Origin of the sequence: Streptomyces sp. NPDC032472, assembly GCF_040636955.1 — a bacterium.
Classification (GTDB): Bacteria; Actinomycetota; Actinomycetes; order Streptomycetales; family Streptomycetaceae; genus Streptomyces.
The window spans coordinates 50,034-105,658 of record NZ_JBEZVK010000023.1 but is presented as its reverse complement, the minus strand read 5'-3'; the positions used below and the strand labels follow the sequence as shown (position 1 = coordinate 105,658).

53 protein-coding genes and 1 tRNA gene (1 of these 54 only partly in view) are annotated in these 55,625 nt (G+C 74.2%); 31 read left to right on the top strand and 23 right to left on the bottom strand.

Annotated features, from left to right (window positions below):
- Positions 1-83: the start of a type ISP restriction/modification enzyme gene (locus tag AB0F11_RS18120; RefSeq protein WP_362174317.1), read on the bottom strand. 1,051 nt of this gene lie to the left of the window's left edge; only the first 83 of its 1,134 coding nucleotides appear in the window; its start codon is at positions 81-83; the stop codon falls past the left edge of the window.
- 188 nt (positions 84-271) lie between these two features.
- On the opposite strand from AB0F11_RS18120, the gene AB0F11_RS18115 reads away from it, so the two are divergent.
- Positions 272-436 (top strand): hypothetical protein, encoded by a 165-nt coding sequence (locus tag AB0F11_RS18115; protein ID WP_361912392.1) that lies wholly within the window; start codon positions 272-274, stop codon positions 434-436.
- Between the two features lie 89 nt (positions 437-525).
- On the opposite strand, the gene AB0F11_RS18110 is transcribed toward AB0F11_RS18115, so the two are convergent.
- Together AB0F11_RS18110 and hmgA are read right to left on the bottom strand one after the other, a co-directional pair.
- Positions 526-1,275 carry a GntR family transcriptional regulator gene (locus AB0F11_RS18110; protein ID WP_362174279.1) on the bottom strand — a complete coding sequence of 250 codons (750 nt, stop codon included), beginning with the start codon at positions 1,273-1,275 and terminating at the stop codon, positions 526-528.
- Positions 1,276-1,342: 67 nt separating this feature from the next.
- Complete coding sequence (gene hmgA, locus AB0F11_RS18105) at positions 1,343-2,656, bottom strand: homogentisate 1,2-dioxygenase (protein ID WP_362174277.1); 1,314 nt, start codon at positions 2,654-2,656, stop codon at positions 1,343-1,345.
- Between the two features lie 182 nt (positions 2,657-2,838).
- Between hmgA and AB0F11_RS18100 the strand changes: the two genes are divergently transcribed.
- The 8 genes from AB0F11_RS18100 (at position 2,839) to AB0F11_RS18065 (ending at position 15,038) form a co-directional block, all read left to right on the top strand.
- Positions 2,839-5,085: a right-handed parallel beta-helix repeat-containing protein gene (locus tag AB0F11_RS18100; protein WP_362174274.1), complete on the top strand. Its 2,247-nt coding sequence runs from the start codon at positions 2,839-2,841 to the stop codon at positions 5,083-5,085.
- Positions 5,082-6,086 carry a hypothetical protein gene (locus tag AB0F11_RS18095; RefSeq protein WP_362174271.1) on the top strand — a complete coding sequence of 335 codons (1,005 nt, stop codon included), beginning with the start codon at positions 5,082-5,084 and terminating at the stop codon, positions 6,084-6,086. The genes AB0F11_RS18100 and AB0F11_RS18095 overlap by 4 nt, the downstream gene beginning before the upstream one ends.
- Before the next feature lie 185 nt (positions 6,087-6,271).
- Entirely contained in the window at positions 6,272-7,579 is a 1,308-nt protein-coding gene (locus AB0F11_RS18090) for a hypothetical protein (protein WP_362174314.1), read from the top strand.
- A gap of 35 nt (positions 7,580-7,614) precedes the next feature.
- Positions 7,615-8,235: a TetR/AcrR family transcriptional regulator gene (locus tag AB0F11_RS18085; protein WP_362174268.1), complete on the top strand. Its 621-nt coding sequence runs from the start codon at positions 7,615-7,617 to the stop codon at positions 8,233-8,235.
- 139 nt (positions 8,236-8,374) lie between these two features.
- Entirely contained in the window at positions 8,375-10,762 is a 2,388-nt protein-coding gene (locus AB0F11_RS18080) for a molybdopterin-dependent oxidoreductase (protein WP_362174265.1), read from the top strand.
- A 73-nt stretch (positions 10,763-10,835) separates the two neighbouring features.
- Positions 10,836-12,410, top strand: a complete 1,575-nt coding sequence (locus AB0F11_RS18075) for a citrate:proton symporter (protein ID WP_362174261.1) — start codon at positions 10,836-10,838, stop codon at positions 12,408-12,410.
- Positions 12,411-12,514: 104 nt separating this feature from the next.
- Positions 12,515-13,927 carry an aldehyde dehydrogenase family protein gene (locus AB0F11_RS18070; protein ID WP_362174258.1) on the top strand — a complete coding sequence of 471 codons (1,413 nt, stop codon included), beginning with the start codon at positions 12,515-12,517 and terminating at the stop codon, positions 13,925-13,927.
- 31 nt (positions 13,928-13,958) lie between these two features.
- Positions 13,959-15,038, top strand: a complete 1,080-nt coding sequence (locus AB0F11_RS18065) for a Zn-dependent alcohol dehydrogenase (RefSeq protein ID WP_362174255.1) — start codon at positions 13,959-13,961, stop codon at positions 15,036-15,038.
- A 74-nt stretch (positions 15,039-15,112) separates the two neighbouring features.
- Here AB0F11_RS18065 and AB0F11_RS18060 read toward each other — a convergent pair whose 3' ends face one another.
- The gene (locus tag AB0F11_RS18060; protein WP_362174252.1) at positions 15,113-15,790 is read right to left on the bottom strand and encodes a TetR/AcrR family transcriptional regulator C-terminal domain-containing protein; all 678 of its coding nucleotides are present in this window, start codon (positions 15,788-15,790) and stop codon (positions 15,113-15,115) included.
- Between the two features lie 73 nt (positions 15,791-15,863).
- On the opposite strand from AB0F11_RS18060, the gene AB0F11_RS18055 reads away from it, so the two are divergent.
- The 3 genes from AB0F11_RS18055 (at position 15,864) to AB0F11_RS18045 (ending at position 18,116) form a co-directional block, all read left to right on the top strand.
- Complete coding sequence (locus tag AB0F11_RS18055) at positions 15,864-17,015, top strand: acyl-CoA dehydrogenase family protein (RefSeq protein WP_362174249.1); 1,152 nt, start codon at positions 15,864-15,866, stop codon at positions 17,013-17,015.
- An 87-nt stretch (positions 17,016-17,102) separates the two neighbouring features.
- Positions 17,103-17,393, top strand: coding sequence for a YiaA/YiaB family inner membrane protein (locus AB0F11_RS18050; protein ID WP_362174247.1), 291 nt, complete (start codon positions 17,103-17,105; stop codon positions 17,391-17,393).
- Positions 17,394-17,486: 93 nt separating this feature from the next.
- Complete coding sequence (locus AB0F11_RS18045; protein WP_362174244.1) at positions 17,487-18,116, top strand: TetR/AcrR family transcriptional regulator; 630 nt, start codon at positions 17,487-17,489, stop codon at positions 18,114-18,116.
- On the opposite strand, the gene AB0F11_RS18040 is transcribed toward AB0F11_RS18045, so the two are convergent.
- Positions 18,107-18,568, bottom strand: coding sequence for a MaoC family dehydratase (locus tag AB0F11_RS18040; protein WP_362174241.1), 462 nt, complete (start codon positions 18,566-18,568; stop codon positions 18,107-18,109). The genes AB0F11_RS18045 and AB0F11_RS18040 overlap by 10 nt on opposite strands.
- A gap of 104 nt (positions 18,569-18,672) precedes the next feature.
- Between AB0F11_RS18040 and soxR the strand changes: the two genes are divergently transcribed.
- Together soxR and AB0F11_RS18030 are read left to right on the top strand one after the other, a co-directional pair.
- Positions 18,673-19,116, top strand: coding sequence for a redox-sensitive transcriptional activator SoxR (gene soxR / locus AB0F11_RS18035; protein WP_361912349.1), 444 nt, complete (start codon positions 18,673-18,675; stop codon positions 19,114-19,116).
- A gap of 147 nt (positions 19,117-19,263) precedes the next feature.
- Positions 19,264-20,700: an AMP-binding protein gene (locus tag AB0F11_RS18030; RefSeq protein ID WP_362174238.1), complete on the top strand. Its 1,437-nt coding sequence runs from the start codon at positions 19,264-19,266 to the stop codon at positions 20,698-20,700.
- On the opposite strand, the gene AB0F11_RS18025 is transcribed toward AB0F11_RS18030, so the two are convergent.
- The 4 genes from AB0F11_RS18025 to AB0F11_RS18010 form a co-directional block, all read right to left on the bottom strand.
- The gene (locus AB0F11_RS18025) at positions 20,697-21,527 is read right to left on the bottom strand and encodes a 3-keto-5-aminohexanoate cleavage protein (protein ID WP_362174235.1); all 831 of its coding nucleotides are present in this window, start codon (positions 21,525-21,527) and stop codon (positions 20,697-20,699) included. The two genes, AB0F11_RS18030 and AB0F11_RS18025, sit on opposite strands and share 4 nt — an antisense overlap.
- Positions 21,524-22,177 (bottom strand): hypothetical protein, encoded by a 654-nt coding sequence (locus AB0F11_RS18020; protein ID WP_362174232.1) that lies wholly within the window; start codon positions 22,175-22,177, stop codon positions 21,524-21,526. Before AB0F11_RS18020 ends, AB0F11_RS18025 begins: the two co-directional genes overlap by 4 nt.
- A 147-nt stretch (positions 22,178-22,324) precedes the next feature.
- Positions 22,325-23,728 carry a serine-threonine protein kinase gene (locus tag AB0F11_RS18015; RefSeq protein ID WP_362174229.1) on the bottom strand — a complete coding sequence of 468 codons (1,404 nt, stop codon included), beginning with the start codon at positions 23,726-23,728 and terminating at the stop codon, positions 22,325-22,327.
- A gap of 76 nt (positions 23,729-23,804) precedes the next feature.
- The gene (locus AB0F11_RS18010) at positions 23,805-25,109 is read right to left on the bottom strand and encodes a DUF1343 domain-containing protein (RefSeq protein WP_362174226.1); all 1,305 of its coding nucleotides are present in this window, start codon (positions 25,107-25,109) and stop codon (positions 23,805-23,807) included.
- A gap of 90 nt (positions 25,110-25,199) precedes the next feature.
- Here AB0F11_RS18010 and AB0F11_RS18005 point away from each other — a divergent pair, with 90 nt between their 5' ends.
- The 3 genes from AB0F11_RS18005 to AB0F11_RS17995 all read left to right on the top strand — a co-directional run bounded on the left by AB0F11_RS18005 (position 25,200) and on the right by AB0F11_RS17995 (position 28,341).
- On the top strand, positions 25,200-25,964 hold the full coding sequence (locus AB0F11_RS18005; protein WP_362174224.1) for an SDR family NAD(P)-dependent oxidoreductase: 765 nt from the start codon (positions 25,200-25,202) through the stop codon (positions 25,962-25,964).
- A gap of 89 nt (positions 25,965-26,053) precedes the next feature.
- Positions 26,054-27,670 (top strand): AMP-binding protein, encoded by a 1,617-nt coding sequence (locus AB0F11_RS18000; RefSeq protein ID WP_362174311.1) that lies wholly within the window; start codon positions 26,054-26,056, stop codon positions 27,668-27,670.
- A gap of 65 nt (positions 27,671-27,735) precedes the next feature.
- Positions 27,736-28,341, top strand: coding sequence for a TetR/AcrR family transcriptional regulator (locus AB0F11_RS17995; protein ID WP_362174221.1), 606 nt, complete (start codon positions 27,736-27,738; stop codon positions 28,339-28,341).
- A 129-nt stretch (positions 28,342-28,470) separates the two neighbouring features.
- Here the strand turns inward: AB0F11_RS17995 and AB0F11_RS17990 are convergent, their stop codons facing one another.
- From AB0F11_RS17990 to AB0F11_RS17960, 7 genes are all read right to left on the bottom strand, one after another.
- Entirely contained in the window at positions 28,471-29,691 is a 1,221-nt protein-coding gene (locus tag AB0F11_RS17990) for an acyl-CoA dehydrogenase family protein (RefSeq protein WP_362174218.1), read from the bottom strand.
- 9 nt (positions 29,692-29,700) lie between these two features.
- Positions 29,701-30,738: a phosphotransferase family protein gene (locus tag AB0F11_RS17985; RefSeq protein ID WP_362174215.1), complete on the bottom strand. Its 1,038-nt coding sequence runs from the start codon at positions 30,736-30,738 to the stop codon at positions 29,701-29,703.
- Positions 30,739-30,948: 210 nt separating this feature from the next.
- Complete coding sequence (locus AB0F11_RS17980) at positions 30,949-31,860, bottom strand: MBL fold metallo-hydrolase (protein WP_362174212.1); 912 nt, start codon at positions 31,858-31,860, stop codon at positions 30,949-30,951.
- Positions 31,861-31,958: 98 nt separating this feature from the next.
- A complete protein-coding gene (locus tag AB0F11_RS17975) occupies positions 31,959-32,255 on the bottom strand; it encodes a hypothetical protein (protein WP_362174209.1) in 297 nt (98 codons plus the stop codon).
- 95 nt (positions 32,256-32,350) lie between these two features.
- Positions 32,351-32,671 carry a DUF202 domain-containing protein gene (locus AB0F11_RS17970; protein WP_362174206.1) on the bottom strand — a complete coding sequence of 107 codons (321 nt, stop codon included), beginning with the start codon at positions 32,669-32,671 and terminating at the stop codon, positions 32,351-32,353.
- Positions 32,668-33,066, bottom strand: a complete 399-nt coding sequence (locus AB0F11_RS17965; protein WP_362174204.1) for a DUF202 domain-containing protein — start codon at positions 33,064-33,066, stop codon at positions 32,668-32,670. Before AB0F11_RS17965 ends, AB0F11_RS17970 begins: the two co-directional genes overlap by 4 nt.
- 111 nt (positions 33,067-33,177) lie before the next feature.
- Positions 33,178-33,696 carry an NUDIX domain-containing protein gene (locus AB0F11_RS17960; protein ID WP_362174201.1) on the bottom strand — a complete coding sequence of 173 codons (519 nt, stop codon included), beginning with the start codon at positions 33,694-33,696 and terminating at the stop codon, positions 33,178-33,180.
- Between the two features lie 104 nt (positions 33,697-33,800).
- Between AB0F11_RS17960 and AB0F11_RS17955 the strand changes: the two genes are divergently transcribed.
- Positions 33,801-35,456 (top strand): FAD-binding dehydrogenase, encoded by a 1,656-nt coding sequence (locus AB0F11_RS17955; RefSeq protein WP_362174198.1) that lies wholly within the window; start codon positions 33,801-33,803, stop codon positions 35,454-35,456.
- A gap of 19 nt (positions 35,457-35,475) precedes the next feature.
- Here AB0F11_RS17955 and AB0F11_RS17950 read toward each other — a convergent pair whose 3' ends face one another.
- On the bottom strand, positions 35,476-35,901 hold the full coding sequence (locus tag AB0F11_RS17950; protein ID WP_362174195.1) for an ASCH domain-containing protein: 426 nt from the start codon (positions 35,899-35,901) through the stop codon (positions 35,476-35,478).
- Between the two features lie 219 nt (positions 35,902-36,120).
- On the opposite strand from AB0F11_RS17950, the gene AB0F11_RS17945 reads away from it, so the two are divergent.
- From AB0F11_RS17945 to AB0F11_RS17935, 3 genes are all read left to right on the top strand, one after another.
- Complete coding sequence (locus AB0F11_RS17945; RefSeq protein WP_362174191.1) at positions 36,121-37,065, top strand: hypothetical protein; 945 nt, start codon at positions 36,121-36,123, stop codon at positions 37,063-37,065.
- A 69-nt stretch (positions 37,066-37,134) separates the two neighbouring features.
- Positions 37,135-38,679, top strand: coding sequence for an APC family permease (locus AB0F11_RS17940; RefSeq protein WP_362174188.1), 1,545 nt, complete (start codon positions 37,135-37,137; stop codon positions 38,677-38,679).
- A gap of 250 nt (positions 38,680-38,929) precedes the next feature.
- Positions 38,930-40,366 (top strand): amino acid permease, encoded by a 1,437-nt coding sequence (locus AB0F11_RS17935; RefSeq protein WP_362174185.1) that lies wholly within the window; start codon positions 38,930-38,932, stop codon positions 40,364-40,366.
- Between the two features lie 71 nt (positions 40,367-40,437).
- On the opposite strand, the gene AB0F11_RS17930 is transcribed toward AB0F11_RS17935, so the two are convergent.
- Together AB0F11_RS17930 and AB0F11_RS17925 are read right to left on the bottom strand one after the other, a co-directional pair.
- Positions 40,438-40,794: a zinc ribbon domain-containing protein YjdM gene (locus AB0F11_RS17930; RefSeq protein WP_362174182.1), complete on the bottom strand. Its 357-nt coding sequence runs from the start codon at positions 40,792-40,794 to the stop codon at positions 40,438-40,440.
- 65 nt (positions 40,795-40,859) lie between these two features.
- Positions 40,860-40,947: transfer RNA gene (locus tag AB0F11_RS17925), tRNA-Leu, on the bottom strand.
- A 162-nt stretch (positions 40,948-41,109) separates the two neighbouring features.
- On the opposite strand from AB0F11_RS17925, the gene AB0F11_RS17920 reads away from it, so the two are divergent.
- From AB0F11_RS17920 to AB0F11_RS17910, 3 genes are all read left to right on the top strand, one after another.
- Positions 41,110-42,435, top strand: a complete 1,326-nt coding sequence (locus AB0F11_RS17920; protein ID WP_362174179.1) for a M20/M25/M40 family metallo-hydrolase — start codon at positions 41,110-41,112, stop codon at positions 42,433-42,435.
- A 129-nt stretch (positions 42,436-42,564) separates the two neighbouring features.
- Positions 42,565-42,798 (top strand): chaplin ChpH, encoded by a 234-nt coding sequence (gene chpH, locus AB0F11_RS17915; RefSeq protein ID WP_362174176.1) that lies wholly within the window; start codon positions 42,565-42,567, stop codon positions 42,796-42,798.
- A 96-nt stretch (positions 42,799-42,894) separates the two neighbouring features.
- Complete coding sequence (locus AB0F11_RS17910) at positions 42,895-43,734, top strand: chaplin (RefSeq protein WP_362174173.1); 840 nt, start codon at positions 42,895-42,897, stop codon at positions 43,732-43,734.
- A 51-nt stretch (positions 43,735-43,785) separates the two neighbouring features.
- Here the strand turns inward: AB0F11_RS17910 and AB0F11_RS17905 are convergent, their stop codons facing one another.
- Positions 43,786-43,974, bottom strand: a complete 189-nt coding sequence (locus AB0F11_RS17905; RefSeq protein ID WP_361918158.1) for a DUF5703 family protein — start codon at positions 43,972-43,974, stop codon at positions 43,786-43,788.
- 47 nt (positions 43,975-44,021) lie between these two features.
- On the opposite strand from AB0F11_RS17905, the gene AB0F11_RS17900 reads away from it, so the two are divergent.
- Positions 44,022-44,690: a hypothetical protein gene (locus AB0F11_RS17900; RefSeq protein WP_362174170.1), complete on the top strand. Its 669-nt coding sequence runs from the start codon at positions 44,022-44,024 to the stop codon at positions 44,688-44,690.
- A gap of 155 nt (positions 44,691-44,845) precedes the next feature.
- Here the strand turns inward: AB0F11_RS17900 and AB0F11_RS17895 are convergent, their stop codons facing one another.
- Entirely contained in the window at positions 44,846-47,731 is a 2,886-nt protein-coding gene (locus tag AB0F11_RS17895; protein WP_362174167.1) for a helix-hairpin-helix domain-containing protein, read from the bottom strand.
- The gene (locus AB0F11_RS17890; protein ID WP_362174164.1) at positions 47,728-48,720 is read right to left on the bottom strand and encodes an aldo/keto reductase; all 993 of its coding nucleotides are present in this window, start codon (positions 48,718-48,720) and stop codon (positions 47,728-47,730) included. The genes AB0F11_RS17895 and AB0F11_RS17890 overlap by 4 nt, the downstream gene beginning before the upstream one ends.
- Positions 48,721-48,822: 102 nt before the next feature.
- Between AB0F11_RS17890 and AB0F11_RS17885 the strand changes: the two genes are divergently transcribed.
- Positions 48,823-49,872 (top strand): LLM class F420-dependent oxidoreductase, encoded by a 1,050-nt coding sequence (locus tag AB0F11_RS17885; RefSeq protein WP_362174161.1) that lies wholly within the window; start codon positions 48,823-48,825, stop codon positions 49,870-49,872.
- A 185-nt stretch (positions 49,873-50,057) separates the two neighbouring features.
- The gene (locus tag AB0F11_RS17880) at positions 50,058-50,846 is read left to right on the top strand and encodes a ferritin-like domain-containing protein (protein WP_362174158.1); all 789 of its coding nucleotides are present in this window, start codon (positions 50,058-50,060) and stop codon (positions 50,844-50,846) included.
- A gap of 11 nt (positions 50,847-50,857) precedes the next feature.
- Here the strand turns inward: AB0F11_RS17880 and corA are convergent, their stop codons facing one another.
- Entirely contained in the window at positions 50,858-51,850 is a 993-nt protein-coding gene (gene corA / locus AB0F11_RS17875) for a magnesium/cobalt transporter CorA (RefSeq protein WP_362174155.1), read from the bottom strand.
- A 103-nt stretch (positions 51,851-51,953) separates the two neighbouring features.
- Here corA and AB0F11_RS17870 point away from each other — a divergent pair, with 103 nt between their 5' ends.
- From AB0F11_RS17870 to mshC, 4 genes are all read left to right on the top strand, one after another.
- The gene (locus tag AB0F11_RS17870; protein ID WP_362174153.1) at positions 51,954-52,691 is read left to right on the top strand and encodes a histidine phosphatase family protein; all 738 of its coding nucleotides are present in this window, start codon (positions 51,954-51,956) and stop codon (positions 52,689-52,691) included.
- 77 nt (positions 52,692-52,768) lie between these two features.
- A complete protein-coding gene (locus AB0F11_RS17865; RefSeq protein WP_362174150.1) occupies positions 52,769-53,359 on the top strand; it encodes a DUF3090 domain-containing protein in 591 nt (196 codons plus the stop codon).
- The gene (locus AB0F11_RS17860) at positions 53,323-54,177 is read left to right on the top strand and encodes an SCO1664 family protein (protein ID WP_362174147.1); all 855 of its coding nucleotides are present in this window, start codon (positions 53,323-53,325) and stop codon (positions 54,175-54,177) included. The genes AB0F11_RS17865 and AB0F11_RS17860 overlap by 37 nt, the downstream gene beginning before the upstream one ends.
- A 122-nt stretch (positions 54,178-54,299) precedes the next feature.
- On the top strand, positions 54,300-55,529 hold the full coding sequence (gene mshC, locus AB0F11_RS17855; RefSeq protein WP_362174145.1) for a cysteine--1-D-myo-inosityl 2-amino-2-deoxy-alpha-D-glucopyranoside ligase: 1,230 nt from the start codon (positions 54,300-54,302) through the stop codon (positions 55,527-55,529).
- Positions 55,530-55,625 lie beyond the last annotated feature (96 nt).

Here is a 55,625-nt window from a genome sequence, read left to right as displayed (position 1 = left end):
GCCCAGCGGGTGCGCAGGGTCGCCGGATCGGGGGCGGCGACCCAGTCGCGGCCCAGGCGCGGGCCGCTCACGGCCCAGGGCATCAGCTCGTCCAGCAGCAGGGCCGGCAGCGGTAGGTCAGCGCTCACCCGGCAGATGGTAGCGACGGGCCCCGGCGGCCGCGGCGGCCCGCGCAGCTGTGTCCGGACCGAAGCGTTACGCTCCTTATGTATGGAAGATCCGCATGTGCGAAGGTCCGCATGTGCGCCTCCCGGAGAGCCGAGGAGTGGTCATGAGCCAGTACGACGAATACTCGACTCCGTCGCAGGCCGAAGGCGAACGGCTCGACGAGGACATGGACGAGAAGGAGAAGAGGGCGGCCCACCACCCCCAGACCCAGCGCACCACCCCCTCGCAGGCGGAGGGCGAGCGCAGCGCCGAGGACGACGAGAAGTAGGGCCGGGCGCGACGAGAAGCAGGCAGGGCCGGGCGCGACGAGAAGCAGGCAGGGCCGAGGGCGCCGCACAGCAGGGCTGTCGCCGGCCGTCAGTGGGCGTCGACGGTCACCGTGAAGGAGAACCGGTCGCCCCGGTACCGGATCCGCGCCACGTCCACGACCCGGCCGTCCTCGTCGTACGTGACGCCCGTGTAGTGCAGGATCGGGCTCAGCAGCGGCACGCGCAGCAGCTCCGCCGTCTCCGGGTCGGCGAGCCGCGCCTCGACCGTGTCCGTGATCCGGCTGATCCGCACCCCGACCACGTCCCGCAGCACCTTCGTCATCGGCCAGCGCACCAGGTCGTCCAGGTCGACCGCCTCCGCGATCTCCGGACGGACCGCGTTCTCCGCCCAGTTGGTCGGCTCGCCGCTCTCGCCGTCCTGGCGCAGGCGCCGGTACGTGACCACCTCGGCCGTGTCCGGGAAGTGCTCCAGCAGCTCCCCGGACACGGCCGTGCGCGCGTGGCCGAGCACCGTCGTACGGTCGCCCGACTGCTGTGCCACGATCGCGTCGACCGAGCCCAGCAGCCGCACCGGCGCCCCGCGCCGCGCGCCCGGCTCGATGAACGTGCCGCGCCGCCGGTGCCGGCTGATCAGCCCCTCGCCCTCCAGCTCCTTGAGCGCCTGCCGCATGGTCAGCACGCTCACCCCGTAGTGCTCGGCGAGCTGCTCCTCGGTGGGCAGGCGCAGCGAGGCGTCCGGCGTGCGGCCCAGTATCGAGGCGCGCAGCGACTGCGACACCTGGTACCAGAGCGGCAGCTTCCGGTTGAGCACCAGCGAATCGGGGGCGAAGGCGGTCACGGGTGGTTCTCCGTAGGGACGAGGTGTGGGGCCCGCGGCCCCTCCCGGCGGTGGCCGGGGGAGCATCTTAGGCGCGGAAGTGACGCTCCAGACCCTGCCAGACGTCGTCGTAGCCCTGCTGGAGGTGCTCGGCGCCGGCCGCCTGGGGGGTGGTCGTGATCGGCCAGCGGGTCTCGAACATGAAGGCCAGGCCGTCGTCGATCTTCTGCGGCTTCAGCTCGGCGGCGCTGGCCCGGTCGAAGGTCTCCCGGTCCGGTCCGTGGGCGGACATCATGTTGTGCAGCGAGCCGCCGCCGGGGACGAAGCCTTCGGCCTTGGCGTCGTACGCACCCTCGATCAGGCCCATGTACTCGCTCATCACGTTGCGGTGGAAGTACGGCGGGCGGAAGGTGTCCTCGCCGACCAGCCAGCGCGGGGCGAAGACCACGAAGTCCACGCCCGCCAGCCCCGGCGTGTCGGAGGGCGAGGTCAGCACCGTGAAGATCGAGGGGTCCGGGTGGTCGTAGCTGATGGAGCCCAGGACGTTGAAACGGCGCAGGTCGTAGACGTACGGGGTGTGCGTGCCGTACCAGGCCACCACGTCCAGGGGGGAGTGGTCGTAGGTGGCGGACCACAGGTTGCCGCAGAACTTGTTGACCACCTCGGTCGGGCGGTCCTCGTCCTCGTACGCCGCCACCGGGGCCCGGAAGTCGCGGGCATTGGCCAGGCCGTTGGCGCCGATGGGGCCGAGGTTCGGCAGCTCGAACGGCTGGCCGTAGTTCTCGCAGACGTACCCGCGCGCGTCGTCGTCGAGCAGCTCGACGCGGAAGCGGACGCCGCGCGGGATCAGGGCGACCTCGCCGGGGCGGGCGGCGAGCAGGCCGAGCTCGGTGCGCAGCAGCAGGCCGCCGCGCTCGGGGACGATCAGCAGCTCGCCGTCGGAGTCGCTGAACACCCGGTCGGTCATGTCGGCGTTGGCGGCGTAGAGGTGGATGGCCATGCCGGTGCGCTGGGTGGCGTCGCCGTTGCCGCCGAGCGTCCACAGGCCGGCCAGGAAGTCGGTGCCGGTGGCCGGGGCGGGCAGCGGGTTCCAGCGCAGGCGGTTGGGGTCGGCCTCGGCGTCGGTGAACGGCGCGGTGCGCAGGGCGCCGTTGTCGGTGCGGGTGAACCGCGGGTGGGCGGCGGAGGGGCGGATCCGGTACAGCCAGGAGCGGCGGTTGTGGCTGCGGGGCTCGGTGAACGCGCTGCCGCTGAGCTGCTCCGCGTACAGGCCGAGGGGGGCGCGCTGGGGCGAGTTGCGGCCGTGGGGGAGTGCGCCGGGGACGGCTTCCGAGCTGTGCTCGTTGCCGAAGCCGGTGAGGTACTCCAGGGCCTCGGCCGTCTTCCTGGCCTGCTCGCTCATGAGTGCTTCCGCTCTGTCGAAGGAATCCTATGGCCGACAGTAGGATTCCCCGGCGCGCGCGTCAATGGCGTTCGGGGCCGGGGGTGGGGCGGTGGGGTCGGATGGGGTGCGCCGAGGGGGGCTCCGGATTGGGTGCGTCGCGGGGGGTCCCAAAAGATGAACATTGCTCTACTCTCTCGCGCATGTCGTGGACCTCGTGGACCTCGTGGACGTCGTGGACGTCGTGGACGTCGTGGACGTCGTGGACGTCGTGGACCCGGACCCCATGGACCCTGCGGAGCCCCCGGACCCGCAGGCTCCGGCTGCCCGCCGCCGCGCCGACGGCGCTCCTCGCCGCCGTCGCCGCCCTCCTCGCCCTCGGCGCCCTCCTCGCCGCCGCGCCCGCCGCCCGCGCGCACGAGGAGCGCCCCGTGGCCCTCCCCGACGGCTCCGGCTCCGTACCCCAGTACCGGCAGGCCGAGCCCGACCTGCTGGTCTGCAAGACCGACCGGCCCGCCTTCGAACGCCGGATCTCCGCCTTCCCCGAAGCGCTGCGGCAGCGCAACCTGGCCCTGTACGAGCGGTGCGAGAAGAGCGGCTACCGGCACCTTCAGGAGGCCGTCGACGCCGTGGACCGGCCCGGCATGAACATCGCGATCCTCCCCGGCCTGTACGAGGAGGAGCCGTCACTGCCGAAGCCGACCGGGGAGTGCGCCGCGCTGAAGGCCCCGAACTCCGCGCTCGGCTACCAGATCCTGTCCTACGAGCAGCAGGTGCAGTGCCGGCACAACCAGAACCTCGTCGCGATCCTCGGCAAGACGAACCTGCAGATCGAGGGCACGGGCGCCTCCCGCCTCGACGTGGTCATCGACGCGAAGTACCAGAAGCTGAACGCCATCCGCGCCGACAAGTCCAACGGCATCTACTTCCGCAACTTCACCGCCCAGCGCACCACCTTCAACTCCCTGTACGTCCTCGCCGGCGACGGCTTCGTCATCGACGACGTGCTGACCCGCTGGAACGACGAGTACGGCTTCCTCACCTTCGCCAGCGACCACGGGCTGTACAAGAACTGCGAGTCGTACGGCAACGGCGACTCCGGCATCTACCCGGGCAGCGCCTCGAACATCAACGACGGGCGCGGCTACGACGTGCCCCGCTACTCCATCGAGATCACCGGCTGCCGCAGCCACCACAACATGGTCGGCTACTCGGGCACCGCCGGGGACTCGGTATGGGTCCACGACAACGAGTTCGACCAGAACATGGGCGGCGCCTCCATGGACAGCGCCTTCCCCGGCCACCCCGGCCTCCCGCAGAACCACGCCCGCTTCGAGCGGAACCTGATCCACGACAACAACGCCGACTACTACCACCACGTCGCCGACGGCACCTGCGCCAAACCGCCGATCGAGCGCGGCTACGAGCAGGGCGTGGTCTGCCCGCAGATCTCCATGCCGCCCGGCACCGGGATCATCACCGCCGGCGGCAACTGGAACGTCTACGAGCACAACTGGGTGTACGGACACCGGCGCGCCGGCTTCTTCCTCTCCGCCGTGCCGGCCTTCATCCGGGGCGAGAACGCCTGGTCGAAGCAGGCCGACACCTCCCACCACAACCGGTACGCCGGCAACGTCCTGGGCCGCGACAGGTCCGGCGCCTCCCGGCCCAACGGGATGGACGTCTGGTGGGACGGCCAGGGCCGCGGCAACTGCTGGCAGTCCGGACCCGACGGCTCCACCCCGGGCGCCCTCCCGCAGTGCGGGGAGCGCCGGGGCGCGGTGTCGGGCGGCTCGGCCCGCCTGGTGGGCGAGCCCGTGAAACTCGCCCAGCTGCTCGTCTGCGCCGACTACAACGTCCAGGCCCGCCGGCTCCCGGCCGGCTGCGACTGGTACGGGGCGCGCGGCACGGCCCGCGTGGAGACCCAGATCGCCCTGGCGGTGGCGGCGGTGCTGCTCCTGGTCGGCGGGGTGCTGTGGTGGCGCCGCCTGCGCCGCTCCCGCCTGGGCACGGCGGCGACGCTGCTGGGCCTGGCCGGACTGGCCCTGGACGTGGCCGGCTCCACCCTGCCGCTCACCGCCACCGCCGTCCCGGCGCTGGCCCTGCTCCTGCTGGGCCTGTGGTGGACGGGCGCGGGCCTCGCCCTGCAGGCCGACCGCCCCTGGCTGGCGCGGCTGACCCTGCTGCTGGCGGCCCTGACCCTGCTCGACGCCTTCGACAAGGGCGTCCTGATGCTCCCCTGGACCCCCGTCGGCCCCGCCTGGCCCCGCGCCCTGGTCGCCGTGGTCTGGGCGCTGTGGGCGGTCATCGCCTCGGCCCGCCCGGGCCCGACCCCGGCCGGCCTCGACGGCCCGGGCGGCGACCCCGCCGGCGACCGGGCCCCCGTCCCCGCCCCGGCCGGCCCTGCCGCCGAAGCCACGGCAGCCCCGACCCCGCCCCCCGGAACATGACCCGGCCCACCCGCCGCGAGCACACCCCGCCGCCCGCGGGCCCGGCGGAAGGCAGCGGCGGACTCGACGACAGGAGGCCCGAGGTGCCCGCAGCAACCGCTGCCCCTGCAGCAACCGCCGTGACCGCCCGGCAGGGCGGCCGCCTGCGCACCGCCGCCCTCCTCGCCGCCGTCCTGCTGTTGGCCGGCGGCACGGCGACGGGCTGCGGCGGGCGGGCCACGACCCACCACAAGCCCGGCACCAGCCACGAGCAGGCCACCGGCAGCGTCGGCACCCTGCTCGACGCGCAGGACGGCAGCGGCCACCGGCTGCGCGAGGTCCCCGCCGAGGGCGCACCGCAGGTACGGCTCACGGTCCACCCCGACTCCGAGGACGGCTGGAACCTCCAGCTGGCGGTGGAGCGCTTCCGGTTCACCCCCGACAGCACCGGAGGCGCCGCCCTTCCCGGCGCCGGCCACGCCCACCTGGAGCTGGACGGCCGCAAGCTGGCCCGGCTGTACGGCCCCTGGTTCCACCTGCCGGCCGCGCAGGTCCCCGAGGGCGCGCACACCCTGACCGTCCGCCTCTACGCCGACGACCACACCGCCTGGGCCGTCGCCGGAAAGCCCGTCGAGGGCACGGCACCGCTCACCGCCGCCGCACCGGGCGCGTCCGCCGGCGGCCACGACCACGCCGCACCCCCGACCGGCTCGGCCCCGACCGGCCCGGCCCCGTCCGACGGGTCGGCACAGGCCGGGGCCGACCGCACGGTCACCATCACCGTGCGGGACGGCAGGGTCAGCCCCGCACCCGGCCGCACCGAGCTCAAGCGCGGCGCGCGCATCGCCCTGCGCGTCACCAGCGACCGCACGGACACCCTGCACGTCCACGGCTACGACAAGGAACTCGCCCTGCCGGCAGGCCAGGAGGCCACCCTGGTCCTGACGGCCGACCGCACCGGCCTCTTCGAGGTCGAGACCCACGCCTCCCGCCTCGTCCTGACCCAGCTCCTCGTCCGATGACCCCGCCGACGCCGGCAGGGCAGGCGGTGCCGCCGGAGGCGCTCGCCGGACCCCTGCCGGCCGCTGCGCCCCTGCGCATTCCCGTCCTCGGTCACGGTGGCGTGCTTCACCCCCGTGCCGTCCTCGCCCCCGTTCCCGTGCTCGGCCCCGGGCCCGGCGCGGGCGTCGGTGGGGGCGGCCAGGGCGTGGTCCTTCACCCGGCCGACCCGCTCACCGCGCTCGCGCACGGGATCGGCTCCCAGCACGATCTGCCGATCTCTCCCTTCTACGCATTCGCCGGCGCCTTCACCGCACTGTTCGTCTCCTTCCTCGCCCTCGCCCTGCTGTGGTCCGCGTCCCGGTTCCACGGAGACCGGTCGGGCCTCGCCCTGCCCGTCGGCCTCCAGCGGGCCGCCGACGCTCCCGTCACCCGCGCCGCCCTGCGCGGGCTGGGCCTCGCCGTCTTCCTCGCGCTCGTCACCTCCCTTCTCCTCCGTCCCGACGACCCCGCCCGCAACCCCGGCCCCGGCGCCGTCTACGTCCTGTTCTGGGTGGGCCTCGTACCCGCCTCCCTCCTCCTCGGCCCCGTCTGGGGGCTCCTCAACCCGCTGCGGACCCTGCACCGGGCGCTGCACCGCCTGCTGCCCCGCACCCGGCGCCGCCGACCCGCCCCGCTCCCCGCACGGCTCGGCCAATGGCCTGCCGCCGCCGGACTGTTCGGCTTCACCTGGCTCGAACTCGTCGCCCCCGATCCCGCATCCACCACCACCCTTCTGACCGCTCTTGCCCTCCACACCGCCTGCCAACTCGCCCTCGCCGCCCGCTTCGGCGAGCGCTGGTTCGCCGACGGAGACCCGTTCGAGGCCTACTCCGCCCTGCTGGCCCGGCTCTCCCCGCTCGGCCGGCGCACCGACGGCCGCCTCGTCCTGCGCAACCCCTTCCACGGACTCGACGCGACGCCCGAGCGGCCCGGACTCGTCGCCACCGTCTGCGTCCTGCTCGGCTCCACCGCCTACGACGGCTACAGCGACAACCCTTCCTGGATCGGCACCCTGCAGACCTCCCCCCTCGGCCGCACCCCCACGGCCACCCTCGGCCTCCTGGCCTCCATCGCACTCGTCGCCACCCTGTACTGCCTGTGCGCCGCGGCCACCCGTCTGGTCAGCGGCCCGCACCCCCGCCCGCTGACCGCCTTCGCGCACTCACTCGTGCCGATCGCGCTCGGCTATCTCACCGCCCATTACTTCTCCCTCCTCGTCACCGAAGGACCACGCACAGTAAGCATCGCACTGGGCACTGACAACGCCCCAGAACCCTTGCCCCCCTTGGGTTCCGGCGGCCTCGCCGCCCTCCAGGTCATCGCCGTCGTAGCCGGCCACGTACTCGGTGTGATCGCCGCCCACGACCGTTCCGTGCGCCTCTTCCCGCCCGCCCGGGCCGTCGCCGGCCAACTGCCGCTGCTCGCGCTGATGATCACGTACACCCTCGGCGGCCTCGCCCTGCTCCTGAACTGAGACCGCCGCCGTCCCCGCGCGCCGGGAGCGGCATCATGGACCCCGTGCCCCCCACCCATCCCCTGCGCCGTACGCCCGTCCAGCAGCGCAGCGCCGACCGGCTCGCCCGGATCCTCGACGCCTGCGCCGCACTCCTGGACGAGACCGGCTACGAGAACCTCAGCACCCGCGCCGTGGCCCTGCGCGCCGGAGTGCCGATCGGCTCGGTCTACCGCTTCTTTGGCAACAAGCGGGCGATGACCATCGCCCTTGCCCACCGCAACCTGGACCGCTACACCGAGGGCATCGCGGACCGCCTCGCCGAACTGCCGGGCGCCGGCTGGCGGGCCGTGGTCGACGCCGTGCTGGACGAGTACCTCGCCATGAAGCGGACGGTACCCGGCTTCGCGCTCGTCGACTTCGGCGTGCCCGCCCCGCCCGAGGAGGGGCCGGACGCCGACCCCAACCGGCACGTCGCCGTACGCCTCACCGAGCTGCTCGGCGCACACCTCGGCCTGAGCCCGGACGCCGACCTGGAGCGGGCGGTCCTCGTGGCGGTCGAGGCCACCGACGCGCTGACCAAGCTGGCCTTCCGCAGCGACCCGGCGGGCGATCCCGCGATCGTGGCCGAGATCCGGGCGATGATGCACGCCTACCTGGCCGGTGTCCTCGACTGACCCATCCCGCTTCACGGGTTGCCGCCCGTGTCCGGTCCGGGGCCGCCGGGCCCTCCCCAACATGCGTACTGGTCGGTATGCTCTTGCCGCCCGCGTGCTGCACGCCGCGGGCTGCAGCCTGCTGCCCCCGGGAGAGCCCATGCCCCGCACCGCCCTGCGCATCTGCCCCCTCTGCGAAGCCACCTGCGGGCTCACCCTCACGATCGAGGGCAGCACCGTGACCGGCGCCCGCGGAGACCGCGACGACGTCTTCAGCCGCGGCTTCATCTGCCCCAAGGGAGCGGCCTTCGGCGCCCTCGACGCCGACCCCGACCGGCTGCGCACCCCCCTCGTCCGCCGGGGCGGCCGGCTGCGCGAGGCGACCTGGGCCGAGGCCTACGAGGCCGTCGCCACCGCGATCCCCGCCCTCGTCCGGGAGTACGGGGCCCAGAGCGTCGGCGTCGTCCTCGGCAACCCGAACACCCACACCATGGCCGGCGCCCTCTACCCGCCGCTGCTCCTGAAGACCCTCGGCACGCGCAACCTCTTCACCGCCAGCACCCTCGACCAGATGCCCAAGCACGTCTCCAGCGGGCTCCTCTTCGGCGACCCCTTCGCCATCCCGGTCCCCGACCTCGACCGCACCGACTTCCTGCTGCTGATCGGCGCCAACCCGGTGGAGTCCAACGGCTCCCTGTGCACCGCCCCCGACTTCCCGGGCCGGCTCAAGGCGCTGCGCGCCCGCGGCGGCACCCTCGTCGTCGTCGATCCGCGCCGCACCCGCACCGCCCGCCTCGCCGACCGCCACCTCGCGCCGCGCCCCGGCAGCGACGCCCTGCTGCTCGCCGCGCTCGCCCACACCCTGCTCGCCGAGCGGCTGGCCGCCCCCGGGGAGCTCGCCGAACACCTCCTCGGGCTCCGGGAACTCGCCGAGGCCCTCGGGAGTTTCACTCCTGAGGCCGTGGCCCCCGCCTGCGACCTCACGGCCGCCGAGATCCGCACCCTCGCCCGCGACCTGGCGGCCGCGCCCACCGCTGCCGTCTACGGGCGGATCGGCAGCTGCACCGTCGAGTACGGCACGCTCGCCAGCTGGCTGGTCGACGTGCTGAACATCCTCACCGGCAACCTCGACCGCCCCGGCGGCGCCCTGTTCCCGCTCCCGGCGGCCGGTCCGCGGCCCCGCCCCGCGGGCCCGGGCAAGGGCTTCGCCCTCGGCCGCTGGAGCAGCCGGGTCAGCGGCCACCCCGAGGCCAAGGCCGAACTGCCCATCGCCGCCCTGGCAGAGGAGATCGAGACGCCCGGGAACGGCCGGATCCGCGCCCTCGTCGCCATCGCCGCGAACCCGGTGCTGTCCGCCCCCGACGGGCGGCGCCTCGACGCGGCCCTGGCCGGGCTCGACTTCATGGTGAGCATCGACCCGTACCTCAACGAGACCTCGCGCCACGCCCACGTCGTCCTGCCGCCCCCGCCGCCCGCGCAGAGCCCCCACCACGACTTCGCCTTCAACGGGTTCGCCATCCGCAACCAGGCGCGCTACACCCGCCGCGCCGTCCCGCTGGAGGCGGGGCTGCTCGACGAGTGCGAGATCCACGCCCGCCTCGTCCTCGCCGTCGCGGGCCTGCACGGCGCCGCCGTCCCCGATGCCGCGGCGGCCGTCGACGAGCCCGTGATCCTCGCCGCCCTCGCCAAGGAGGCCGCTGACCCGCACTCACCCCTGCACGGGCAGGACCCGGCCCGCCTCGCCGGCCTGCTCACCGGCGAGAGCGGCCCGGAGCGGCGGCTCGACCTGATGCTCCGACTCGGCCCGTACGGCGACCTCTTCGGCGGCGCCGACCTGCCCGCCGGCGGCGACGCGCGCCCTGACGCGGACGCCCAGCCCGGCGCGGGCGCGCGGCCTGACGCGGACGGCCGCCCCGGCGCGGACGGCCGTCCCGGCGGGGACGGGCGTCCCGGCGGGGACGGGGGCGCGGGTGGGGTGGTGGGCGAGGGGCTGAGTCTGGCGCGGCTGCTCGCGCAGCCGCACGGCATCGACCTGGGCCCGCTGCGGCCCCGGCTCCCGGGCGTGCTGAGGACGCGCAGCGGCAGGATCGAGCTGCTGCCGGACCCGATCGCGGCCGAGCTGCCCAGGCTGCGCGCGGCGCTCGCCGACCGCCCCGCCGCCCTGGTGCTCGTGGGCCGCCGCCACCTGCGGTCCAACAACAGCTGGTTGCACAACGTTCCGGCCCTCATCGGAGGTTCCAACCGCTGCACCCTCCAGGTGAACCCGCAGGACGCCGACCGGCTCGGCCTCACCGAGGGCGGCCGGGCCCTGGTCACCGCCGACGGCGGCAGCCTCGAGGTCCCGGTCGAGGTCACCGACACCGTGCGCACCGGCGTGGTCAGCCTCCCGCACGGCTGGGGCCATGACCGCGAGGGCGCCCGCCTGTCGGTGGCCGCGGCCGAGCCGGGCGCCAACGTCAACCAGCTCCTCGACGGCTCCCGGCTGGACCCGCTGTCCGGCACGGCGGTGCTCAACGGCTTCCCCGTCACCCTCGCACCCCTGCCCTGAGCTGGGGTTTTGCTCGTATTGCTCACGCTCGGACGTCTTGTTGGGCTGCTGCGCGGCCCCCTACGTTCCCTGCATGCTGACCTTCCTCGGCTTCGCCATGATCGCCACCTTCCTGGTCCTGATCATGATGAAGAAAATGTCGCCCATCGCGGCGCTCGTCCTGATCCCGGCGGCCTTCTGCGTGTTCGCAGGAAAGGGGGCGCACCTGGGTGACTACGTCATCGAAGGCGTCGGAAAGCTCGCGCCGACCGCCGCCATGCTGATGTTCGCCATCGTCTACTTCGGCGTGATGATCGACGTCGGCCTGTTCGACCCGATCGTCCGCGCCATCCTGCGCTTCTGCAAGGCCGACCCGGTGCGGGTGGTCGTCGGCACCGCGGTGCTGGCCGCCGTCGTCTCCCTCGACGGCGACGGCTCCACCACCTTCATGATCACCGTTTCGGCGATGTACCCGCTCTACAAGCGGCTCGGCCTCAGCCTCGTGGTCATGACGGGCGTCGCCGCCACCGCCAACGGCGTCATGAACACCCTGCCGTGGGGCGGCCCCACCGCCCGCGCCGCCACCGCCCTCAAGCTCGACGCCGCCGACATCTTCGTCCCGATGATCCCCGCCCTCGCGGTCGGCCTGCTCTTCGTCTTCGGCCTCGCGTACGTCCTCGGCCTCAAGGAGCGCCGTCGGCTCGGCACGCTCACCCTCCCGGCCGCAGCCGCAGCCGCAGCCGCAGGCGTAGCCCCGGCCGCAGCCGACGCCGCGTCCGGGTCCGCGTCCGGTGCAGACGCCGAGTCCGAGGCCGGGTCCGAGGCCGAGTCCGAGGCCGGGTCCGGGTCCGCGTCCGAGTCCGCGGCACGACTGGTCGCCGCCGGCAGGGGCTCCGCAGGGTCCGGCGGCGTCGTGCAGACCCCGGGCGCCCCGCCCGTGGCCACCGCCGCCGGCTCCGACACCGCCCCCGAGGCCCCCGAGGCACCCGAGGCCGTCCCGGCCGGCGGCGCCCCGGAGGGGGACGGGTTCCAGGGCCTCGACCCGCACCGGGCGACCCTCCGGCCCCGCCTGTACTGGTTCAACGCCGGCCTGACCCTGGCCCTCCTCACCGCGATGATCATGGAGTTGCTGCCGATCCCGGTGCTGTTCCTCCTCGGCGCGGCCCTCGCCCTCACCGTCAACTTCCCCCACATGCCCGACCAGAAGGCCCGGATCGCCGCCCACGCGGACAACGTCCTGAACGTCGCCGGGATGGTCTTCGCCGCCGCCGTCTTCACCGGTGTCCTCGGCGGTACCGGCATGGTCAAGCAGATGGCCGACTGGCTCGTCGGCGCGATCCCCGAGGGCATGGGCCCGCACATGGCGCTGGTCACCGGCGTGCTCAGCCTGCCGCTCACCTACTTCATGTCCAACGACGGCTTCTACTTCGGCGTGCTGCCGGTGCTCGCCGAGGCCGGCGCCGCGCACGGCGTCTCCCCGTTGGAGATCGCCCGGGCCTCGCTCGTCGGCCAGGCCCTGCACATGTCCAGCCCGCTGGTTCCGGCCGTCTACGTCCTGGTCGGCATGGCCCGGGTCGAGTTCGGCGACCACACCCGCTTCACCGTGAAATGGGCGGCCCTGACCTCACTCGTCGTCCTCGGGGCAGGGATGCTTTTCGGCATCATCTGAGGCCGCCGGGCCCCGGTGGACCGAAAACCGCCGACGCCGGTTTGTAGGGTGGTCATACGAGGTCAGGTAGGTCAACGCGCTCGCGCGTGCTCGGGAGGAATGCCATGAAGGCCCACGACGGGATGTACATCGGCGGCGAGTGGCGGCCCGCCGCCGGACGCGACCGGATCGAGGTGCTCAACCCGGCCGACGAGCAGGTCATCGGCGGGGTCCCGGCCGGCACCGCCGAGGACGTGGACGCGGCGGTACGCGCGGCCCGTGCGGCATTCCCCGGCTGGGCGGCCACGCCCCCGGCCGAGCGGGCCGCCCTGATCGGGGCGATCCGCGATGTGCTGGTCGCCCGCAGGAGCGAGTTCGCCGAGCTCATCACCGCCGAACTCGGCTCCCCGCTCGGCTTCTCCGAGATGGTGCACGTCGGGGCGCCGATCGCCGTCTCCTCCTCGTTCGCCGAGCTCGGCGCCTCGTACGCCTTCGAGGAGCGGATCGGGAACTCCACCGTGCTCCTGGAGCCGGTCGGCGTCGTCGCGGCCATCACGCCCTGGAACTACCCGCTGCACCAGATCGTTGCCAAGGTGGCACCCGCTCTCGCCGCCGGCTGCACGCTCGTCCTCAAGCCGGCCGAGGACACCCCGCTGACCGCACAGCTCTTCGCCGAAGCCGTGCACGAGGCGGGCGTCCCGGCCGGAGTGTTCAACCTGGTCACCGGGACCGGCCCGGTGGCCGGGCAGGCGCTGGCCGCGCACGAGGGGGTCGACCTCGTCTCCTTCACCGGCTCCACCGCGGTCGGCCGGCAGATCGGCGCCACGGCCGGCGCCGCCGTCAAGCGCGTCGCCCTCGAGCTCGGCGGCAAGTCGGCCAACGTCATCCTGCCCGGCGCCGACCTGGCCAAGGCCGTCGCGGCCGGCGTGGGCCACGTCATGAACAACTCAGGCCAGAGCTGCAACGCGCTCACGCGCATGCTCGTCCACCGCGAGCAGTACGAGGAGGCCGTCGCGCTCGCGGCCGCCGCCGTCGCCAAGTACCCCTGCGGCGACCCCCGCGACCCGGGCACCCGCCTCGGCCCGGTGATCAACGCCAAGCAGCGCGACCGCGTGCGCGGGTACATCGACCGGGGCATCGAGGAAGGCGCCCGGGTCGTCGCCGGCGGTCCCGACGCCCCGCACCCGCACGGCTACTACATCGCCCCGACCGTCTTCGCCGACGTCACGCCCGAGATGACCATCGCCCAGGAGGAGATCTTCGGCCCCGTGCTGTCGATCCTGCCGTACGAGGACGAGGACGACGCCCTGCGCATCGCCAACGGCACCGTGTACGGGCTGGGCGGTGCCGTCTGGGCCGCGGACGAGGAGAGCGCCGTCGCCTTCGCCCGGCGCATGGACACCGGCCAGGTGGACATCAACGGCGGCCGCTTCAACCCGCTCGCCCCCTTCGGCGGCTACAAGCAGTCGGGCGTCGGCCGCGAGCTCGGCCCGCACGGCCTGGCCGAGTACCTCCAGACCAAGTCCCTGCAGTTCTGAGCCCGCGAACAGCCCGAGAGACGGAGTCGTCATGGTCCGCGCCGCCATCCTGCCCGCCGTCGGAGCCCCGCTGGAGATACGGGAGATCGTCCTGCCCGATCCCGGCCCAGGGCAGGTCCGGGTGCGGCTCGCCGCTGCCGGGGTCTGCCACTCCGACCTCTCCCTCACCGACGGCACCATGAGGGTCCCCGTCCCCGCCGTCCTCGGCCACGAGGGCGCGGGGACGGTCCTCGCCGTCGGCGAGGGCGTCACCCACGTCGCGCCCGGCGACGGCGTGGTCCTCAACTGGTCCCCGTCCTGCGGGCAGTGCCACCACTGCTCGATCGGGGAGGTGTGGCTGTGCGCCAACGCCCTCACCGGCGTCGGGGCGGTCTACGCCCACGACGCCGAGGGCACACCCCTGCACCCGGGTCTGAACGTCGCCGCGTTCGCCGAGGAGACGGTCGTCGCCGCCCGCTGCGTGCTGCCCGCGCCCGCCGGGATCCCGCTCGCCGAGGCCGCCCTGCTCGGCTGCGCCGTGCTCACCGGCTACGGCGCCGTCCACCACAGCGCCCGGGTCCGCTCCGGGGAGTCGGTGGCCGTCTTCGGTGTCGGCGGTGTCGGCCTGGCCGCCCTGCAGGCCGCCCGGATCGCCGGGGCCGGCCCGATCGTGGCCGTGGACGTCTCCCCGGCCAAGGAGGAGCTGGCCCGGGCCGCCGGGGCCACCGAGTTCGTCCTCGCCTCCGACACCACCGCCAAGGAGATCCGCGCGCTCACCGACGGGCAGGGCGCGGACGTCGCCGTCGAGTGCGTCGGCCGGGCCGAATCCATCCGCGGGGCCTGGGACTCCACCCGGCGCGGCGGGCGCACCACCGTCGTCGGCATCGGCGGCAAGGAGCAGCAGGTCACCTTCCACGCGCTGGAGATCTTCCACTTCGCCCGCACCCTCACCGGCTGCGTCTACGGCAACAGCGACCCGGCCCGCGACCTCCCGGTGCTCGCCGACCACGTCCGCGCAGGCCGCCTCGACCTCGGCTCGATGGTCACCGACCGCATCACCCTCGACGGGATCCCGGGCGCCTTCGACGCCATGCTCGCCGGCAAGGGCGGCCGCTCGCTCGTCGTCTTCTAGCCGGCCGTCTTCCAGCCGGCCGTCTTCCAGCCGGCCGTCTTCCGGCCGGTCGTCCTCCGCCCGTCGTTCGTCCTCTAGGGCTCCGAGCCTGCGGCGGGACCGGTCGACCGGTCCCGCCGCAGGGCGTCGAACTGCAGGGCCAGGCCGTCCAGCAGGGCGGCCAGGCCGGTCTCGAACGCGCCCTCGTCCACCTCGCGCTGCCGCTCGGCCAGCAGGTGGGCCCGGCCCAGGTGCGGATAGTCCGCGGGGTCGTACGCGGCCTCGTCGTCAGGGAAACCCCGGGCGAACGAACCCACCGCCGAGCCCAGGATGAAGTACCGCATCAGTGCGCCGATCCGCGTCGCCTGCGCGGGCGGCCACCCGGCCGCCGTCATCGCCCCGAACACCGCGTCCGCCAGCCGCAGTCCCGCCGGCCGCCGCCCCGGGCCGCGCGCCAGTACGGGCACGATGTTCGGGTGGTCCGCCAGCGCCGCCCGGTAGGAGTGCGCCCAGTCGTGCAGGGCCTCCCGCCAGTCCTGCCCGGCCCCCGCCTCGAACATCGACAGGTCGACCCGCGCGCTCACCGCGTCCGCCACCGCGTCCAGGATCTCGTCCTTGGTCCGGAAGTGGTTGTACAGCGAGGGCCCGCTGACGCCGAGAGCGGCCGCCAGCCGCCGCGTCGAGACCGCCTCCAGCCCCTCCGCGTCCACCAGCGCGCCCGCCGCCTCGACGATGCGGTCACGGCTGAGGAGGGGCTTGCGCGGTCTGGCCATGCGCCACATAGTAGGGGCCGCCCCAATAAACTACCGGTGCTAGTTAACAGCCCGCTGCCCCCGGAGGTGCCCCGTGAACCTGGAGCTCAGCGAGGAGCAGAGCGCGGTGCGCCGCCTCGCCCGCGAGTTCGGCGAGCGCGAGATCGCCCCGTACGCCGCCGCGTGGGACCGCGCGGAGAGCGTGGACCGCGGCATCGTGAAGAAGCTCGGCGCGCTGGGCTTCCTCGGCCTGACCGTCCCGGAGGAGTACGGCGGCTCCGGCGGCGACCACCTCGCGTACGCGCTCGTCCTGGAGGAGCTCGGGCGTGCAGACTCCGCCGTGCGCGGCATCGTCTCCGTCTCCCTCGGCCTCGTCGCCAAGACGATCGCCGCCTGGGGGAGCGAGGAGCACAAGCACGCCTGGCTGCCGCGCCTCTGCTCGGGCGACGCGCTCGGCTGCTTCGCCCTGACCGAGCCCGGCACCGGCTCCGACGCCGCCAACCTCACCACCCGCGCGGTCCGCGACGGCGACGCGTACCTGCTCAGCGGCGCCAAGACGTTCATCACCAACGGCACCTGGGCCGACGTCGCCCTCGTCTTCGCCCGTACCGGCGGCGCCCCCGGCCACCGCGGGATCTCCGCCTTCCTCGTGCCGACCTCGGCGCCCGGCCTCACCCGCCGCGAGATCCACGGCAAGCTCGGCCTGCGCGGCCAGGCCACCGCCGAACTGGTCCTCGACTCCGTCCGCGTGCCCGCCGCCGCGATGCTCGGCCCCGAGGGCAAGGGCTTCTCCGTGGCCATGTCCGCGCTGGCCAAGGGGCGGATGTCGGTGGCCGCCGGCTGCGTCGGCATCGCCCAGGCGGCCCTGGACGCGGCCGTCTCGTACGCATCCCGGCGCGAGCAGTTCGGCAAGCCGATCGCCGGGCACCAGCTCGTCCAGGAGCTGATCGCCGACATCTCGGTCGACGTGGACGCGGCGCGCCTGCTGACCTGGCGGGTGGCCGACCTCATCGACCGCGGGCAGCCGTTCGCGACCGAGTCCTCCACGGCGAAGCTCTTCGCCTCGGAGGCCGCCGTGCGCGCCGCGGGCAACGCCCTGCAGGTGCACGGCGGTTACGGCTACATCGACGAGTACCCGGCCGGCAAGCTGCTGCGCGACGCCCGCGTGATGACCCTGTACGAGGGGACGAGCCAGATCCAGAAGCTGCTGATCGGCCGCGCCCGCACCGGGGTCTCCGCCTTCTGAGCGGCCGGCTTCCGAGTGCAGGGATGAGTACGGGGCTGAGTACGCGCACGGATGTGGTGCCGGTCACGCCGTCCGATGCTGGCTCCCATGAACGAGACACCGGTCAAGCAGCGGAACACGGCGGCGTACTACGCCCAGGCCGTGGCCTCCTTCGGCATCGCGCTCGGTGCCGTGGCCCTCGGGATCTACCACCTGGCCGTGGACGGCTGGGTCCGGGCCTTCCTCGGCATCGCCGTCCTCTACCTCACCACCTCCGCCTTCACCCTCGCCAAGGTCATCCGCGACCGCCAGGAGCTCACCCAGATCGTCAGCCGGGTCGACCAGGCGCGGATGGAGAAGATCCTCGCCGACTACGACCCCTTCCAGCCGAAGGTCTGAGGGGCGGCGGCCGACGCGCCGACGACGGCTAAGCGCTTGCTCACCCTCCGGTAAGCTGGTCGCTTCCTGCAGTGACGAGAGGGTGGGCGAGCGATGGACAGCGCGGAGGAGACGACCGGCGGCTACCGGCCGTGGTCGGAGGTCACCCCCGACGCGGCGCGGCGGCTGCTCGTCGCCGCCGTCGAGGCGTTCGCCGAGCGCGGCTACCACGCCACCACCACGCGGGACATCGCAGGGCGGGCCGGGATGAGCCCCGCCGCGCTGTACATCCACTACAAGACCAAGGAAGAGCTGCTCCACCGGATCAGCCGGATCGGCCACGACAAGGCGCTCGACATCCTGGAGACCGCCGCCTCCCGCCCGGGCTCCGCCGCCGACCGGCTCGACGCGGCCGTGCGGTCCTTCGTGCTGTGGCACGCCGCGCACCACACCACCGCGCGCGTGGTCCAGTACGAGCTCGATGCCCTCGCCCCGGAGCACCGCTCCGAAATCGTGGAGCTGCGCCGCCAGAGCGACGCCGTCGTGCGCCGCATCCTCACCGAGGGCGTCGCGGCGGGGGAGTTCCACGTCCCGGACGTCCCCGGCACCACGCTCGCCGTCCTGTCGCTGTGCATCGACGTGGCCCGCTGGTTCAACGCGTCGGGCCGGCGCACGCCGGAGGAGGTCGGCGCGCTCTACGCCGACCTCGTCCTGCGCATGGTGGGCGCAGCGGCTCAGAAGTAGTAGCGCGACAGCGACTGCGCCACGCACACCGGCTTGTCGCCGCCCTCGCGCTCCACGGTGACCGTCGCCGCGACCTGGACGCCGCCGCCCGCCTCCGTCACCTCGGTGATCACGGCGGTGGCCCGCAGCCGCGAGCCGACCGGCACGATCGCCGGGAAACGCACCTTGTCCATGCCGTAGTTGATGCCCATCCGCATGCCCTCGACCCGCATGACCTGCGGCACCAGGCTCGGCAGCAGCGACAGCGTCAGGTAGCCGTGCGCGATCGTGGAGCCGAACGGCCCGGTCGCGGCCCGCTCCGGGTCCACGTGGATCCACTGGTGGTCACCGGTCGCGTCGGCGAACAGGTCGATCCGCTTCTGGTCCACCTCCAGCCATCCGCTCGGACCGAGCGTCTCGCCGATTCCGGCGCGCAGTTCCTCGGCGGACGTGAACACCTTCGGCTCGGCCATGCCTCTCCTCTTCCGGGGGTTCGGGCGAACAAGCGCTTGCTCAGCATGCTGGGGCCGCATGTATCTGTCAACGGACCGGTGCCGGGCCGACTACCCTCGGCCTCGTGCCGCAGATTCCCGAGAAAATCCACGAACTCACCGTCGGCCAGCTGTCCGCCCGCAGCGGCGCGGCCGTCTCCGCGCTCCACTTCTACGAGACCAAGGGGCTGATCAGCAGCCGCCGGACCTCCGGCAACCAGCGCCGCTACAGCCGCGACGCGCTGCGCCGGGTGGCGTTCGTACGGGCCGCCCAGCGCGTCGGGATCCCGCTCGCCGCCATCCGCGACGCACTCGCCCAGCTCCCCGAGGAGCGCACCCCCAACCGCGAGGACTGGGCGCGCCTTTCGGAGATGTGGCGCGGGGAGCTGGAACAGCGCATCAGCCAGCTGATGCGGCTGCGCGACCACCTGGCCGACTGCATCGGCTGCGGCTGCCTCTCGCTGCAGAACTGCGCACTGTCCAACCCGGACGACGTCTTCGGCGAGCAGCTCACCGGCTCGCGGCTCTAGGCGGCCGCGCCGCGGGGTGCCGTCCGGAGCGCTCGCTCCGGCCGCCCGAACCCCCTGGTCAGCGGCGCCCCTTGGACGTTCCGCCGAGGGCATCCGGCCTCCATGGTCGGGAAGGCGCCTTGCCCGCAGCGCCCTTGGACCCTTGGGATGGCCAAGATCAACGCGGCGGGGCGGCTCCCCGGCGCCGACAAGGGGGGCACATCCATGCTCGACGGCTGCACGCCCTGGCCCGAGGGGTTCGTCGACCGCTACTGGGCGGCCGGGCACTGGCGCGGCAACACACTGGACAACCTGCTGCGCGGCTGGGCCCTGCAGTACGGGCCGCGCACCGCGCTCGTACACGGCGACACCCGGCTCACGTACGCGGCCCTGAACCGGCGCGTGGACCGCATGGCCGCCGGGTTCCGGCTGCGGGGCCTGCGGCCCGGGATGCGGGTCGTGGTCCAGCTGCCGAACGTTCCCGAACGCGTCGTCACCCTGTTCGCCCTGATGCGGGCCGCCACGGTCCCCGTGTTCTGCCCGCTCCCGCACCCCGCGGCCGGGGTGGCGGAGCTCGTCCGGGTCACCCAGGCCGTCGGCTACGTCGGCCCCGCCGCGTACGAGGGCCTCGACCTCACGGCCTCAGCCGCGGACATCGCGGCCCGGTGGCCCTTCCTGCGGCGGGTGTTCACCCTCGAAGCGCCGGGCGCCTCCTCCCCGTACGGCGGCCTCACGACCGACCCGGCCGGCTGCCAGTACTCCCCGCTCGGCACGGTCGACGCCGCGCCCGAGCCGGCGCTCGCGCAGAGCGCCGACCAGGTGGCGTTCCTCCTGCTCGCCGGCGGCACCGCCGAGGCGCCCCGGCTCGTTCCGCGGACCCACAACGACTACGCCCGCCAGGCGCGGGCCGCCGCCGAGCTGGTGTCGCTCACCGAGGACGACGTGTACCTCGCCGCGCAGCCCGCCGGGGCCGGATCCGGCCTCGCCCTCGGCTGCCCCGGCATCGTCGGCACCCTCTCCGTGGGCGGCACCGTCGTCCTGGCCGAGACCGCGGAACCCGGCGCCTGCCTGCCGCTCATCGGGCGCGAGCGGGTCACCGTCACGTCGGTGGCGTCCGACACCGCAGAGCTCTGGCTCGACGCGCTCCCCACGGTCCCGGCCGACGTGAGCAGCCTCCGGCTGCTGCAGGTCGGCGGCGACGCGGCGCCGCTGCCCCGGGCGACGGCCGAACGGATCGGCCCCGAGCTGGGCTGCCGGCTCCAGCAGGTCTTCGGCCTGACCGAGGGGGTGCTCGCGTTCACCCGGCCCGGTGATCCGGACGAGGCCGTGCTCACCACGCAGGGCCGCCCGCTCTCGTCCGACGACGAGATCCGCATCGTCGACGCCGACGGCAAGGACGTGCCCGACGGGGAGCCCGGCGAACTCCTGGCCCGCGGCCCGTCCACGGTGCGCGGCTACTACCGGGCGCCGGACCACGATGCGCGGTGCTTCACCGCGGACGGCCACCTCCGCACGGGCCGCCTCGCGCGCCGCACCCCGGACGGCAACCTGGTGGTGACCGGCCCCGTCGACCCCACCCCGGCGCTGCCCGGCGGCCAGGCCTAGGGCTGAGATCCGGCCGGGCGGCCGCCGGCGCCGCGGGCGGCGGTCTCGGCCCCTGCCGTAGCGAGGGCGGCTGCCACCAGGGCGGCGGTGGAGGGTGCCGGGCGGCCGTCGGGCAGGTGCAGTACGTCGCCCACGCCGATCCGCGCCCCGGCCCCGCACCGCGCGGCCAGCCGCACCACCGGCCAGGCGGCGCCGTCCCGCCCGACCAGCACCAACGGCACCCCGAGCACCAGCCGCCGCACCCACGCCGCGGCTGCAGGCTCGACTCCGGCCATCTCAACCACCACCCGAACCCACCCCCGTCCCGACCGCCCGGCCGCACCCGCGCCGCTCGTGTCGGCCGCACCCGTGGACCAGGTCGGGAAGCGGGTCAGGTTCTGTAGGGCCCGGGTGGGGGCGGCGTCGGCGAGTGGGGGCCAGGGGATCAGTGCGTCCACCGCCACGCCGCGGGACAGGAGGGTTCGGGCCAGTTCTTCGGCACCCGGGTCCGCGAACGAGACCGTGGCCCGGTCCGGGAGGACCGTCCAGGACCGGATCCGCGCCTGCCGGCCCGCCGGATCCGGTTCGGCGGCGATGCTCGCGCACACCGACAGCGGTACGGAGACCCCCGCGCCCCGCAACGCCTCCACCAGCGGCCCCACGACCCGCGGCGACAGGCTCTCCCGGCCGCACGGGGTCCGCGGATGGACCAGCAGCTCCGCCGCCCCGGCGGCCACCGCCCCGCGGGCGGCCTCCACCACGTCTCCGGGGGACAGCGGCACGGCCGCCCCGTCGCCGGCGCCGCGCGCCCCGTTGAGGGAGGCCTGGATCCGCAGGTCCGGGGTCATGCCGCCCCGGCGGCGGAGGCCGCCGGAGCGGCGTGGGCCCAGGCCGAGTCCGCGAGCGCGGGCCTGGGCACCACGATCCCGCAGCCTGCGCAGACCGGGCCGTCCCAGGCCCACGCACCCTCCCACGACCCGTGCGCGGCAGCGCCACCGGCAGCGGCCCCGCGCCCCCGTCTCTGCGGCGGCACCGGCGCGGGCCAGTGCAGCTCCTGCTCACCGCAGACGGGGCAGCCCGTCCCCGGCTCCGACTCCAGCGCCGTGACCAGCCGCCGCAGCACGTCCCCGAGCGTCCCCTCGGGCCGCACGCCCGGATCCGCGCACCGCACCACCGCGTCCCCGCTGCCGCCCCACGCCCACTCCGGCCGCCGCAGCCCGTGGTGCTTCTCCCGCCTGCGGCGCTCCGCGAACTGCCGCTCGTACTCCAGCCAGACCGCCCGCGCCTCCTCCAGCTCCTCCAGCGCCGCGACCAGCCGCTGCGGATCCACCGCCCGGTCCTCGGGGCCGATCCCGTGCCGGTCGCACAGGTGCCACCAGGTCGCCCGGTGCCCGTACGGTGCGAACCGCTCCAGGCATCGGCGCAGCGAATGGCGCCGCAGGGCACGGTCGTTGCGCGCGTCCCGCACCTGGTAGGCCAGACTTCGGAAACCTGCCATCACACCTTCACCTCCGTCGCGCCCACGCCCACCGCGGCGTCGTACTCCGTCGGACGACGACGCACCGTGAGATGTGCCCAACATGCCCGGCCGGGTGCAGGCGCATGCGGGGGCGGACGAGGCGTGCGGGTGGCACATGGCCGGAACTCAGCGCCCCATGCGCCCCGCAGCCACCACGACCCGGGCCAGCTCCTCGTGGCAGATGTCACTGTGCGCCCCCGAGGGCGGACCGCCCCGCCGCACCACGGCGGCGGCGTCCACACTGACGCAACCGGCCGCCGGAACCCCCTGGCGCAGCGCCGCGTCGAGCGTGAGTCGCGGTGCGCCGGGCACCGCCTGCACCCCGTCGTGCCCGACCGCGCCCCACCGCTCGTCGAAGCCCAGCAGTCCGGCCGAATCCCCTGCCATCCGGGAGGCCAGCGGATAGAAGACCTTCAGCGCGGAGTCGTGCTCGGAGTGGCACGCCACCACCGGTCCGGCGACCTTGTGCTGCAGGCCGCGCAGGGCCCCGCCGCGGCCCCGGTCGTGGGGGAGCCGGTCGGCGAAGGCGTAGTGGGAGAAGGCCCCTTGGAGCAGCGTCAGGGAGGCCGCGTACCGGGCGCCGTCCGGCACTGCGCGCAGCGCGAACGACACCACCCGCGCCCCGAAGCTGTGGCCGATCAGGTGCATGCGCAGGGCCGGCCGCCGCGCCGCCAGCTCCGCGAGGACCGGGCCGAGCCCACGCTCGCCGACGACCCCGGCCCGCTTCTTCATCTGGTAGTACGAGGCCTGCCGCAGCAGCTCCTTGGCGCCGCCCCACAGCATCCGCGCCCCGGCAGTGAGTCCCGGCCCGTCGCCTGCCGCGGGCGCCGGCCCGCCGGCCGCGGCCAGCCCGGCGGCGAGGGCCAGGCACACCTCCCGTACGTCCTCGACGAAAATGGCGGGAACCTCCCGCCGGACCGCATCCGCCACGGCCGCCGCCACCGGCACCCCAGCCGCCCCTGCCGCATCCGGCTCCCCGACGCCCGCCAGCTCCCTTACGAGCGCCCCGAATTCGGACAGGGCGGTCTGCGACTCGGGCCGGTCCTCCAGCAGTTCGGCGACTCGGTCGAGCTGCGCCTCCCGCCCCGGCCAGAACTCCCCGAGGGCCCGCCGGGTCTGCGGGTCCAGCGCCGTCCCGTGCCCGGGCTCCGCGAGCGCGCCGAGGGATTCGAAGTCCGGGATCGGCTCGTCCGAGAACCGGATCGAGGGCCAGAAGACCCCCGCGTACCCCAGCCGCACCCCCGGCCCCACCAGCCCCGGGAAGGGCGCGAAGAAGCGGTCGTAGAGGCGGGTCGAGGCGGAGCGGTCGCTGTTCCAGCCGTGGGCGAAGACCAGCAGGTCGGTCGCCTCCATCGCCGCGACCGCCGCCACCCCGGCCCCGTCTGTGTCCCCTTCGGCGTCGAAGGTCAGCTCCGCATACGGCCCGACCCCGATCCCGACCCCGCCCCCGACGCCGGACACCCCCGGCCGGTCCCCGCCGCCGGTCCCGAACTCCGCACCGCCACCGGCTCTGCCCGTTCCCGCCGCCATGGGTTCCCCCTCCGCGCCGCGTCCCTGGTGCCGTCCAGCATCCTGCTGCGGCCCCCACCCGGCCAGACCCTTGCGCCTACCGGTACAGCAGGTACCGCTCCCGCACCGCCGCGAACCGCGCCAGCCCCACCGCCCACGCCCCGGCGATCTCCTCCACCCCGGCCCCCGCGTCGACCATCCGCCGCACCAGGTCCGAGCCGGTCAGCCGGTCGATCCAGTGGTCCTCCCGCCACGCGAACCCGCTCCACGCCCGCCGCGCCGTCACCAGCAGCCCGATTCCCGCCCGGACCGGATCGAAGGCCTCCCGGTCGTGGACGAGCAGCCGGACCCCGCCGCAGGTCCGCCCGGCGTGCTTGGAGAAGGACGGCGTGAAGTACGCCTCCCGGAACCACACCCCGGGCAGCCCCAGCGCATCGGCCGCCTCCGCCCACCGCCGGTCGACGCCCTCCGCGCCCAGCACCTCGAACGGCGTGGTCGTCCCGCGCCCCTCGGAGAGGTTCGTCCCCTCGAACAGGCAGGTGCCGGCGTACGCGAGGGCCGTGTCCGGGGTCGGCATGTTCGGGCTCGGCGGGACCCACGGCAGCCCGGTCTCCCCGAAGAAGGAGCCGCGCCGCCACCCGGACATCCGCACCGTGTGCAGCCGGACCGGGGCGTCGCGCAGGAACTCCCCGTTGAACAGCAGCGCCAGCTCGGCCGCCGTCATGCCGTGCGCCAGGGCGATCGGCTCGCGGCCCACGAAGCTCGCGTACGGCCGCTCCAGGACGGGCCCGGCGGCCCGCAGCCCGCCCGCCGGGTGGGGCCGGTCCAGCACGACCACCGCCTTGCCGGCCAGCGCGGCCGCGCGCATGCAGTCGTACAGGGTCCAGATGTAGGTGTAGAAGCGCGCCCCGACGTCCTGGATGTCGAAGACGACGGTGTCGACGCCGGCCGCGGTGAACACGTCCGCGAGCCCCTGCCCGCTCTTGCCGTACGTGTCGTACACCGCGAGCCCGGTCGCGGGGTCCCGGCCCGGGCCCTCGGAGCCGCCCGCCTGCGCCGTCCCGCGGAACCCGTGCTCGGGGCCGAAGACCGCGACCAGCCGGACCCGGTCGTCGCCGTGGAGTACGTCGACCAGGTGGCGGGCGTCGGCGGTGATCCCGGTGGGGTTGGTGACCACCCCGACGCGCTGCCCGGCGAGGAGGGCGTACCCGTCCGCGGCGAGCCGCTCGAAGCCCGTACGCACCCGGGCCGTGAGCCCCGGCAAGCCGTCGGGGCCCGCCGCACCGGCCGAACCCACCGCACCTGCCGCACCTGCCGTACCCGCCAGACCCGACACGCCGGCCACCCCCGCCGAACCCACCGTTCCCGCCAGTCCCAGCAGCTCCCGTCGAGTCACCGTCATCCGGCCACGCTAGGGGGCCGCCCCCTTCCGCCACGACATACCGACCGGTTAGTCTGCCCGGCGTCCGGCCCCGCCAGGAAAGGTGATCCCGTGAGCGCGTACCAGGACCAGCGAGTCGTCGTCACCGGCGCGGGCGGCGGCATCGGCGCCGCCCTCGCCCACCGCTTCGCCGCCGAGGGCGCCACCGTCGTGGTCAACGACCTCGACGCCGCAAAGGCCGCCTCCGTGGCCGGCGAGATCGGCGGGCGCGCGATCGCGCTCCCCGGCGACGCCTCCGCCGTCGTCGAGGAGGCCCGCCGGGCCCTCGGCGGCCGGGTCGACGTCTACTGCGCCAACGCCGGACTCGCCTCGGGCGGCGACGCGTTCGCCGACGAGGCCGTGTGGGAGGCCGCCTGGGACACCAACGTCATGGCCCACGTCCGCGCCGCCCGGCTGCTGCTGCCCGACTGGCTGGAGCGCGGCAGCGGCCGCTTCGTGTCCACCGTCTCGGCCGCCGGGCTGCTGACCATGATCGGAGCGGCGCCGTACAGTGTCAGCAAGCACGGTGCGCTCGCCTTCGCGGAGTGGCTCTCGCTGACCTACCGCCACCGCGGCGTCCAGGTCCACGCCATCTGCCCGCAAGGGGTCCGCACCGACATGCTGACGGCCGCCGGCTCGGCGGGCGAGCTCGTCCTCGCACCGACCGCCATCGAGCCGGAGGCGGTGGCGGACGCACTGTTCGACGGCATGGAGAAGGGCCGGTTCTTGATCCTCCCGCACCCCGAGGTGGCGGACTTCCACGCCGCGCGCGCCACGGACCCCGACCGCTGGCTGAGCGGCATGAACCATCTCCAGCAGAAGTGGGAGAGCCGGTGACCGCACCGCCGGCCACGCCCGCGCCGACGCCGCCCCCGCACCCGCCCGCGCCCGGCGGCTCCCGCTACGCCGCCAAGCCGTGGCTCGCCCTGCTCAGCCCCGCCCAGCGCGCCCCCCTCGCCGCGCCGCCCACCGTGCTGCACGCCTTCCGCGCCGCGGCCGCCCGCGCCCCCGGGCGCACGGCACTGGCCTATTTCGACGGCCGCATCGACTACGCCCGGGCCGACGCGCTCTCCGACTCCCTCGCCGGCCACCTCGCCGCCCACGGCATCGCCCGCGGCGACCGGATCGCCGTCATGCTGCAGAACACCCCGGCCTTCGTGCTGGCCGTCCTGGCCGCCTGGAAGGCCGGGGCGGTCGTCGTCCCGCTCAACCCCATGTACAAGGAGGCCGAGGCCCGGCACGTCCTGGCCGACTCCGGGGCCGCCGCACTGGTCTGCGAGGCCCGCGCCTGGCCCGCGTACCTGCGCGCGGCGGCCGCCGGCACGGCCGTACGGATCACGCTGACCGCCTCCGACCGGGACTTCCAGACCCGAGACGACGTACGCGTCCTCGCGCCCGGGCGGGAGCCGCAGACCCCCGACGCCGCCGACCTGGCCACCGTCGCCCGCCGCGGCCACCCCGCCCCGCCGGACCCCGCCCTCACCCCCGCCGACACCGCGCTCATCTGCTACACCTCCGGCACCAGCGGCACCCCGAAGGGGGCGATGAACCCGCACGGCGCCCTCACCCACAACGCCCAGCGGCAGGTCGCCGGGCACCCGCTCGCCGAGGGCGCCGGCTACTTCGCCCTCGCCCCGCTGTTCCACATCACCGGCATGGTCTGCGAGCTCGCCGCCTGCTTCGCCAACGCCGGCACCCTCGTCCTCGCCCACCGCTTCGACGCCGGCGTCGTCCTCGACGCCTTCCTCGAACACCGACCCGCCTACACGGTCGGCCCCGCCACCGCCTTCATGGCCCTCGCCGCGCACCCGGCCGCCACCGCAGAGCACTTCGCCTCCTTCCGGGTGGTCTCCTCCGGCGGCGCCCCGCTCCCCCCGGCCCTGGTCGCCCGCATGCGCGCCGACTTCGGCGTCCGCCTCAAGAACGGCTACGGCCTCACCGAGACCACCGCCGCCTGCGCCAGCGTCCCCGTGCACCGCGAGGCCCCCGTCGACCCCGCCTCCGGCACCCTCTCCGTGGGCCTGCCCGGCGCCGACACCGTCGTCCGCATCCTCGACGAGCACGGCGCCGAGGTGCCCTTCGGCGAGACCGGCGAGATCGCCGTCCGCGGCCCCCAGGTGGTGCCGGGCTACTGGGACCTGCCGGAGGAGACCGCCCTCGCCTTCCCCGGCGGCGAACTGCGCACCGGGGACGTCGGCTTCATGGACGAGGACGGCTGGGTGTACGTCGTCGACCGCAAGAAGGACATGATCAACGCCTCCGGGTTCAAGGTCTGGCCGCGCGAGGTCGAGGACGTGCTCTACACCCACCCCGCCGTGCGCGAGGCCGCCGTCGTCGGCGTCCCCGACCCCTACCGCGGGGAAAGCGTGAAGGCGTACGTGAGCCTGCGCCCCGGCGCCTCGGCCGAGCCCGCCGAGCTGTCCGCGTACTGCGCCGCCCGCATCGCCGCGTACAAATACCCCCGCCTCGTGGAGATCCTGCCTGTCCTGCCGAAGACGACGAGTGGCAAGATCCTGCGACGGGAATTGCGCGACCGCGGCTGAAAACGGCCGTCGGCCGCCGGCCGGCCCCGTACCGGCCGCGCAACAGGGAAGGGAAGGTCACCGCCATGGCTGCAAGGACGACGGAGCCCGGGAACGCGCACGAGGCGCCCGTGCCGCAGCGGCTGCTGGCCGTGGCCACCCGGCTGTTCGCCGAGCGCGGCTACGACCGCACCTCCGTCCAGGAGATCGTCGAGGCGGCCGGCGTCACCAAGGGCGCCCTCTACCACTACTTCGGCTCCAAGGACGACCTGCTGCACGAGGTGTACGCACGGATGCTGCGCCTGCAGCAGCAGCGCCTGGACGCCGTCGCCGACTCCGACGCCCCCGTCGAGGAGCGGCTGCGCGCGGCCGCCGCCGACGTCGTGGTCACCACCATCGAGAACCTCGACGACGCGGCGATCTTCTTCCGGTCGATGCACCACCTCAGCCCGGAGAAGTTGGGGCAGGTGCGGGCGGAGCGGCGCCGCTACCACGAGCGGTTCCGGGCGCTGATCGAGGAGGGGCAGCGCACCGGCGTCTTCTCCACCGCCACCCCTGCCGACCTGGTGGTGGACTACCACTTCGGCTCCGTCCACCACCTGTCCACCTGGTACCGGACGGACGGCCCGCTCACCCCGCAGCAGGTCGCCGACCACCTCGCCGACCTGCTGCTGCGCGCCCTGCGCCCGTAACCTCCGCACGCCGGCCGGCGCGCCGCCACGACAGCCGCCACGACAGCCGACGCGCCGGCCGACGCGCCGGCCGACGCGCCGGCGCGCAGCGGGAGCACGGCCGGGGGCGGCCCGCCGACCGCCGACCGGTCAGCGGTACCGCTTCAGCTCCCGGTGCGCCAGCGAGCGCTGGTGGACCTCGTCCGGGCCGTCGGCCAGCCGCAGCGTGCGCGCGGCCGCCCACAGCTCGGCCAGCGGGAAGTCCTGGCTCACCCCGCCCGCGCCGTGCAGCTGCACCGCGTCGTCCAGGATCCGCACCACCGCCCGCGGAGTGGCGATCTTGATGGCCTGGATCTCGGTGTGCGCCCCGCGGTTGCCGACGGTGTCCATCAGCCAGGCCGTTTTCAGCACCAGCAGCCGCAGCTGCTCCACCGTGACCCGCGCGTCGGCGATCCAGTTCTGTACGACCCCCTGCGCGGCCAGCTCCTTGCCGAAGGCCGTACGTCCCACCGCGCGTCGGCACATCAGCTCGATCGCCCGCTCCGCCATGCCGATCAGCCGCATGCAGTGGTGGATGCGGCCCGGGCCGAGGCGGGCCTGGGCGATCGCGAAGCCCGCGCCCTCCTCGCCGATCAGGTTCGCGGCCGGCACCCGCGCCCCGTCGAAGACCACCTCGGCGTGGCCGCCGTGGTCGTGGTCCTCGTACCCGTACACGGTCATCGCCCGGCGGACCTCGACGCCCGGGGTGTCGCGCGGCACGATGACCATCGACTGCTGGCGCCGCGGATCGGCCCCGTCCGGATCGGTCTTGCCCATGACGATGAACACCTTGCAGTCAGGGTTCATGGCGCCGGAGATGAACCACTTCCGCCCGGTGACCACGTACTGCGAGCCGTCCGCCGAACGCTCGATGCGGGTCTCGATGTTGGTGGCGTCCGACGAGGCCACCTCGGGCTCCGTCATCGCGAACGCGGACCGGATCTCCCCGGCGAGCAGCGGCTGCAGCCACTGCTTCTTCTGCTCCTCGCTGCCGAACTGCGCCAGGAGCTCCATGTTCCCGGTGTCGGGCGCCGCGCAGTTGGTCGCGGTCGGCGCCAGGTGCGGGCTGCGGCCGGTGATCTCGGCGAGCGGCGCGTACTGGAGGTTGGTCAGCCCGGCGCCGTACTCGGCATCGGGGAGGAACAGATTCCACAGGCCCCGGCGGCGCGCCTCGGCCTTCAGTTCACCGAAGACGGCCGGGGTGTCCCAGGGCGAGGCCAGCCGCGCGCGCTGCTCGGCGGCGACGGGCTCCGCCGGGTACACGTACTCCTCCATGAACGCGAGGAGCCGGGTGCGCAGTTCCTCGGTCCGGGCGTCGAATGCGAAGTCCATGGGTGTGCCTCAGCCTTCCTGGAGGGTGGTCAGACCGTGCTCGATGAAGACCGGGACCAGCTCGCCAATCCGGTCGAAGCCCTCGCCGACCGTCTGGCCGAGCGTGTAGCGGTAGTGGATGCCCTCGAGGATCACGGCGAGCTTGAACCAGGCGAAGGCCGTGTACCAGGAGATCGCGCCGGTGTCCCGGCCCGAGCGGGCCGCGTACCGCTCGATCAGCTCGGCCGGCGAGGGATGCCCGGGTGCGGCGCTGGTCGTGCTGACCGGCGAATCCGCCAGCCCCAGGTCGGAGCTGTACATCACCAGCAGCCCGAGGTCGGTCAGCGGGTCCCCGAGCGTGGACATCTCCCAGTCCAGGACCGCCCGGACCGTGTCCTCGGGGCCGCCGACCAGTACGTTGTCGAGCCGGTAGTCGCCGTGCACGACGGTCGGGGCGGGGGAGTCGGGCAGGGCGCGGCCGAGCGCGCCGTGCAGCTCGTCGATGCCGGGCAGCTCCCGGCCCCGGGAGGCCGCGAGCTGCTTGCCCCAGCGGCGCAGCTGCCGGTCGAGGAAGCCCTCGGGGCGGCCGAAGTCGCCCAGGCCCACCGCCGCCGGGTCCACGGCGTGCAGGTCGACCAGGGTGTCCACCAGGCCCAGGACCACCCGCCGGGTGCGCTCGGGGCCCAGGGCGGCCAGCCGGCCCGCGCTGCGGTACGGGATCCCGTCGACGAACTCCATGACGTAGAACGGCGCGCCCAGCACCGACTCGTCCTCGCACAGCAGCAGCGGCTCGGGCACCGGCACGGCCGTGCCGTGCAGCGCCTCGATGACCCGGTGCTCGCGGCGCATGTCGTGCGCGGTGGCGAGCACGTGGCCGAGCGGCGGGCGGCGCACCACCCAGCGGGCCGTGCCGTCGGTGATCTCGTACGTGAGGTTCGACCGGCCCCCTTCGATCAGCCGGCCGCGCAGCGCCCCGGCCACGAGCCCGGGCCGGGCGCGGTCGAGATGGCCGCGCAGCCGCTCCAGGTCGAGGCCCCGGGGGTCGGTCGGGGCAGACGCCGATGCCATGGTGCGCACCTCCGTACGGAGTTGACGGTGACGGGACGAGGTTCCGGCGCGCCGCCGGCCCGGGCGGGCACGGCGGAAGCACCGGAGGCCATCATGCCGACCAGTCGGTATGTCGTCCAGTGCGCGGTGCGGCGGAGGTGGGGGCGGGGCCGGCGGCCGGCGCGAGCCCCGGCCCCGCAACCGCGCCCCGGTCCGCGCCGCGGCCCGCGCTCAGGCGTGGCAGAGGATCGGCGTCCCGCCGTTCATCACGGTCATGTCCCGCAGCACCGCCGGGATGTCCAGCGGCGCCCCCTCCGGCTCGCCGGCCAGCTCCGCGTACGCCCGGTGCACGTTGGCCACCAGCCGCTCGCTCTCCCGCCAGGCCGCGAACTCCCCGAGGTCGGCCTTCTGCGCCACCTCCAGCGGGGTCAGCCCCTGCGCCCGTCCCTCCCGGGCGAGCCCCTCCACGTACCGCAGGTAGCGCTCGGTGGAGTCGTACGCCGAGGCGTCGGTCAGCGGCCCGTGCCCGGGGACCACGGTCTCGGCGTCCAGCGAGCGCAGCAGCTCCAGCGCCCGCAGGGAACCGGCCAGCGAGCCCATCGCCAGGAAGGGCGTGCCGCCGGCGAAGACCAGGTCGCCGGTGAAGACGACCCGCTGCCGCGGCAGCCACACCACCGAGTCGCCGGTGGTGTGCGCCACGCCCGGGTGGATGACCTGCACCTCCGTCGCGCCGAGGTGCAGGGTCGTCCGGTCGCTGTACGTGAGGTCGGGCGGGGTGATCTCGATCGCGCCGAAGTCGGTCGCCGGCCAGATCATCTCCAGCTGGTGCCCGGCGGCGAGCTGCTCGCTGCGCGCGTTGTCGTGCGCCAGGATCAGCGCGTCCTCGGCGAAGACGCCGTTGCCGTACGTGTGGTCGCCGTGGTGGTGGGTGTTGACCACCGTGCGCGGCAGCGGCACCCCGGCGGCGGCGACCGCCTCGCGCAGGGCGAGCGCCCGCCGCTCGGTGGCCGCGGTGTCGACGAGCAGGGTGCGGCCCCCGTCGCTGACGAAGCCGGCATTGTTGAGGCACCAGCCGCCGTCCGGCTGGACGTAGGCGTACACCCCGTCCGCGGGCTGGACGAGGTACGGCTCTTCCGCGGTCATCTGCGCTCTCCCGGTTCGCTGTGACAGGCGGTCAGCATCCTGCCAGCCGTGGCGGAACCGGGGGAGAGGGGGGCGTGATGGGCGCGCCGGGCGTGGCGTCAGTGGTCGTCGTAGTGGCCCTCGTGCGCGGCGTGCCGGTGTCCGTCGTGCAGGTAGTCCAGGTGGTCGCCGTGCGGGACGGAGTCGTGGCCGCAGCCCTCGCCGTGCGCGTGGCCGTGGTCCTCGTGCGGGGTGTGCGCGCCGGGTTCGCACTCGTCCCAGTGGCCGGAGTGCTCCCGGTGCAGGTGGCCGTCGTGGGCGTAGTCGACGTGGTCGCCGTGCGCGACCTCGGTGTGCCCGCAGCCGGGGCCGTGGGCGTGCTCGTGCGTCGGGTGCTCGTGGTGCAGGGTCGTCATGGCGCCGAGGCTAGTGCGGAGCATCCCGGAATGCCCGTTACCTCCCCATTGGTGTCCCGTGTGGCGCGGACGGATCGGACCATCCGATCGACAGCTCAGACGATGACCGCCACGGCGAACACCGCCAGCGCCACCGTGCACGTCACCGCCGCCAGCGCGGCCCGCGGCGCGAGCCCCGGCGGCCGGCCCGCCGCCAGCTGCTGCAGCCGCCGGTGCGCCACCCCCAGGAACGCCAGCCAGATCAGCGCGATCAGGGACACGCCCACCACCTCCGTCGGCGAGCCCGACCCGCGCAGCGCCTGCCGCAGCGCCAGCACCGCGACCACCGAGCAGGCCAGCGTCGTACGCCGCCAGGCGAGCCGGGTCCGCTCCGGCTGCAGGCCCGCGTCGCGCCCCTCGGCGGGGGAGCCGGTCACGGCCGGTCCGTCCAGCCGAGCAGCACCACCGCCATCATCGCGACCGCGACCAGCCCCACGCCCAGGCCCAGCAGCACCGGGAAGCGCGACAGCGGCAGGTCCTCGCCCCGCCGCATCGCCCGCTCGCACCGCACCCAGTGGTTCACCGCCCGCAGCGCGCAGGCCGCACCCACCGCGAGCAGCGCCAGCGCCATCCCGACGCGTACGCCCCAGCGCAGGTCCGGCAGGAACTGGGCCACCGCGAAACCGCCGCCGATCAGGGCGAGGGAGGTCCGGATCCACGCCAGGAACGTCCGCTCGTTGGCCAGCGAGAACCGGTAGTCCGGGGTCTCGCCCTCCTCCCGTACGCGCTGCGGCGCGAACCAGAGGCGCACATCCTTGCCGAAGTCGATCACGTGGCCAATCTACGTCCCGTTCACGACCGGGGCTCCCGGGGCTCCCGGGGCTTCCGGGGCTTCCGCAGCTCCCGGCTCCAGCGGCTCCGGGGGCCGCCCCGCCCCGCCGCCCTACGGCAGGCCCCGGAAGGCACACAGCCGCCGGTACGCCTCCAGCCCGTCCGGCACCCACGGCCACACCCCGTCCGCGACCCGGGCCGCCAGCTCCTCCTCGGACAGCCAGGCGTGCCAGGCCACCTCCGACTCCTGCGGCCGCACCGGCGCATCGCAGCGCACCTCGTGCACGTACGACCACCACGCCCCGCCCGGGCCCTCGTACAGGAACTTGAACAGCGGCTCCGGCTGCGCCAGCCCGGCCACCCCGAGCTCCTCCCCGGCCTCCCGCAGCGCGGCCTCGGCATAGCCCTCCCCGGCACCGAGGACCCCGCCGACGAACATGTCGTAGCGGGAGGGGAAGACCAGCTTCGACGCGGTCCGCCGGTGCACGAAGATCCGCCCGGCCGCGTCCCTGGCCTGCACGAACACGCACCGGTGGAGCAGCCCGCGGGCATAGACCTCGCCGCGCGGCGCCTGCCCGGTCACCCGGTCCTCGCGGTCCACCACGTCCAGCACTTCGTCAGCAGCACTCACACGGTCATCAGCACTCACACGGCTCATCCAACCACCGCCATTGACCGGTTACCGCTCCGTAGCCAAGGATCTGCCCCACAGGCGACCGGAGGGGGCAGTTGCGCATGACGTACGACGCAGACGTGATCGTGATCGGGGCGGGGCTCGCCGGCCTGGTGGCCACCGCCGAGCTCGTCGACGCGGGCCGCACGGTGATCCTGCTGGACCAGGAGCCCGAGCAGTCCCTCGGCGGCCAGGCGCACTGGTCCTTCGGCGGCCTGTTCTTCGTCGACTCGCCCGAGCAGCGCCGGATGCGGATCAGGGACAGCCATGCGCTCGCCCTCCAGGACTGGTTCGGCACCGCCGGTTTCGACCGCGAGGAGGACGCCTGGCCGCGCCGCTGGGCCGAGGCGTACGTCGACTTCGCGGCCGGCGAGAAGCGGTCCTGGCTGCACGCCCGCGGGGTCCGCTTCTTCCCGGTGGTCGGCTGGGCCGAACGGGGCGGCTACGACGCCCTCGGCCACGGCAACTCCGTCCCCCGCTTCCACATCACCTGGGGCACCGGCCCCGGCCTGGTCGAGCCGTTCGAGCGCCGCGTCCGCGCGGGGGCGGCCCGGGGCCTGGTGCAGCTGAAGTTCCGCCACCGCGTCACCGGGCTGTCCCGCACCGGCGGAGCCCTCGACACGGTCACCGGCGAGGTCCTGCGGCCCTCCGCCGCGGTACGCGGCACCGCGAGCAGCCGCGAGGCGGTCGGGGCCTTCTCCCTGCGGGCTCAGGCGGTGATCGTGACCAGCGGGGGCATCGGCGGCAACCACGACCTCGTACGGGCGCAGTGGCCGGCCCGCCTCGGCACCCCGCCGCAGCGGCTGCTCTCCGGGGTCCCCGCGCACGTGGACGGCCTGATGCTGGGCATCGCCGAGGACGCCGGCGCCCGCCACATCAACAAGGACCGGATGTGGCACTACACCGAGGGCATCGAGAACTGGAACCCGATCTGGGCCCGCCACGGCATCCGCATCCTGCCCGGCCCCTCCTCCCTCTGGCTCGACGCCACCGGCCGTCGGCTCCCCGTGCCGCTCTTCCCCGGCTTCGACACCCTCGGCACCCTCGAACACATCATGCGGACCGGCCACGACCACACCTGGTTCGTCCTGAACCAGCGCATCATCGGCAAGGAGTTCGGCCTGTCCGGCTCCGAGCAGAACCCCGACCTCACCGGCCGGTCCGTGCGCGAGGTCATCGACCGGGCCCGGCAGGCGGTGCCCGGGCCGGTCAGGGCGTTCATGGAGCACGGCGCCGACTTCGTCGTCGAGCGCGACCTGTCCGCCCTGGTGCGCGGCATGAACGCGGTCACCAAGGAGGACCTGCTCGACGAGGAGACCGTCCGCCGGGAGCTCACCGCCCGCGACCGGGGGATCGCCAACCCGTTCACCAAGGACCTCCAGGTCACGGCCATCCACGGCGCCCGCAAGTACCTCGGCGACCGGCTCATCCGCACCGCCGCCCCGCACCGCATCCTCGACCCGAAGGCCGGCCCCCTGATCGCCGTACGGCTGTCGATCCTGACCCGCAAGTCCCTCGGCGGCCTGGAGACCGACCTGTCCTCCCGGGTCCTGACCGACTCCGGCGACCCGCTGCCCGGCCTGTACGCGGCCGGGGAGGCGGCCGGTTTCGGCGGCGGCGGCGTCCACGGCTACCGGGCGCTGGAGGGCACCTTCCTCGGCGGCTGCATCTTCTCGGGCCGCGCGGCCGGCCGCGCCGCCGCCGAGGCGGTGGCCTGACGGGATTCCGGCCACAGCACTAGGCGAGCCGCTCCACGACCCGGAACCGCTCGGCCACGACGAGGGTGTCGTCGTCGACCGTGTACTCCGGGTCGCCCAGCGCCTCCCGGACCGGATCGCTGTGCCAGAAGCCCTCGTGCGAGGCGCGCCATTCGGCCACTGACGTGTATCCCTCCCCCTCGTCCAGCGCGTGCCGGAGGTCCACGTCCGCGAGCCGGAGCACCTGGACGTCCGTCACCTCCACCACCGCCAGGGCCCGCTCCTGCGAGTCCACCAGCACCGCCCGGTCGCCCGGCGCGGGCAGCGGCTCGCCCTCGGCCTCGTACTCGGGCAGCAGCCCCGTCGTCGCGGTCTTCGCGCCGCTCAGCACCGTCGCCACCAGCTGGTCGCGCAGCGGCCCGGGGATGCCGAGCAGGTACGGCGGGAGGTCTTCGTATGTCGTCATGCGCCCACCCTACGATCCGCACCCGAACCCCGTCCGAACCGGAATGAACCGCTCAACAACGGCCCCTTCCAGACCAGTTGAAACGCGCCACCCGGCGGACCGGACCTTGACGCGGAGCTGTGCCTACCGGTTTGCTGTGCGTGATCATCCCTGTCGCCCCCGTCATGCCGTCCGCCCGCGCCCGTGTCCCGCGCCCGTGTCCTGGAGGGAAAACCGCGGATGTCCCCGCCTCCGCCGCCCCTCGGCCGCGCCCGCAAGCGGGACGCCCAGCTCTTCGACCCGGCGCTGTGCGACACCGAACTGGTCGACGTCCGCTCCCAGTTCACCCAGGGCCGGTGGGCCAGGGCCCGCGCCCTCCTCGCCGGCACCGGCGACGACTGGGACCGCCGCGGCCACCGCGTCGTCGTCCTCGCCGAGACCCCGGCCGCCACCGCCTGGGCCCGCGAATGGCTGCTCGCCGAACCCGACAGCGCCGACGCCGCCACCCTCCTCGCCTGCGCCGCCGTCTTCACCGCCCTGCGCCGCAAGGGCAGCCCCGAAGCCGCCGAGGAGGCCTGCCGGCGGGCCGCCGCGCTGCTCCCCGCCGACCCCACCCCCTGGCTCGGCCTGCTCATGCTCTCCCGGGCCTTCGGCAGCGCGGAGGAGTTCAGCCGCCACTTCGACCAGGTCCGGGCCCGCCACCGCGAGCACCACCACGCCCACCACCTGATGGTCGCCCGCCTCGCCGAGCACGCCCCCGCCTCCGGCCACGACCCGCTCCACGAGGTCTACGACTTCGCCGCCTGGGCCGCCGAGGAGTCCCCGGCCGACTCCCCGCTCGCCGTCCTGCCGGTCATCGCCCACGCCGAGCGCTACCGGGTCCTCGCCGCCACCCACGGCCGCACGCCCGACGGCGCCGCCGCCCACTGGTCGAGCCGCCGCGCCCGCCAGGTCCTGCGCGCCGCCTTCGACTGGTGGCTCGAATGGGAGCGCGAGGACCACCCCCGCAACCGGGTCGACCTCAACTTCCTCGCCCACGCCAAGCTCTGCGAGGGCCGCCCCGCCGAGGCCGCCGCCCTCTTCCACCGCATCGGCAGCCACGCCACCCCGGCCCCCTGGTCCTACCCCGACCTCGATCCCCACAAGGCCTTCCTCGCCGCACGCAGCGCCGCGCTCGGCACGTGACGACCGCCGCGCGACCGCACCGCCCCACCGCACTGCACCGCTTCAGCCTCCCCCGAAAGGAAACCCGCCATGGCGACGGGCAGATCCACCACGCTCGGCACCGCTCCGGAGATCCGGACCTACAAGGGCCAGGACCGCGCCCTGCGCGCCGACCGCCTCGGCACCGCCGGCCTGCTGCTCTCCGTACTGGCCGCCAGCGCCCCCCTGATGGTCGTCGCCGGCGTGATGCCCACCACGTTCGGCGTGATGGGCGTCGTGGGCCAGCCCCTGCTCTTCGTGATCCTCGGTGTCGTCCTCGCGCTCTTCGGTGTCGGCTACGCCGAGATGAGCCGCCACGTCCACAACGCGGGCGCCTTCTACGCGTACATCGCCCGGGGGCTCGGCCCCACCGCCGGCGCCGGCGCCTCGCTCGTCGCCCTCGTCGCGTACAGCGCCATGCAGGTCGGCGTCTACGGAATCCTCGGCTTCGAGATCTCCAACCTCTTCGCCACCTACCTCAAGACCGACCTGGCCTGGTGGATACCCGCCCTGGCCGCCGTCGCCCTCACCGGCGCCCTCGGCTGGCTCAAGATCGACCTCAACGCCCGGGTCCTCGGCGTCCTGCTCCTGATCGAGTGCGTCCTCGTCGTCATCTTCGACGTGGCCGCCCTCGGCGACCCCGGCGCCGAAGGCCTCTCCCTGCACGCCTTCAACCCGTCGACCCTCGGCGGCGCCGGCCTCGGCACCGCCCTGTGCTTCTGCATCGCCGCCTTCGTCGGCTTCGAGCAGTCCCCGGTCTACGCCGAGGAGACCAGCAAGCCGCACATCGTCGTCTCCCGCGTGATGTTCCTCGCCGTCGGCTTCGTCGCCCTCTTCTTCGCCTTCAGCGCCTGGGCCCTGACCGTCGCCACCGGCCCCTCCGAGATCGTCAAGACCTCCGCCGAGGCCGGCCCCGGCCTGCTCTTCCAGCTCACCGAGAGCCGCCTGGGCACCGCCTTCACCGACGTCCTGCACGTCCTCTTCGTCACCGGCATGTTCGCGGCCATGCTCAGCTTCCACAACGTGGTCGCCCGCTACGCCTTCGCCATGGGCCGCGAGGGCCTCCTGCCCGCCTCCTTCGGCCGCACCAACCCGGGCACCGGCGCCCCCGCCACCGGCTCCCTGCTCCAGACCGCCGTCGCCACCGTCGTCGTCCTCGCCTTCGCCCTCACCGACGACAAGCCCGCCGGCGACCCCACCGCACCCGTCCTGCACCTGTTCACCTGGATGGGCAGCGTCGGCGCGCTCGGTGTGACCCTCCTCATGGCCGCCGCCTCCTGCGCCGTCATCGCCTTCTTCGTCCGCCGCGGCACCGCCGCCGCCCAGCTGTGGCGGCTCCTGGCCGCCGGACTCGCCGGGATCGCGCTGCTCGGCATCGCCGTCTACACCGTGAAGGACTTCGGCGTCCTGGTCGGCGCCGGAAAGGGCTCCGCCCTCAGCTGGCTGCTGCCCGCCGTCATCGGCGCGGCCGCCGTCGGCGGACTGCTGTACGGCGTCGTGCTGCGCCGCAACAACCCCGAGGTGCACGCCCGCATCGGCCTGGGCAACGAGGCCTTCCGGCTCGACCAGGCCGCGGAGGCCGCCCCGCTCCACTGACCCCCGGCGGGCCGGCCCGAGCGGCTGCGTCCTCGACTTCGTCCTCGCTTTCGTGCTCGTACCAGGCCCCCGACGCCCGTTTCCAAGGTCGTCGGGGGCCTCGGCGTCACAGGGCCGGGTTTTGGCCATGGCCGGGGCTCATGGTCTCCTATGGCGACAAAAACACCGGACCACCGCACAGGTGACACCACCCAGCTCACCTGCGCCAGGCCCGGACATGCCTGTCCCACCCACGAAGGCGAAGCACCACATGAGCGACCGCACCTTGACCGGGGCACCCGCCCCGGCGCCCTCCAGCCACGTCGACGCAGGTGACGAGGGTTACAGCAAGGACCTCAAGTCCCGCCACATCAACATGATCGCCATCGGCGGGGCGATAGGCACCGGCCTGTTCCTCGGCGCCGGCGGCCGCCTCCACGGCGCCGGCCCCTCCCTCGCGATCGCCTACGCGGTGTGCGGCGTCTTCGCCTTCTTCGTCGTCAGGGCCCTCGGCGAGCTCGTCCTCTACCGCCCGTCCTCCGGCGCGTTCGTCTCGTACGCGCGCGAGTTCATGGGCGAGAAGGGCGCCTACACGGCCGGCTGGCTGTACTTCCTGAACTGGTCGACGACCACTGTGGCCGACATCACGGCCGCCGCCACCTACGCGCACTTCTGGTCGATGTTCACCAGCATCCCCCAGTGGGCCCTGGCCCTGGTCGCCCTCGCCGTGGTCCTCACCGCGAACCTGATCTCGGTGAAGTACTTCGGCGAGATGGAGTTCTGGTTCTCCCTGGTCAAGGTCGCCGCCCTGGCGATCTTCCTGGTGGTCGCGATCTACCTGGTCGCCACCAGCCACGACATCGGCGGCCACACCCCGGGCCTGTCCACCATCACAGACAACGGCGGCATCTTCCCCTCCGGCGTCATGCCGATGCTCCTGGTCGTCCAGGGCGTCGTCTTCGCGTACGCCTCCGTCGAGCTGTGCGGCGTCGCCGCGGGCGAGACCGAGAACCCCGAGAAGATCATGCCGAAGGCGATCAACTCGATCATGTGGCGCGTCGGCCTCTTCTACGTCGGCTCCGTCGTCCTGCTCGCGATGCTGCTCCCGTACACCTCGTACTCCGCCGACCAGAGCCCCTTCGTCACCGTCTTCGACAAGCTCGGCATCCCCGGCACCGCCGGCATCATGAACCTCGTCGTGCTCACCGCGGCCCTCTCCAGCCTCAACTCCGGCCTCTACTCCACCGGCCGCATCCTGCGCTCGATGGCCATGTCCGGCTCCGCGCCGAAGTTCACCGCCCGCATGAACAAGGGGAAGGTCCCCTACGGCGGCGTCCTGTTCACCGCCGCCTTCGGCCTCGCCGGCGTCGGCCTGAACTACCTGATGCCGGCGGACGCCTTCGAGCTCGTCCTGAACTTCGCCTCGCTGGGCATCCTCGGCACCTGGGCGATGGTCATGATCTGCTCGCTGTTCTTCTGGCGCCGCGCGCAGAACGGCCTCGTCGAGCGCCCCGCGTACCGCCTGCCCTGGGCCCCGTACACCCAGATCGTCACCCTGGTCTTCCTGCTCTCGGTGCTGGTCCTGATGTGGTGCGACGGCGGCGTCGGTCGCACCACCGTCCTGTGCGTCCCGGCCATCGGCGCCGCCCTGGTCGGCGGCTGGTTCCTGGTCCGCCGCCGCGTCGCGGAGATCGCCGCCCGCGGCTGAGCCGGCCCCGGCCGACCAACGCAGAAGGACCCCGCCCTCGGGCGGGGTCCTTCTTTGGTATGGGCGGCCGGTCAGGCCTTCTTCACCACGCCGGACTTCAGCTGCATGGCCCCGAAGCCCTCGATCCGGCAGTCGATGTCGTGGCCGTCGACCCCGTCGACGATCCGGATGTTGCGCACCTTGGTCCCGGCCTTGATGCCCGACGCGCTGCCCTTGACCTTCAGGGCCTTCACGACCGTCACGCTGTCGCCGTCCTGCAGGACGTTGCCCACGGAGTCCCGGACGACCCGCTCGCCGCTCGCAGCGGCCTCCTGGGCGTCCTCGGCGGGCACCCACTCGTGGCCGCACTCGGGGCACACCACGAGCGCATTCATCTCGTACGTGTACGCACAGGAGCACTTCGGGCAGGGAGGAAGATTCTCGATCACACCCCCAGGATACCGGCACAACCCCCGGGGAAAGCAGAGAACCCCTGCTCAGCAGGGGTTCTCAGTGGTGTCCGAGGGGGGACTTGAACCCCCACGCCCGATAAAGGGCACTAGCACCTCAAGCTAGCGCGTCTGCCATTCCGCCACCCGGACAAGGTGTCTGTCTCGCGGCCCCGGGCCGTTCCGACGTGGAAAACATTACCAAACATTCCGGGGCCCTCGATCACACCCCCTCGGCCGGGGATCGCCCTTGGGCGGAGCGGGCCGAAGCGGGAGGATGGGGGCAGTCGGTACCGATCAGTGGGAGGAAGCAGCGTGAGCCAGTCGAGCGCGGGCAGGACCGTCTCGGGCGAGGACGAGGTCGTCGACCTCTGCCGGGACCTCATCCGGATCGACACGAGCAACTACGGGGACCACTCGGGCCCCGGCGAGCGCAAGGCCGCCGAATGGGTCGCGGAGAAGCTCGCCGAGGTCGGCCTGGAGCCGCAGATCTTCGAATCCCACAAGGGCCGCGCCTCGACCGTCGCGCGGATCGAGGGCGAGGACCCCTCGCGGCCGGCGCTGCTGATCCACGGGCACACCGACGTGGTGCCCGCGAACGCCGCCGACTGGACCTACGACCCGTTCTCCGGCGAGATCGCCGACGGCTGCGTGTGGGGGCGCGGCGCCGTCGACATGAAGGACATGGACGCGATGACGCTCGCCGTCGTCCGCGACCGGCTGCGCAGCGGCCGCAAGCCCCCGCGCGACATCGTGCTGGCCTTCCTCGCCGACGAGGAGGCCGGCGGCGTCTACGGCGCCCGGCACCTCGTCGACAAGCACCCCGGGCTCTTCGAGGGCGTCACCGAGGCGATCGGCGAGGTCGGCGGCTTCTCCTTCACCGTCAACGAGAACCTGCGCCTGTACCTGGTGGAGACCGCCCAGAAGGGCATGCACTGGATGCGGCTCACCGTGGAGGGCACCGCGGGCCACGGCTCCATGACCAACACCGACAACGCCATCACGGAGCTCTGTGAGGCCGTGGGCCGGCTCGGCCGCCACCAGTGGCCGGTGCGCGTCACCAAGACCGTGCGCTCCTTCCTGGACGAGCTCTCGGACGCGCTGGGCACCCCCCTCGACCCGGACGACATGGACGCCACGCTCGCCAAGCTCGGCGGCATCGCCAAGATGGTCGGCGCGACCCTGCGCAACTCGGCCGCGCCGACGATGCTGGGCGCCGGCTACAAGGTCAACGTGATCCCCGGCCAGGCCACCGCGCACGTCGACGGCCGCTTCCTGCCCGGCTACGAGGACGAGTTCTTCGCCGACCTCGACCGGATCCTCGGACCGCGCGTGAAGCGGGAGGACGTGCACGGCGACAAGGCGCTCGAGACGGACTTCGACGGCCGCCTCGTCGACGCCATGCAGGGCGCCCTCAAGGCCGAGGACCCGATTGCGCGCGCCGTCCCGTACATGCTCTCCGGCGGCACGGACGCCAAGTCCTTCGACGACCTCGGCATCCGCTGCTTCGGCTTCGCGCCGCTGCAGCTGCCGCCCGAGCTGGACTTCGCCGGGATGTTCCACGGCGTGGACGAGCGGGTGCCGGTGGACGGGCTCAAGTTCGGCGTACGCGTGCTCGACCGGTTCATCGACAACTGCTGAGATTCGAGAGGGTGTGCGCTTTCCACTGAGAAGAGTGAATGCGCTCATACGCTCGTAGCTCCGGTGACCCCTCCTCGTTACAGGTGATGCGGTCCGCGGCTGGGACCGCATTGTCTACTAGGAGGAACAATGCTCAAGAAGGTTGTGGCCGCTGCCGCTGCCACCGGTGGTCTCGTTCTCGCGGGTGCGGGTCTGGCTGTTGCCGACGCGGGTGCCCAGGGTGCGGCCGTCGGCTCCCCCGGCGTCCTGTCCGGCAACGTGGTCCAGGTTCCGATCCACGTTCCGGTCAACGTGTGCGGCAACACCATCAGCGCGATCGGCCTGCTGAACCCTGCCTTCGGCAACGTCTGCGTCAACGCCTGACGCGTCTGAAGTCTCGGGCCCCGGAGCGCATTCCAGCGCTCCGGGGCCGCCGGGCTTTACGGCCCGGACGTTCGTACACAGCAGGGGGAATCGACAATGCGACGACAGGCAGCGGTCACCAGGAAGACCCTGATCACGATGGCGGCTGCGGGGGGTGTACTCGCGCTGGGCGGGGGCTACGCGCAGGCCGACTCCGGCGCGTCCGGCCATGCCGCGAACTCCCCGGGCGTGCTGTCCGGGAACACCGTGCAGGCGCCGGTGGACGCACCGGTCAACGTCTGCGGCAACACGGTCACGGTGGTGGGAGGCCTGAACCCGGCCTTCGGCAACCGCTGTTCGCACCACTCGGCCGCGCCGGGACAGCCCGGGCAGCCGGGGCAGCCCGGCACCCCGGGGTATCCGGGCGGGCCCGGGTACCCCGGTCACCCGGGTGGGCCCGAGGAGCCGGACGAGCCGTGCGACGAGGACGAGGAGCAGCCGGGGCACCCCGGCCAGCCGGGCGGGCCCGGCACTCCGGGGAACCCGGGTACTCCCGGGGGGCCGGGAACGCCGGGGAACCCGGGTACTCCGGGGAATCCGGGTACGCCCGGGAACCCTGGGACTCCGGGAAACCCCGGTACGCCCGGGAACCCTGGTACGCCGGGTAATCCGGGGCAGTCCGGGACGCCTGGTACCCCCGGTAGGCCGGGAACCCCCGGCCACCCCGGCCTCCCCGGCAGCCCCACGGGCCCCGGGACCGGCTCGGTCGTCCCGGGCACCCACCCCGGCCAGGGGACGGGTACGGGGACCGGCAGTGCCGTCGGGCTGGGGCCGGCCCGCCAGGCCGGACTCGCCGCCACGGGAGCCGGCGACACCCTCGGTATCGCCCTCCCGCTCGCGGCCGGCACGCTGCTCGCGGGAGCCGTCCTCTACCGCCGCGCCCGCAGCGCGGCCTGACGGCCCCTCACGGCGCGGGCCCCGCCCCCGGGAGCGGGGCCCGCGCCACCGTCACCAGGTCGCGCGGACCTGACGGATGATCCGGCGGCGCAACCGCACGCGGCGACTGCCGTCCCGGTGCAGGGTCAGCCGGTCGAGCTCCCAGTTCCCGTACTCGGCATGGTCGGTCAGCAGGCGGGTCGCCTCGATGCGGGGGACCCCGCGAGGCACGTACACGTCGACAAATTCGTATTCCGGCATCGCATCTATTGTGCGGGCACGGCCCTGCTACGGATAGCGTCTGCACTATGTCTGATGCCGCTCTGCCCACTGTTGCCGAGGTACGCGCCGCCGCCGAGGCGGTCAAGGCCGCCATCGACCGTCACCTCGCCGCGGTCGAGAGCAGGATCGGGGAGGAGGACCCGGCCGTCTACGCCGCGTTCAACGAACTCGCCGCCGCCGCCGAGGAGTACGACGAACTCCTCTACGACCGCTACGACGAGGTCACCCCGTTCGAGATCCCCACCCCCGAGGACGGCGCCCCGTACGCGGGGCCCGCGGAGCCCGCCGCGTTCAGCGTGCTCATCCGCCGCGACTACACCGTCGTCCAGCCGTCGCGGCTGATCGCACAGGCCGACCGGGTCGCCGCGCACGACCGGGACGCCGAACTCGTCCACGACGGCGGCACCGCCGGCGCCCTGGGCGTCCTGTTCGGGGAGTACGAGCCCGACGAGATCGCCTCCCGCTCCAAGGACTTCGGCCTGGAGGAGGGCGACTCGACCCTCTGGATCGCGGCCGCGCACGAGGTCGCGGAACCGGGGGAGTGGCTCGGCGAGCCCTTCGGGAACACCGACCCGCAGGACGTGCTGCACCGGTTCGACGTCAGCTCCGTGTTCGACGAGGACACCGACGACTTCGACGAGGAGGACGAGGCCGAGGACGACGAGGCGGCCGAACCGGGCCTGGCGCCCGCCTGATCCGTCGGCCCGCTCCCGCGTCCGCGTCCGCGCCGGACCTGCCGCGGCCCCCGCCCGGGAAGGGCGGGGGCCGCGGTGTGCGGGCGCCGCCCGGGAAGGGCGGGGGCCGCGGTGTGCGGGCGGGCCGTAGGACGGCCCGTTGCTCGGGTACTCGGTTACTCGGGCTGCTCCTGCGCCGCCGCCGTCAGGGCCCGCAGCAGGCCCGCCAGCCGGGTCGTCCGCGGCTTCGGCAGCACCTGCGCGACCGCGTGCGCCAGCGCCTGGTCCACGCCGTGCACCACCGACAGGTGCCGCTCGGCCCGGCCGAAGGCCGTGTACACCCAGTCCCGCGACAGGGCCTGCGCCGCATCGCCCGGCAGTACGGCCACCACCGCCGGCCAGCGCGCGCCGACCGCCTGGTGCGCCGTCACCGCCCAGCCGTGCCGCACCTGCGCCTCCACCCGCTCCCGCGGTACGACGATGCGCCCGCCCGCGGTGTCCAGGTGCAGCCCCTCGGCGTCGGCGGACACCACGTGGCCCGGCACCGCCCGCCCCGGCGAGGGCACGTGGACCACGCGGTCGCCGGGGTCGAAGCCGCCGAACCGGCCCGGGCCGGGGTTCAGCCGCTCCTTCAGGGCCGCGTTCAGCGCGCGCGTGCCGGCCGGGCCGCCGTGGCCCGGGGTGATCACCTGGATGCCGTCCGCCGCGATCCCGAAGGCGCGCGGCACCGACTCCGCCACCAGCTGCACGGTGCGGTGCACGGCTTCGCCGGCGTCGCGCACGGGCACGATGACGACCTCCTTGCCGGGGGCGTCGACCTGGTTCAGTTCGCCGATGCCGATCCCCGACACCAGCTCGCCGAGCGGGCCCGGGTCGGGGATGCGGGAGACCAGCTGCGGGCAGGCGCGGGCCGCGAGCAGGTCGGCGAAGACCCGGCCGGGGCCCGCCGATCCGAGCACCGACGGGTCCCCGGACAGGACCAGGCGGGCGCCGTCGGGCACCGACTCCACCAGGGCGGCGGCGGTCTCCACGTCCAGCTGCGGCGCGTCCAGGACGACCAGCAGGTCGAGCTCGAACTGGCCGTCCGCGTCCCGCTGCGGGCCCTCCGTGCCGGCGAGCAGCCCGGCCACCGTGACGGCCTCCCGGCGGCCCGGGGCGTGCGCGGCCAGACAGGTGCGCAGGCCCCGCTCCCGGGCGGCCGCCACCAGGGCCAGCGGCTCGGCGCGGGCGGCCTCGCCGCCGGTGTGCACGACGAGGCCGTGGCCCGCGACCGCGCGGATCAGCTCGGCGCCCGGGCCGGTGGCGGCGCCGTCCCAGTCGGCCGGGCCGGCGAAGGTGCCGGCCAGCCGGGCCAGGCCGTCGGCGAGGCTCTCCTCGGCCAGTGCGTAGCCCTCCAGGCCGACCAGGACGCGTACGGGCTGCGCGTCGTCCTCCTCGCCGTCCTCCGCGTCGTCCTGCGCGGCGGACGGCGCGGCGGATGGTGCGGCGGGCGTGTCCAGCGGCTCGTGGAACACCAGGACCAGGCCCTCGGCGATGGCCTGCTCCAGGGCGTCGGCGGGCCTGGGCACGCCGTACTGGGCCAGGGCCGATTCCAGGGTCGGGGCCTCCAGGGCGGTGTGGCCCTTGAGCGCGGCCTGCTCCAGCAGCCAGCCGACGAGGGCGGCGGCGCGGCGGTCGTCGGCCGGGCCGGCCGCGGGGCCGAGGAGGGCGCGGGCGAAGCCGTCGGCCTGTGTGGGGCGGACGCCGGTGACCGCCAGGAGCCGCCAGGGGTTCTCGGCGAGCTCCTCGGCGGCCGCCTCGCCGAGGGCGGCTGCGGCCCGGGCGGCCAGCTCGGCGGGGGCGCCGCCGCGGGCCAGGACCGCCCGTACGGCCTCGACGCCCTCGGCGGACGGTTCGGGAGCCGCCGCCGGGCGGGGGCGCGGCTGCGGCTGCGGCTGCGACTGCGGGGCGGGGGCCGGAGCGGGCCTGCGCGCCCCGCCCTCGGCGTCGTCGAAGTACCGCGGGGCGGGCTTCTCGCCGCTCTCCACGGCCCGTACGGCGGCCAGCAGGTCCGCGGCCTTGCCGCTGAGCTTGGCGCCGGCGTCGACCGGGCCCTGCCGCTGGGCCTTGCGGCGCTCGATGCGCTCCCGCTCGACCTTCTGGGCGGCGAGCTCCGCCTCGGCCTCGCTGAGTTGGGGGCCGTCGCCGTCCCCTGCGGGGCTTTCCCCCACCCCGCCCCTTCCCGAAACCGGGGACTCCGCCCCCGGCCCCCCGCCCACCTCGGCGTCGCCCAGCGCGGCTTCGCCGCCCGCATGCGGCGCCCTGGCGGCCGCCCCGTTGCCGGCTGCGCCGGACGGCGACCCGTCCGCGTCTCCGGCTTCGCCGGCAGCGCCACCGGCCGGCGCCGGGCCGTCTGCGTCGGCGTCGCTGGTTGCCGGGTCCGGCGCCTCGGTGGCGGCCGCCCCGTTGCCGCCTGCGCCGGCCTGCGAGTCGTCCCCGTCCCCGGCTTCGCCGGCAGCGCTGCCCGCCTGTGCCGGGCCGTCCGCCTCGGCTTCGCCCTGCGCGGCGTGGGTTGCCGGGTCCGGCTGGGGCGTGCCGGTGGTGGCCGGCTCGTTGTCGTCTGCGCCGGCCTGCGAGTCGTTGCCGCTCTCGGCTTCGCCGGTGGCGCCGCCGGCCGGCGCCGGGCCGTCTGCCTCCGCGTCGCCCTGCGCGGCTTCGCCGCCTCCGGCTGCGCCGGTTGCGGGGTCCGCTTGCGGCGCACCGGTGGTGGCCGGCTCGTTGTCGTCTGCGTCGGCCTGCGGATCGTCCCCGTCCCCGGCTTCGCCCGTAGACCCGGCGGCCCGCTCGGGGCCGTCTGCGTCGGCTTCACCCTGCGCGGGGTCGCCGGGTGCCGGGTCCGCCTGCGGCGTGCCGGTGGTGGCCGCCGCGCTGCCGCCCGCGCCGGCCTGCGCCCCGGCTTCGCCGGCAGCGCCGCCGCCCGGCGCCGGGCCGTCCGCCCCGGCTTCGGGCCGCGTGGGGGCCGCCTGGGGGGTGTCGGGGGCCGGGGTGGCCTCCGGGGCGGCGGGGTGGCGGTCCGTGCTCACAGCGTGCTCCAGTCGTGATCCGGGTAGCGGTGCACCGGCGCCGAGACATCGTCCAGCGCCTGGCGGATTTCCTCCGGAAGGGTAAGGGTCTCCACCGACAGTGCCTCTGCCAGCTGCGGTGACGTGCGCGCGCCGACGAGTGGCGCGACCACCCCGGGACGGTCCCGGACCCACGCCAGGGCCACCTGGAGCGGGGTCACCGCCAGGCCGTGGGCGGCCGTGGCGACCGCGTCCACGATCCCGCCCGCCGTGTCGTCGAGGTACGGCTCCACGAAGCCGGCCATGCCGGGCGACGCGCCCCGGGAGTCCGCCGGGGTGCCCGACCGGTACTTGCCCGTCAGCACCCCGCGCCCCAGCGGGGAGGAGGGAAGGAGCCCGACGCCCAGGTCCAGCGCCGCGGGGAGCACCTCCCGCTCCACGCCCCGCTGGAGGAGGGAGTACTCCATCTGGGTGGTGGCCAGGCGGGTTCGCACCCCCGGCGCCGCCAGCTGCCACGTGGCGGCCTTCGCCAGCTGCCAGCCGCTGAAGTTGCACACCCCCGCGTACCGGGCCCGCCCGCTGCTGACCGCCAGGTCCACCGCGTGGAGGGTCTCCTCCAGCGGGGTGCCCGGGTCGAAGGCGTGGACCTGCCACAGGTCCACGTACTCCGTGCCCAGCCGGGCCAGGGAGTCGTCCAGCGCGGCGAGCAGGTGCCCGCGCGAGCCGTCGAAGCGCCGGTCGGGATCCGGCACGCCGCCCGCCTTCGTCGCGATGACCAGCTCCCGCCGCGGCACCAGCGAGCCGACGAGCCGCCCGAGCAGGTACTCCGCCTCGCCGCCGCCGTACACGTCGGCGGTGTCGACGAGCGTGCCGCCCGCCTCCCAGAAGGTCTTCAACAGCTCCGCGGTGCCCGGCTCGTCCGGGCCCTGCGCGTCACGGCCCCACGTCAGGGTGCCGAGGCCGATCCGGGACACGCGCAGGCCGGTGCGGCCGAGATGCCTCTGCTCCATGAACGCTGAGACTAGCGGGGCACTGACGCCGCGGACCCGGGCGCGCTACAGTCCCTGCCCAGACCTACGTTACTGATCGGTAAACCGGTAAGGGGACGACACATGCGGCTCGGCATCAATCTCGGCTACTGGGGCGCCGGCATGGACGCGGACAACCTGGCCGTGGCCCAGGAGGCGGACCGCCTCGGCTACGACGTCTGCTGGGCCGCCGAGGCCTACGGCTCGGACGCGCCGACCGTGCTCGCCTGGGTCGCCGCCCAGACCGAGCGGATCGACGTCGGCTCCGCGATCATGCAGATCCCGGCCCGCCAGCCCGCGATGACCGCCATGACGGCCGCCACCCTCGACTCGCTCACCGGCGGCCGCTTCCGCCTGGGCCTGGGCGTCTCCGGCCCCCAGGTCTCCGAGGGCTGGTACGGCGTGAAGTTCGACAAGCCGCTCGCCCGGACGCGCGAGTACGTGGAGATCGTCCGCAAGGCGATGACCCGCGAGCGCCTCACCTACGAGGGCGAGCACTGGACCCTGCCCCTGCCGGGCGGCCCGGGCAAGCCGATCAAGCTGACCGTGCACCCGGAGCGCGAGCACATCCCGCTCTACATCGCCGCCATCGGCCCGAAGAACCTCGAACAGACCGGCGAGATCGCCGACGGCGCCCTGCTGATCTTCCCGGCCGCCGAGCACCTGGAGGCCACCGCGCTCACCCACATCCGGGCGGGCCGCGAGAAGGTCGGGCTCACCATGGACGGCTTCGACGTCTGCCCGACCGTCCCGCTGGCCGTCGGCGACGACGTGAACGGCCTCGCCGACATGTTCCGCCCCTACACGGCCCTGTACGTCGGCGGCATGGGCAGCCGCAAGCAGAACTTCTACAACCAGCTCGCCCAGCGCATGGGGTACGAGAAGGAGGCCGCCGAGATCCAGGACAGGTACCTGGCGGGCGACAAGACGGGCGCCGCCGAGGCCGTCCCGCACTCGCTGATCGACTCCACCACCCTGCTCGGCTCGGTCGAGCGCATCGCGGACCGGATGCGGGCCTACGCCGAGGCCGGCGTCACCACGCTGACCCTCGCCCCGGCCGGCTTCACCCTGGACGAGCGGATCACCGCGCTGCGCGCCGGCACCGAGGCCTTGGAGCTGGCCGGCCTCGCCTGACCCGGAGGGGCCCTGCGGCCGTGGTGGGGGCTCGGGGGTCTTCCCCGCCACGGCCGACACAGCCAACAACGCGCGCGGGGCCCGCCGGGTTACGCCCCCGCGCCACCCCGTTCGGCCCACCCCGTTCGGCCGAGTCCGGCGGCTCCTCGGTTGCCCGGCCCCCGGAACGGCCGTTGACTCGATGCATGCTCTCTGCCCGCAGCCTGTTCCAGGAGATCGTCGACCACGACGACTCCTTCCAGCTGTTCTGCTCGATCGCCGCCAGCGGGGAGTCCCAGGGCGGATGGGAGAACGCGCGGATCGCGGCCCTGGTGCCCGACAGCATGCGCGAGCTTGCCCCCAAGATCACCCGGCACGGGGCCGACGAGGACAAGCACGGCCGTATCTTCCACGCCCTGCTGCGCAAGCGGGGCCTGCCGGCCGTGCCCGTACCGCCCGAGACCGACTACACGATGCTGCTGGAACGCAGCGGCATCGGCCTGGCCCACGCCAAGCTCCGCTCCGACGAGCCGCTGACGGAGGAGGACATCGTCGTCTACCTCTCGCACAGCCGGGTGACCGAGCAGCGCGCCGCCGACCAGATGGACATGCTCGTGCGGCACTTCGGCGACCACCCCGAGGTCGGCAGGGCCATCCGCATGATCAGCCACGACGAGGACAACCACCTGTCCTACTGCCACGAGGAGCTGCTCCGCCTCGCCCGCGAGGGCCACGGCCGCACCATCCAGCGGGTGCTGCGCGAGAGCGCCCTCACCGAGATCGCCGTCTACCGGGACGTGAGCCTCGCCGTCATGGGCCACATGGGCCGGCTCCTGCACTGGCCCCCCGCCAAATCGGCCGCGCTCGCCGCCGGCATCCGCGGCACGTACGCCTGGGAGCGCTTCGCCGGCTGGCACCGGATGGTCGCCCTGCACCCGCCGGAGCGGCGCAACCCCCTGGGGGGCGCCCCGACCGGCGCCCCCGAGTTCGCGTAGCTCCTGCGGCGCTAGAGCCAGCCGCGGGACTTGAACAGCCGGTGCAGGCCCAGGCAGGCCGCCGCCATCACCGCCAGCACCGCCGGATAGCCCCACGTGTGCCGCAGTTCCGGCATGTGGTCGAAGTTCATCCCGTAGATCCCCGCGACCATCGTCGGGACGGCCGCCATCGCCGCCCACGCGGAGATCTTGCGCATGTCGTCGTTCTGCCGGACGCCCATCTGCGCCAGGTGCGCGGCCAGCGCGTCCGACAGCAGCCGGTCCAGCCCCTCGATGTACTCGTTGGCCTTCGTCAGGTGGTCGGCGACGTCCCGGAAGAACGGCCTGGCGTGGTCGTGCACGAACGGCACCGTCCCGGAGGCCAGCCGGTCCATCGGCTGCAGCAGCGGGCTCGTCGCCCGCCGGAACTCCAGCACCTGCCGCTTGAACCCGTAGATCCGGGCGGCGGTGTTCCGGGTGTCCGGGGCGACCGGGGCGAAGACCTCCGCCTCCAGCTCCTCCAGGTCCGCCTGCAGCTCGGCCGCCACCTCGATGTAGTGGTCCACCACCGCGTCGGACACCGCGTACAGCACCGCCGTCGGGCCGTGCCGCAGCACCTCCGGCTCCTGCTCCAGCCGGGTGCGTACGGCGGCCAGCGCGGCCCCCTCGCCGTGCCGGACCGTGACCACGAACGAGTCGCCGATGAACACCATCAGCTCGCCGGTGGCCACCGTGTCCGCGTCGTCGTCGTACACCACCGGCTTCAGCACGACGAACAGCGAGTCGTCGTACACCTCCAGCTTCGGCCGCTGGTGCGCCGTCAGCGCGTCCTCGACCGCCAGCTTGTGCAGCCCGAACTCCCGGCTGACGTGCTCGAATTCCTCCTCCGTCGGCTCGTGCATGCCGACCCAGAGGAAGGCGTCGCCCACCGCCCGCGCCTCGTCGAGGGCATCGGAGAAGTCCTCGGGGGCGGGGGAGCGGCGGCCGTCCCGGTACATCGCGCAGTCGACAATCACGCCGGGCATTGTCCCCCGCCGGGCGCCCGTCCGCACCAGGGCGGCCCCGCGCCCCCCCGCGAACGTCTCCCGCCCGCCCCTGCTCCGCCGCACAGGCCCTAGGCTTGGCGCCATGGCCACGCTGATCCTCGTACGACACGGGCGGTCCACCGCCAACACCGCAGGGCTGCTCGCCGGATGGACCCCGGGCGTGGCCCTCGACGCACGCGGTGCGGAGCAGGCCGCGGCCCTGCCCGGACGGCTCGCCGGGGTGCCGCTCGCCGCAGCCGTCAGCAGCCCCCTCCAGCGCTGCCGGGAGACCCTCGAACCCCTGCTCGCCGCCCGCCCCGAGCTCGAGCTGCACGCCGACGAGCGGATCGGCGAATGCCACTACGGCGACTGGTCCAACCGCAAACTCTCCGAGCTCGCCGACGAACCCCTGATGAAGATCGTCCAGCAGCACCCCTCGGCCGCCGCCTTCCCCGGCGGTGAGTCCCTGCGCGCGATGCAGGCCCGCGCCGTGGACGCCGTACAGGAGTGGAACGCGCGGATCGAACAGGAGCACGGCAGCGACGCCGTCTTCCTGATGTGCTCGCACGGCGACATCATCAAGTCCCTTGTCGCGGACGCCCTCGGCATGCACCTCGACCTCTTCCAGCGCATCCACGTCGACCCCTGCTCCGTCACGGCCGTCCGCTACACCGCGACGCGGCCGTTCCTGCTCAGGCTCGGCGACACCGGCGACTTCGGCTCGCTCGCCCCGCGCCCCGCCCGCGTACCGGACTCGGCCGGCGCCGACACCGAGAGCTTCGAGGCGGCCACCGAGGACGGCGGGAACGCGGTCGTGGGAGGCGGTGCGGGCGCGGCGTGATCGAACGGCGCAGTAGGGTGGATGGGCCAACACTAGTGCGCACCCGTGCCCCTGCCGCCGAGACTTGGAGACTGGACGTGCCCCGTCAGGTGTTCCTCTACGACCCGCCGGACCGCTTCGTGGCCGGCACGGTCGGTCTGCCGGGACGCCGTACGTTCTTCCTGCAGGCCTCCGCCGGCCCCCGCGTCACCAGCGTCTCCCTGGAGAAGACCCAGGTCGCCGCGCTTGCCGAGCGGATGGACGAGCTGCTGGACGAGGTCGTTCGGCGCACCGGGGGCAACGCGGCGGTCCCGGCCGTGGCCCCCACCGAGGCCGCCGACACGGCGCCTCTGGACGTCCCCGTCGACGAGGAGTTCCGCGTCGGCACCATGGCCCTGGCCTGGGACGGCGAGCAGCAGCGCATGATCGTCGAGGCGCAGGCGCTGGTGGAGATCGAGGTGGACTCCGAGGAGGACCTCGCAGAGGCGGAGGAGCGGCTGCTGCAGGACGAGGAGAACGGCCCGCCGATGCTCCGCGTCCGCCTCACCGGCGCCCAGGCCCGGGCCTTCGCCAAGCGGGCCCTGGACGTGGTCAACGCCGGCCGGCCGCCGTGCCCGCTGTGCAGCCTGCCGCTGGACCCCGAGGGCCACGTGTGCCCCCGCCAGAACGGCTACCGGCGCCAGGTGTGAAGGCCACGGGGGAGCTCGAGGAAGTGCTCGCCAAGGGCGAGCTGACCGTCGTCGGCCGGATCCCGGGGGCGTCCAACGCGGTCCTGCTGTGCACGGCGACGTACGGGGGCGCCGACGTCGACTGCGTGTACAAGCCGGTCAAGGGGGAGCGCCCCCTGTGGGACTTCCCGGACGGCAACCTCGCCCGCCGGGAGGTCGCCGCCTACCTGGTCTCCGAGGCCACCGGCTGGGGCCTGGTGCCGCCGACCGTGCTGCGCGACGGACCGTACGGGGAGGGCATGGTCCAGCAGTGGATCGAGTCCGGCCACGGCGACGGCGAGGCCGAAGCCGACGGGAGCGGGCTGCTGGCCCTCGTCGAGGGCGAGGAGGCGGGAGAGGGCTGGAAGCCCGTCGGCTTCGCCGACGTCGGGGAGGGCCGCACCGCGCTCCTCGTCCACGCCGACGACCCGCGGCTGCGCCGCCTCTCCGTCCTCGACGCCGTGATCAACAACGGCGACCGCAAGGGCGGCCACCTGCTGCCCGGGCCCGACGGGCGGCTGTACGGCATCGACCACGGGGTCAGCTTCCACGTCGAGGACAAGCTGCGCACCCTCCTGTGGGGCTGGGCCGGGGAGCCGCTGACCGACGAGGCCCAGGAGGTGCTCGGCCTGCTCCAGGGGCGGCTCGCGGCCGGGGAGGCGCTCGCCACCCGGCTGGCCGAACTGATCACGCCCGCCGAGCTGGCCGCCGTACGGGCCAGGGTGGCGCGTCTGCTGCGCACCGGGGTGCATCCCAAGCCCTCCGGGCAGTGGCCCGCCATCCCCTGGCCGCCCGTCTGAGCAGGACGGGGCCCGCGTACCTCGCGACACGCACAGAACCAGCCGGACCGCAAGAGCGCCGATCAGGCCAACCCTGCTGGTCCGGTTCGTTTTCGGAACACGCGTCCGGTTAGGCTCGTGGCATGCATGCCTGGCCCGCTTCTGAGGTCCCCGCCCTTCCCGGCAAGGGCCGCGACCTCCAGATCCACGACACCGCGACCCAGGGGAAGATCACCCTCGACCCCGGTCCCGTCGCCCGTATCTACGTCTGCGGCATCACCCCGTACGACGCGACCCACATCGGTCACGCGGCGACCTACAACGCGTTCGACCTCGTGCAGCGCGTGTGGCTCGACACCAAGCGGCAGGTTCACTACGTCCAGAACGTCACGGACGTCGACGACCCCCTGCTCGAGCGGGCGCTGCGCGACGGCCACGACTGGACCGAGCTCGCGGAGCGCGAGACCGCCCTGTTCCGCGAGGACATGACCGCACTGCGCATCCTGCCCCCGCAGCACTACATCGGCGCCGTCGAGGCCATACCGGGCATCGTGCCGCTGGTGGAGCGGCTGCGGGACGCGGGCGCTGCGTACGAGCTGGACGGGGACGTCTACTTCTCGGTGGAGTCCGACGTCAACTTCGGCCAGGTGTCCAACCTGGACGCCGAGGCGATGCGGCTGCTGTCCGCGGAGCGCGGCGGCGACCCGGAGCGGCCGGGCAAGAAGAACCCGGTCGACCCGATGCTGTGGATGGCCGCGCGCCCGGGCGAGCCGAGCTGGGACGGCGGCTCGCTGGGCCCCGGCCGGCCCGGCTGGCACATCGAGTGCGTCGCCATCGCCCTGGACCACCTGGGGATGGGCTTCGACATCCAGGGCGGCGGGTCGGACCTCGCCTTCCCGCACCACGAGATGGGGGCCTCGCACGCGCAGGTCCTGACGGGCGAGTTCCCGATGGCCAAGGCGTACGTGCACGCGGGCATGGTCGCGCTGCACGGCGAGAAGATGTCGAAGTCCAAGGGCAACCTGGTCTTCGTCTCCGCGCTGCGGCGGGCCGGGGTGGACCCGGCGGCGATCCGCCTCGCGCTGCTCTCGCACCACTACCGGGCCGACTGGGAGTGGACCGACGCGGTCCTCGCCGAGGCGGAGGCCCGCCTGGCGCGCTGGCGCGCGGCGGTGTCCCGGCCGGACGGCCTGCCGGCCGACGCGCTGGTGGAGGAGGTCAGGGCGGCCCTGGCGGACGACCTGGACGCCCCTGCGGCGCTGGCCGCCGTGGATCGCTGGGTGGACGCCCAGAACGCCTCCGACGGCGACGACACCACGGCCCCGGGCCTGGTCTCCCGCACGGTCGACGCCCTCCTGGGCGTAGCCCTGTAACCCCGCTGAACGAGCCGCCTCAAACGCCGGCGGGGCTGATTTATCAGCCCCGCCGGCGTTTGAGGTGCGGGGTCTGGGGCGGAGCCCCCGGTTACG

Excerpts from the sequence above, each read along its gene's own strand:
- AB0F11_RS18115 (WP_361912392.1), top strand. The coding sequence starts at position 272 with ATGAGCCAGTACGACGAATACTCGACTCCGTCGCAGGCCGAAGGCGAA.
- hmgA (WP_362174277.1), bottom strand. The coding sequence starts at position 2,656 with ATGAGCGAGCAGGCCAGGAAGACGGCCGAGGCCCTGGAGTACCTCACC.
- AB0F11_RS18100 (WP_362174274.1), top strand. The coding sequence starts at position 2,839 with ATGTCGTGGACCTCGTGGACCTCGTGGACGTCGTGGACGTCGTGGACG.
- AB0F11_RS18095 (WP_362174271.1), top strand. The coding sequence starts at position 5,082 with ATGACCCGGCCCACCCGCCGCGAGCACACCCCGCCGCCCGCGGGCCCG.
- AB0F11_RS18085 (WP_362174268.1), top strand. The coding sequence starts at position 7,615 with ATGGACCCCGTGCCCCCCACCCATCCCCTGCGCCGTACGCCCGTCCAG.
- AB0F11_RS18080 (WP_362174265.1), top strand. The coding sequence starts at position 8,375 with ATGCCCCGCACCGCCCTGCGCATCTGCCCCCTCTGCGAAGCCACCTGC.
- AB0F11_RS18075 (WP_362174261.1), top strand. The coding sequence starts at position 10,836 with ATGCTGACCTTCCTCGGCTTCGCCATGATCGCCACCTTCCTGGTCCTG.
- AB0F11_RS18070 (WP_362174258.1), top strand. The coding sequence starts at position 12,515 with ATGAAGGCCCACGACGGGATGTACATCGGCGGCGAGTGGCGGCCCGCC.
- AB0F11_RS18065 (WP_362174255.1), top strand. The coding sequence starts at position 13,959 with ATGGTCCGCGCCGCCATCCTGCCCGCCGTCGGAGCCCCGCTGGAGATA.
- AB0F11_RS18060 (WP_362174252.1), bottom strand. The coding sequence starts at position 15,790 with ATGGCCAGACCGCGCAAGCCCCTCCTCAGCCGTGACCGCATCGTCGAG.
- AB0F11_RS18050 (WP_362174247.1), top strand. The coding sequence starts at position 17,103 with ATGAACGAGACACCGGTCAAGCAGCGGAACACGGCGGCGTACTACGCC.
- AB0F11_RS18045 (WP_362174244.1), top strand. The coding sequence starts at position 17,487 with ATGGACAGCGCGGAGGAGACGACCGGCGGCTACCGGCCGTGGTCGGAG.
- AB0F11_RS18040 (WP_362174241.1), bottom strand. The coding sequence starts at position 18,568 with ATGGCCGAGCCGAAGGTGTTCACGTCCGCCGAGGAACTGCGCGCCGGA.
- AB0F11_RS18030 (WP_362174238.1), top strand. The coding sequence starts at position 19,264 with ATGGCCAAGATCAACGCGGCGGGGCGGCTCCCCGGCGCCGACAAGGGG.
- AB0F11_RS18025 (WP_362174235.1), bottom strand. The coding sequence starts at position 21,527 with ATGACCCCGGACCTGCGGATCCAGGCCTCCCTCAACGGGGCGCGCGGC.
- AB0F11_RS18020 (WP_362174232.1), bottom strand. The coding sequence starts at position 22,177 with ATGGCAGGTTTCCGAAGTCTGGCCTACCAGGTGCGGGACGCGCGCAAC.
- AB0F11_RS18015 (WP_362174229.1), bottom strand. The coding sequence starts at position 23,728 with ATGGCGGCGGGAACGGGCAGAGCCGGTGGCGGTGCGGAGTTCGGGACC.
- AB0F11_RS18010 (WP_362174226.1), bottom strand. The coding sequence starts at position 25,109 with ATGACGGTGACTCGACGGGAGCTGCTGGGACTGGCGGGAACGGTGGGT.
- AB0F11_RS17995 (WP_362174221.1), top strand. The coding sequence starts at position 27,736 with ATGGCTGCAAGGACGACGGAGCCCGGGAACGCGCACGAGGCGCCCGTG.
- AB0F11_RS17990 (WP_362174218.1), bottom strand. The coding sequence starts at position 29,691 with ATGGACTTCGCATTCGACGCCCGGACCGAGGAACTGCGCACCCGGCTC.
- AB0F11_RS17985 (WP_362174215.1), bottom strand. The coding sequence starts at position 30,738 with ATGGCATCGGCGTCTGCCCCGACCGACCCCCGGGGCCTCGACCTGGAG.
- AB0F11_RS17980 (WP_362174212.1), bottom strand. The coding sequence starts at position 31,860 with ATGACCGCGGAAGAGCCGTACCTCGTCCAGCCCGCGGACGGGGTGTAC.
- AB0F11_RS17975 (WP_362174209.1), bottom strand. The coding sequence starts at position 32,255 with ATGACGACCCTGCACCACGAGCACCCGACGCACGAGCACGCCCACGGC.
- AB0F11_RS17955 (WP_362174198.1), top strand. The coding sequence starts at position 33,801 with ATGACGTACGACGCAGACGTGATCGTGATCGGGGCGGGGCTCGCCGGC.
- AB0F11_RS17950 (WP_362174195.1), bottom strand. The coding sequence starts at position 35,901 with ATGACGACATACGAAGACCTCCCGCCGTACCTGCTCGGCATCCCCGGG.
- AB0F11_RS17945 (WP_362174191.1), top strand. The coding sequence starts at position 36,121 with ATGTCCCCGCCTCCGCCGCCCCTCGGCCGCGCCCGCAAGCGGGACGCC.
- AB0F11_RS17940 (WP_362174188.1), top strand. The coding sequence starts at position 37,135 with ATGGCGACGGGCAGATCCACCACGCTCGGCACCGCTCCGGAGATCCGG.
- AB0F11_RS17935 (WP_362174185.1), top strand. The coding sequence starts at position 38,930 with ATGAGCGACCGCACCTTGACCGGGGCACCCGCCCCGGCGCCCTCCAGC.
- chpH (WP_362174176.1), top strand. The coding sequence starts at position 42,565 with ATGCTCAAGAAGGTTGTGGCCGCTGCCGCTGCCACCGGTGGTCTCGTT.
- AB0F11_RS17910 (WP_362174173.1), top strand. The coding sequence starts at position 42,895 with ATGCGACGACAGGCAGCGGTCACCAGGAAGACCCTGATCACGATGGCG.
- AB0F11_RS17905 (WP_361918158.1), bottom strand. The coding sequence starts at position 43,974 with ATGCCGGAATACGAATTTGTCGACGTGTACGTGCCTCGCGGGGTCCCC.
- AB0F11_RS17900 (WP_362174170.1), top strand. The coding sequence starts at position 44,022 with ATGTCTGATGCCGCTCTGCCCACTGTTGCCGAGGTACGCGCCGCCGCC.
- AB0F11_RS17890 (WP_362174164.1), bottom strand. The coding sequence starts at position 48,720 with ATGGAGCAGAGGCATCTCGGCCGCACCGGCCTGCGCGTGTCCCGGATC.
- AB0F11_RS17885 (WP_362174161.1), top strand. The coding sequence starts at position 48,823 with ATGCGGCTCGGCATCAATCTCGGCTACTGGGGCGCCGGCATGGACGCG.
- AB0F11_RS17880 (WP_362174158.1), top strand. The coding sequence starts at position 50,058 with ATGCTCTCTGCCCGCAGCCTGTTCCAGGAGATCGTCGACCACGACGAC.
- corA (WP_362174155.1), bottom strand. The coding sequence starts at position 51,850 with ATGCCCGGCGTGATTGTCGACTGCGCGATGTACCGGGACGGCCGCCGC.
- AB0F11_RS17870 (WP_362174153.1), top strand. The coding sequence starts at position 51,954 with ATGGCCACGCTGATCCTCGTACGACACGGGCGGTCCACCGCCAACACC.
- mshC (WP_362174145.1), top strand. The coding sequence starts at position 54,300 with ATGCATGCCTGGCCCGCTTCTGAGGTCCCCGCCCTTCCCGGCAAGGGC.